The organism is Sphingomonas jaspsi DSM 18422, assembly GCF_000585415.1.
Lineage (GTDB): Bacteria > Pseudomonadota > Alphaproteobacteria > Sphingomonadales > Sphingomonadaceae > Sphingomicrobium > Sphingomicrobium jaspsi.
On sequence record NZ_KK073876.1, the window covers coordinates 1752172 to 1809278 of the forward strand.

The 57107-nt window shown below is 64.4% G+C and carries 54 protein-coding genes, 2 tRNA genes and 1 other RNA gene (2 of these 57 only partly in view); 29 read left to right on the forward strand and 28 right to left on the reverse strand.

Annotation, left to right across the window (positions count from 1 at the left end; translation table 11 throughout):
- The 5 genes from G570_RS09030 to G570_RS09045 form a co-directional block, all read right to left on the reverse strand.
- Window positions 1-1373: the 5' portion of a DNA polymerase III subunit gamma/tau gene (locus tag G570_RS09030; protein WP_037501454.1), read on the reverse strand. Its footprint begins 265 nt before the window's first position; the window shows 1373 of its 1638 coding nt (coding positions 1-1373); it begins with the start codon at window positions 1371-1373; its stop codon lies off the left edge, out of view.
- A 58-nt stretch (window positions 1374-1431) separates the two neighbouring features.
- An RNA gene (gene ffs / locus G570_RS13440) (signal recognition particle sRNA small type) lies at window positions 1432-1526 on the reverse strand.
- Between the two features lie 35 nt (window positions 1527-1561).
- Window positions 1562-1894 (reverse strand): 2Fe-2S iron-sulfur cluster-binding protein, encoded by a 333-nt coding sequence (locus G570_RS09035; RefSeq protein ID WP_037501457.1) that lies wholly within the window; start codon window positions 1892-1894, stop codon window positions 1562-1564.
- Window positions 1891-3003: a cysteine desulfurase family protein gene (locus G570_RS09040; RefSeq protein WP_037501460.1), complete on the reverse strand. Its 1113-nt coding sequence runs from the start codon at window positions 3001-3003 to the stop codon at window positions 1891-1893. Before G570_RS09040 ends, G570_RS09035 begins: the two co-directional genes overlap by 4 nt.
- Entirely contained in the window at window positions 3000-4076 is a 1077-nt protein-coding gene (locus G570_RS09045) for a cysteine desulfurase family protein (RefSeq protein ID WP_037501464.1), read from the reverse strand. Before G570_RS09045 ends, G570_RS09040 begins: the two co-directional genes overlap by 4 nt.
- Here G570_RS09045 and G570_RS09050 point away from each other — a divergent pair.
- On the forward strand, window positions 4050-4844 hold the full coding sequence (locus G570_RS09050; protein ID WP_084607757.1) for an alpha/beta hydrolase: 795 nt from the start codon (window positions 4050-4052) through the stop codon (window positions 4842-4844). The genes G570_RS09045 and G570_RS09050 overlap by 27 nt on opposite strands.
- A 4-nt stretch (window positions 4845-4848) precedes the next feature.
- Here the strand turns inward: G570_RS09050 and G570_RS14085 are convergent, their stop codons facing one another.
- Window positions 4849-4980 carry a hypothetical protein gene (locus tag G570_RS14085; RefSeq protein WP_281169510.1) on the reverse strand — a complete coding sequence of 44 codons (132 nt, stop codon included), beginning with the start codon at window positions 4978-4980 and terminating at the stop codon, window positions 4849-4851.
- A 75-nt stretch (window positions 4981-5055) separates the two neighbouring features.
- On the opposite strand from G570_RS14085, the gene G570_RS09055 reads away from it, so the two are divergent.
- Window positions 5056-5322 (forward strand): hypothetical protein, encoded by a 267-nt coding sequence (locus tag G570_RS09055; RefSeq protein WP_037501470.1) that lies wholly within the window; start codon window positions 5056-5058, stop codon window positions 5320-5322.
- Here the strand turns inward: G570_RS09055 and G570_RS09060 are convergent.
- On the reverse strand, window positions 5319-6278 hold the full coding sequence (locus G570_RS09060) for a threonine ammonia-lyase (RefSeq protein ID WP_156930410.1): 960 nt from the start codon (window positions 6276-6278) through the stop codon (window positions 5319-5321). The two genes, G570_RS09055 and G570_RS09060, sit on opposite strands and share 4 nt — an antisense overlap.
- Before the next feature lie 182 nt (window positions 6279-6460).
- Between G570_RS09060 and G570_RS09065 the strand changes: the two genes are divergently transcribed.
- From G570_RS09065 to G570_RS09080, 4 genes are all read left to right on the forward strand, one after another.
- Window positions 6461-7648 (forward strand): type III PLP-dependent enzyme, encoded by a 1188-nt coding sequence (locus G570_RS09065; RefSeq protein ID WP_037501473.1) that lies wholly within the window; start codon window positions 6461-6463, stop codon window positions 7646-7648.
- Between the two features lie 103 nt (window positions 7649-7751).
- Window positions 7752-8834, forward strand: coding sequence for a 1,9-bis(guanidino)-5-aza-nonane synthase (locus G570_RS09070; protein WP_037501475.1), 1083 nt, complete (start codon window positions 7752-7754; stop codon window positions 8832-8834).
- 79 nt (window positions 8835-8913) lie between these two features.
- The gene (locus G570_RS09075; RefSeq protein WP_037501478.1) at window positions 8914-9345 is read left to right on the forward strand and encodes an MAPEG family protein; all 432 of its coding nucleotides are present in this window, start codon (window positions 8914-8916) and stop codon (window positions 9343-9345) included.
- 10 nt (window positions 9346-9355) lie between these two features.
- The gene (locus G570_RS09080; RefSeq protein WP_037501482.1) at window positions 9356-9778 is read left to right on the forward strand and encodes an MAPEG family protein; all 423 of its coding nucleotides are present in this window, start codon (window positions 9356-9358) and stop codon (window positions 9776-9778) included.
- Here the strand turns inward: G570_RS09080 and G570_RS09085 are convergent.
- Genes G570_RS09085 through G570_RS09105 form a run of 5 tightly spaced genes read right to left on the reverse strand, consistent with a single transcriptional unit; the run spans window position 9775 to window position 16431 of the window.
- Window positions 9775-10962 (reverse strand): class I SAM-dependent RNA methyltransferase, encoded by a 1188-nt coding sequence (locus G570_RS09085; protein WP_037501485.1) that lies wholly within the window; start codon window positions 10960-10962, stop codon window positions 9775-9777. The two genes, G570_RS09080 and G570_RS09085, sit on opposite strands and share 4 nt — an antisense overlap.
- 7 nt (window positions 10963-10969) lie before the next feature.
- Window positions 10970-12310 (reverse strand): bifunctional ADP-dependent NAD(P)H-hydrate dehydratase/NAD(P)H-hydrate epimerase, encoded by a 1341-nt coding sequence (locus tag G570_RS09090; RefSeq protein WP_037501488.1) that lies wholly within the window; start codon window positions 12308-12310, stop codon window positions 10970-10972.
- 11 nt (window positions 12311-12321) lie between these two features.
- Entirely contained in the window at window positions 12322-13128 is an 807-nt protein-coding gene (locus G570_RS09095; protein ID WP_084607641.1) for a 4-(cytidine 5'-diphospho)-2-C-methyl-D-erythritol kinase, read from the reverse strand.
- On the reverse strand, window positions 13128-14777 hold the full coding sequence (locus G570_RS09100) for a tetratricopeptide repeat protein (protein ID WP_037501491.1): 1650 nt from the start codon (window positions 14775-14777) through the stop codon (window positions 13128-13130). The genes G570_RS09095 and G570_RS09100 overlap by 1 nt, the downstream gene beginning before the upstream one ends.
- A gap of 7 nt (window positions 14778-14784) precedes the next feature.
- Window positions 14785-16431, reverse strand: a complete 1647-nt coding sequence (locus G570_RS09105; protein ID WP_037501494.1) for an electron transfer flavoprotein-ubiquinone oxidoreductase — start codon at window positions 16429-16431, stop codon at window positions 14785-14787.
- A 113-nt stretch (window positions 16432-16544) separates the two neighbouring features.
- On the opposite strand from G570_RS09105, the gene G570_RS09110 reads away from it, so the two are divergent.
- The 5 genes from G570_RS09110 to G570_RS09130 all read left to right on the forward strand — a co-directional run bounded on the left by G570_RS09110 (window position 16545) and on the right by G570_RS09130 (window position 21688).
- On the forward strand, window positions 16545-17249 hold the full coding sequence (locus G570_RS09110) for a uracil-DNA glycosylase (protein WP_156930411.1): 705 nt from the start codon (window positions 16545-16547) through the stop codon (window positions 17247-17249).
- The gene (locus G570_RS09115) at window positions 17246-19000 is read left to right on the forward strand and encodes a lytic transglycosylase domain-containing protein (RefSeq protein ID WP_051504227.1); all 1755 of its coding nucleotides are present in this window, start codon (window positions 17246-17248) and stop codon (window positions 18998-19000) included. The genes G570_RS09110 and G570_RS09115 overlap by 4 nt, the downstream gene beginning before the upstream one ends.
- 42 nt (window positions 19001-19042) lie before the next feature.
- A complete protein-coding gene (locus G570_RS09120) occupies window positions 19043-20113 on the forward strand; it encodes a PA0069 family radical SAM protein (RefSeq protein ID WP_037501497.1) in 1071 nt (356 codons plus the stop codon).
- Between the two features lie 53 nt (window positions 20114-20166).
- Window positions 20167-21567 carry a M28 family peptidase gene (locus G570_RS09125; protein ID WP_037504040.1) on the forward strand — a complete coding sequence of 467 codons (1401 nt, stop codon included), beginning with the start codon at window positions 20167-20169 and terminating at the stop codon, window positions 21565-21567.
- 44 nt (window positions 21568-21611) lie between these two features.
- Window positions 21612-21688 (forward strand) — tRNA-Pro (locus tag G570_RS09130).
- 72 nt (window positions 21689-21760) lie between these two features.
- Here the strand turns inward: G570_RS09130 and G570_RS09135 are convergent.
- The 3 genes from G570_RS09135 to G570_RS09145 form a co-directional block, all read right to left on the reverse strand.
- Window positions 21761-21837 (reverse strand) — tRNA-Ile (locus G570_RS09135).
- 50 nt (window positions 21838-21887) lie between these two features.
- Complete coding sequence (locus tag G570_RS09140; protein WP_037501500.1) at window positions 21888-23438, reverse strand: histidine kinase dimerization/phospho-acceptor domain-containing protein; 1551 nt, start codon at window positions 23436-23438, stop codon at window positions 21888-21890.
- A gap of 201 nt (window positions 23439-23639) precedes the next feature.
- Window positions 23640-24878, reverse strand: a complete 1239-nt coding sequence (locus tag G570_RS09145; RefSeq protein ID WP_037501504.1) for a tetratricopeptide repeat protein — start codon at window positions 24876-24878, stop codon at window positions 23640-23642.
- 418 nt (window positions 24879-25296) lie between these two features.
- Between G570_RS09145 and gyrA the strand changes: the two genes are divergently transcribed.
- The 3 genes from gyrA (at window position 25297) to trmFO (ending at window position 29926) form a co-directional block, all read left to right on the forward strand.
- The gene (gene gyrA, locus G570_RS09150; protein ID WP_156930471.1) at window positions 25297-28002 is read left to right on the forward strand and encodes a DNA gyrase subunit A; all 2706 of its coding nucleotides are present in this window, start codon (window positions 25297-25299) and stop codon (window positions 28000-28002) included.
- Window positions 28003-28067: 65 nt separating this feature from the next.
- Window positions 28068-28538, forward strand: a complete 471-nt coding sequence (locus tag G570_RS09155; protein WP_037501510.1) for a host attachment family protein — start codon at window positions 28068-28070, stop codon at window positions 28536-28538.
- Window positions 28539-28579: 41 nt separating this feature from the next.
- Window positions 28580-29926, forward strand: coding sequence for a methylenetetrahydrofolate--tRNA-(uracil(54)-C(5))-methyltransferase (FADH(2)-oxidizing) TrmFO (trmFO, locus tag G570_RS09160; RefSeq protein ID WP_037501513.1), 1347 nt, complete (start codon window positions 28580-28582; stop codon window positions 29924-29926).
- Here trmFO and G570_RS09165 read toward each other — a convergent pair.
- From G570_RS09165 to eno, 6 genes are all read right to left on the reverse strand, one after another.
- Window positions 29923-30369: an EF-hand domain-containing protein gene (locus G570_RS09165; protein ID WP_037501516.1), complete on the reverse strand. Its 447-nt coding sequence runs from the start codon at window positions 30367-30369 to the stop codon at window positions 29923-29925. The genes trmFO and G570_RS09165 overlap by 4 nt on opposite strands.
- A 53-nt stretch (window positions 30370-30422) precedes the next feature.
- Window positions 30423-31127, reverse strand: a complete 705-nt coding sequence (locus G570_RS09170; protein WP_342665233.1) for a squalene/phytoene synthase family protein — start codon at window positions 31125-31127, stop codon at window positions 30423-30425.
- Window positions 31048-32406, reverse strand: coding sequence for a pyruvate dehydrogenase complex E1 component subunit beta (locus G570_RS09175; RefSeq protein WP_037501520.1), 1359 nt, complete (start codon window positions 32404-32406; stop codon window positions 31048-31050). Before G570_RS09175 ends, G570_RS09170 begins: the two co-directional genes overlap by 80 nt.
- Window positions 32406-33473 (reverse strand): pyruvate dehydrogenase (acetyl-transferring) E1 component subunit alpha, encoded by a 1068-nt coding sequence (gene pdhA, locus G570_RS09180; protein WP_084607643.1) that lies wholly within the window; start codon window positions 33471-33473, stop codon window positions 32406-32408. The genes G570_RS09175 and pdhA overlap by 1 nt, the downstream gene beginning before the upstream one ends.
- A 108-nt stretch (window positions 33474-33581) precedes the next feature.
- Window positions 33582-33893 (reverse strand): FtsB family cell division protein, encoded by a 312-nt coding sequence (locus G570_RS09185; RefSeq protein ID WP_037501522.1) that lies wholly within the window; start codon window positions 33891-33893, stop codon window positions 33582-33584.
- 75 nt (window positions 33894-33968) lie between these two features.
- Window positions 33969-35258, reverse strand: coding sequence for a phosphopyruvate hydratase (gene eno / locus G570_RS09190; RefSeq protein ID WP_037501524.1), 1290 nt, complete (start codon window positions 35256-35258; stop codon window positions 33969-33971).
- 142 nt (window positions 35259-35400) lie between these two features.
- Between eno and G570_RS09195 the strand changes: the two genes are divergently transcribed.
- From G570_RS09195 to G570_RS09215, 5 genes are all read left to right on the forward strand, one after another.
- Complete coding sequence (locus G570_RS09195) at window positions 35401-35886, forward strand: hypothetical protein (protein WP_037501526.1); 486 nt, start codon at window positions 35401-35403, stop codon at window positions 35884-35886.
- Window positions 35887-35939: 53 nt separating this feature from the next.
- Complete coding sequence (locus G570_RS09200) at window positions 35940-36233, forward strand: phage holin family protein (protein ID WP_051504233.1); 294 nt, start codon at window positions 35940-35942, stop codon at window positions 36231-36233.
- Window positions 36220-36693, forward strand: coding sequence for a DUF3618 domain-containing protein (locus G570_RS09205; RefSeq protein ID WP_084607759.1), 474 nt, complete (start codon window positions 36220-36222; stop codon window positions 36691-36693). Before G570_RS09200 ends, G570_RS09205 begins: the two co-directional genes overlap by 14 nt.
- A 1-nt stretch (window position 36694) precedes the next feature.
- Window positions 36695-37138, forward strand: a complete 444-nt coding sequence (locus G570_RS09210; protein ID WP_051504234.1) for a DUF883 family protein — start codon at window positions 36695-36697, stop codon at window positions 37136-37138.
- A gap of 65 nt (window positions 37139-37203) precedes the next feature.
- Window positions 37204-37434, forward strand: coding sequence for a DUF4170 domain-containing protein (locus tag G570_RS09215; protein ID WP_037501534.1), 231 nt, complete (start codon window positions 37204-37206; stop codon window positions 37432-37434).
- On the opposite strand, the gene G570_RS09220 is transcribed toward G570_RS09215, so the two are convergent.
- The 4 genes from G570_RS09220 to carA form a co-directional block, all read right to left on the reverse strand.
- Window positions 37419-37985, reverse strand: a complete 567-nt coding sequence (locus tag G570_RS09220) for a rhomboid family intramembrane serine protease (RefSeq protein WP_051504236.1) — start codon at window positions 37983-37985, stop codon at window positions 37419-37421. The two genes, G570_RS09215 and G570_RS09220, sit on opposite strands and share 16 nt — an antisense overlap.
- Window positions 37986-38044: 59 nt before the next feature.
- On the reverse strand, window positions 38045-38518 hold the full coding sequence (gene greA, locus G570_RS09225; protein ID WP_037501540.1) for a transcription elongation factor GreA: 474 nt from the start codon (window positions 38516-38518) through the stop codon (window positions 38045-38047).
- Window positions 38519-38603: 85 nt separating this feature from the next.
- Complete coding sequence (gene carB / locus G570_RS09230) at window positions 38604-41945, reverse strand: carbamoyl-phosphate synthase large subunit (RefSeq protein WP_037501543.1); 3342 nt, start codon at window positions 41943-41945, stop codon at window positions 38604-38606.
- 280 nt (window positions 41946-42225) lie between these two features.
- Window positions 42226-43395 carry a glutamine-hydrolyzing carbamoyl-phosphate synthase small subunit gene (carA, locus tag G570_RS09235; protein ID WP_037501546.1) on the reverse strand — a complete coding sequence of 390 codons (1170 nt, stop codon included), beginning with the start codon at window positions 43393-43395 and terminating at the stop codon, window positions 42226-42228.
- 150 nt (window positions 43396-43545) lie between these two features.
- On the opposite strand from carA, the gene G570_RS09240 reads away from it, so the two are divergent.
- The 8 genes from G570_RS09240 (at window position 43546) to G570_RS09275 (ending at window position 52207) form a co-directional block, all read left to right on the forward strand.
- A complete protein-coding gene (locus G570_RS09240; RefSeq protein WP_037501549.1) occupies window positions 43546-44004 on the forward strand; it encodes a GatB/YqeY domain-containing protein in 459 nt (152 codons plus the stop codon).
- Window positions 44001-45848 (forward strand): DNA primase, encoded by a 1848-nt coding sequence (gene dnaG / locus G570_RS09245; protein ID WP_037501552.1) that lies wholly within the window; start codon window positions 44001-44003, stop codon window positions 45846-45848. Before G570_RS09240 ends, dnaG begins: the two co-directional genes overlap by 4 nt.
- A 13-nt stretch (window positions 45849-45861) precedes the next feature.
- Window positions 45862-47880, forward strand: coding sequence for an RNA polymerase sigma factor RpoD (rpoD, locus tag G570_RS09250; protein WP_037501555.1), 2019 nt, complete (start codon window positions 45862-45864; stop codon window positions 47878-47880).
- A gap of 155 nt (window positions 47881-48035) precedes the next feature.
- Window positions 48036-48752 (forward strand): hypothetical protein, encoded by a 717-nt coding sequence (locus tag G570_RS09255; protein WP_051504239.1) that lies wholly within the window; start codon window positions 48036-48038, stop codon window positions 48750-48752.
- A gap of 165 nt (window positions 48753-48917) precedes the next feature.
- Window positions 48918-49217, forward strand: a complete 300-nt coding sequence (locus G570_RS09260) for a PspC domain-containing protein (protein WP_037501558.1) — start codon at window positions 48918-48920, stop codon at window positions 49215-49217.
- A gap of 270 nt (window positions 49218-49487) precedes the next feature.
- Entirely contained in the window at window positions 49488-50159 is a 672-nt protein-coding gene (locus tag G570_RS09265; protein ID WP_037501560.1) for a DUF6975 family protein, read from the forward strand.
- Between the two features lie 39 nt (window positions 50160-50198).
- Window positions 50199-51041 (forward strand): AAA family ATPase, encoded by an 843-nt coding sequence (locus G570_RS09270; RefSeq protein WP_037501563.1) that lies wholly within the window; start codon window positions 50199-50201, stop codon window positions 51039-51041.
- Entirely contained in the window at window positions 51041-52207 is a 1167-nt protein-coding gene (locus G570_RS09275; protein WP_037501566.1) for a cystathionine beta-lyase, read from the forward strand. The genes G570_RS09270 and G570_RS09275 overlap by 1 nt, the downstream gene beginning before the upstream one ends.
- Before the next feature lie 75 nt (window positions 52208-52282).
- Here G570_RS09275 and G570_RS09280 read toward each other — a convergent pair whose 3' ends face one another.
- On the reverse strand, window positions 52283-53677 hold the full coding sequence (locus tag G570_RS09280; RefSeq protein ID WP_037501569.1) for a methyl-accepting chemotaxis protein: 1395 nt from the start codon (window positions 53675-53677) through the stop codon (window positions 52283-52285).
- Between the two features lie 113 nt (window positions 53678-53790).
- Here G570_RS09280 and G570_RS09285 point away from each other — a divergent pair, with 113 nt between their 5' ends.
- Both G570_RS09285 and G570_RS09290 read left to right on the forward strand, forming a co-directional pair.
- Window positions 53791-54972, forward strand: a complete 1182-nt coding sequence (locus tag G570_RS09285) for a vWA domain-containing protein (RefSeq protein WP_037501572.1) — start codon at window positions 53791-53793, stop codon at window positions 54970-54972.
- Window positions 54973-55094: 122 nt separating this feature from the next.
- On the forward strand, window positions 55095-55520 hold the full coding sequence (locus G570_RS09290) for a DUF3597 domain-containing protein (RefSeq protein WP_037501575.1): 426 nt from the start codon (window positions 55095-55097) through the stop codon (window positions 55518-55520).
- Between the two features lie 27 nt (window positions 55521-55547).
- On the opposite strand, the gene G570_RS09295 is transcribed toward G570_RS09290, so the two are convergent.
- Together G570_RS09295 and G570_RS09300 are read right to left on the reverse strand one after the other, a co-directional pair.
- Window positions 55548-56543: an aspartyl/asparaginyl beta-hydroxylase domain-containing protein gene (locus G570_RS09295; protein WP_051504240.1), complete on the reverse strand. Its 996-nt coding sequence runs from the start codon at window positions 56541-56543 to the stop codon at window positions 55548-55550.
- A protein-coding gene (locus tag G570_RS09300) for an exo-beta-N-acetylmuramidase NamZ family protein (protein ID WP_037501578.1) crosses the window boundary here: on the reverse strand, window positions 56533-57107 show its end. The gene runs 631 nt beyond the window's last position; only the last 575 of its 1206 coding nucleotides appear in the window; its start codon lies off the right edge, out of view; its stop codon occupies window positions 56533-56535. The genes G570_RS09295 and G570_RS09300 overlap by 11 nt, the downstream gene beginning before the upstream one ends.

Sequence of the window (57107 nt, forward strand, 5' to 3'; positions counted from 1 at the left end):
TAACGGACCAAGCCAACATGGTCGCGCAGCTGAAGACCGAGCAATTGCTTGCCGTGCCGCTCGATCGCTTCGACCAGCGCTGCAAAATCGTCGGGCCGGTCGGCCTTGGCGGCGGGCGCAACGGTCGGCGGAGCATCCCTATTGGCCGCAGGAGGACTGGCAGGAGATGCGCCGGAAACCATCGCCGCTAGCGCGGAAGGATCGGGCATTTCCGCCGCATGGATGAGGCGCAGCAAGGCCATCGTCGCTGCTTCATGAGGGTCGGGCGCGACGGCGACGTCCTGCAATCCCTTGAGCAACAGTTGCCACAGGCGGTGAATGTTGCCCCAGCTGAGGTTGGCGGCCAAATCGGTGGCCGCCTCGCGCTCTTCGACCGACTGCAACAGGTCGTCGCCCGCGCCGACCTTGGCCCGGGTGACGGCATGGACCGACGCCATCAGCCCACGCAGCAATGCCACCGGTTCGATGCCGAGCGAATGGGCTTCGTCGAGTTGCGCCAAGGTGCCGGCCGCGTTGCCGTTGAGCAGGGTGGTGAGCAGGCGGCGAATCCGACCCCGGTCAGCCTGGCCGAGCATGTCGCGGACCTGAGCGGCAGTTACCGTGCCGTCGGCGTGCGCAATTGCCTGATCCAGGATCGAAAGCCCGTCGCGCGCCGACCCTTCGGCGGCAACGGCAATCGCCTGGACCGCTTCATCTTCGACGGCGACGCCTTCCTTGGACGCGACCTCGGCGAAGTGAGCGGCAAGTTTGTCAGCCGGAATACGACGAAGGTCGAACCGCTGGCAGCGCGACAGAACGGTGACCGGTACCTTGTTCACTTCCGTGGTCGCAAACAGGAATTTCACATGCTCCGGCGGCTCCTCAAGCGTTTTCAGCAACGCATTGAAAGCATTCTTCGAAAGCATGTGAACTTCGTCGATGATGTAGATCTTGTAACGAGCCGAAACTGCGGCATAGCGGACCGCCTCGATGATCTCGCGCACGTCGTCGACGCCCGTATGGCTGGCGGCGTCCATTTCGATCACGTCGATATGGCGACCTTCGGCAATGGCACGGCACGGCTCACATACGCCGCACGGGTCGATCGTCGGTCCGCCCTGCCCGTCCGGTCCAATGCAATTCAGCGCCTTGGCGACCAGGCGGGCCGTCGACGTCTTGCCGACCCCGCGGACGCCAGTGAGAAGGAATGCATGCGCGATCCGATCGCGGGCGATGGCATTGCCCAACGTCGTCACCATTGCATCCTGGCCGATCAGTTCGGCGAAGGTCTGCGGCCGGTACTTGCGGGCAAGAACGCGGTACGGGGACGCCGCGGCAGGCTTCTGCGGCTGTTCGGGAAGGTCGAGGCCAAGGCCCGGCGATTCGTCGTCCATGGGCACAAGGTTAGGCGGTCGCGAGGCCGCGTTCCAGTTTTGTCTTTGCGATTTTGATGAAGGTGGAAGCCGGCGACCCGGGGCGAAATCGTTGTGGCTGCTTCCTTCCGGATCTGACCAGGTTGGCGACAACCCCGCCCACCGACTTCCGCGGGCCATATGGCGAGCCGCGCCCCAACGCGCAAGCCTTATCGGTCGAGATTATAGGCGCCGCCCGGCATCCGGACCGTCAACTGTTCAAGCTCGTTCGTGAGCGTAATCTGGCAGGCAAGGCGCGACGTGCGGCTGACATGGGCGGCAAGGTCGAGCAGATCGTCTTCCTCTTCGCTGGCCGGCGGCAACCGTCCGAAATCATCCCTGTCGACGATGATGTGGCAGGTCGAGCAGGCCATTGAGCCTTCACACGCGCCTTCTAGCGGCTGGCCATTGGCTTGGGCGACATCGAGCAGGTTGGCCCCGGCTGCAGCCACGACCTCCCGATCGAGCGAGCCGTCCTCTTTCAAAAATCGGACAAGGGTCATGCCGAATATTGCCTTTGCAGGAGCGCCGCCTCGTTAATGTGCCTGCAGGCTGAGGCAAGCTCCGCTTCGCCCGTATACCGGCCGAAACCGAGCCGGATCGAACTGCGCGCTTGGCGGTCGGAAAGACCGATCGCGCGGAGAACATGGCTTGGGCGCCCCGAACCCGACGCGCAGGCCGAACCCAGCGAAAAGGCGATATTTCGCAGGTCGGCCATCAAGCGGGCGCCGTCCAAACCGTCGCGGCGGAGGTTGAGGTTTCCATGATAACGCGCCGCAGCGCTGCCGTTGATTTCCCAATCTGCACCGAAGGTTGACAGCGCAACTTCCCATAACTTCTCGACATGGGCTTGATCCCCCGCCGACCGCATCTCGGCCAATCTCGCGGCTTCGCCGAACCCGGCGCAAAGCGCCGGCGACAGCGTTCCGCTACGCAAACCTTGTTCCTGGCCGCCGCCATACAACAACGGCCGCGGCTCGAAGCCCTTGCGAATCCACAGGCCGCCTATCCCCTTCGGCCCATAAATCTTGTGGGCCGACAGGGCGATGAGGTCTGGACCCTGCGGGATCGCAACACGGCCGAAGGCCTGAACCGCGTCGCACAGCATGGGCGCATGGTGACGGTGCGCGAGTGCGGTCAGCTCGGCGATCGGCTGAATGACGCCAATCTCATTGTTGACCAGCATGGCCGCCACCAAGGCGGTCTGGTCGTCGATCGCCTCGGCGGCCGCATCCAGATCGATCAGCCCGTCCCCGCCGACGGGCAGTCGCACGACCCTGTAGCCCCGCCCTTCCAGCCATTCGCAGGTGTCTAGAACGGCGGCATGTTCGGTCGATATCGTAACGATTTTGCGCCGTTCGCTCCGCTCCAGCGTGCCGGCGATTGCCCAATTGAGCGCCTCGGTCGCGCCGCTTGTGAAGACGAAACGGCCCTCGTCAAGGCCGAGCGCGGTAAGGATCTGGTCCCGCGCATGTTCGATCGCCGCGGCCGCTTCCCGACCCCATTTCGACGGGCTATGAGGGTTGGCGAATTTTTCCTCGGCCCAAGGTCGCATAACTGCGACCACTTCCGGCGCCACCGGCGTGGTGGCCTGGTAGTCGAGGTAAATCATGCCGCCCGGCTGGCGAGCGTCCGTTGGGCGATCTTGCCGAATTCGGCCAGGAACGCATCCACATCGGCTTCGCTTGTGTCAGGACCGAAGCTGAGCCTCAGGAAGCCGGCCGACACATCGTCGGGCAGGTTCATCGCCGCCAAGACGTGGCTGGCCTTGGCCTTCCCAGACGAACAGGCGCTGCCGGCGGAAACCGCAATGCCGGCAAGGTCCAGTTGCACAAGCATCGACGCGCTGGTGCCGCCCGGTAGCGCGATTGCGCCGATGGTCGGGACGCGCGGTGCAGCTTCGGCAATGATAATGCCGCCCGCCTGCTTTACGCCTTGCTCAAGCCTTTCCCTGAGCGCCGACATCCGGTCCATATTGTAAGGCTTGGCAGCAAGTGCGGCGGCGAAGCTCAGCGCCGACGGCATATCCTGCGTCCCGCGCCGATAGCCCTTTTCCTGCCCGCCACCGCAGGCCCGGAGGGTTGCGAGATCCTTGACCAGCAACGCACCGATACCCGGCGGCCCGCCGAGCTTGTGAGCGCAGATGGCGATGAAGTCGGCATCGGGCAGCGGCAGCTTGGATGCGCCTTGCGCGCAGTCCGCGAGTAGCAGCGATCCCGATTCGCGGATCATCGGGTAGAAACGGTCGAGCGGCTGAATGAGCCCGGTCTCATTGTTGACTTGCTGGATCGCGACGAGCGACGGCCCGCGGGACAGTACGTCGACAAGAGCGACCTCGTCGATCAGTCCGTTGCGGTCGACCGGCAGGACGATCGAATCCGACCCCATGGCGTGCGGTAGGATGGCATGTTCGGTCGCACCATATGTACGCCCGGCCGGTGTGGCGCAGCGCCCTACAATTTCGACGGATTCAGACGCGCCGCTGGTGAAGATGACGTCATGCCGCCAGCCCAGCGCCTGACGGATCGTCTCGCGGGCTTCTTCGAGCAACGCCCGCGAACCCCGCCCTTCGGCGTGCGGCGAATTGGGATTTCCCCAATGCTCGAACCCTCGCGTCATCGCCTCTTTCGCAGCCGCGATCACCGGAGTGGTCGATGCATGATCGAGATAGATGCGCGTCGTCATGGTCGTGTGGAATCCCGCCGTTGCTTAAGCTTTCACCAGCCCTATATAGGAGCCGCCGCCGGGGTGCACCCCGCGGCACGTCTTTTTCGCCCTAGCGCCAAGCGAGCATCCATGCCCGAAGTCATTTTTCCCGGACCAGAAGGTCGCCTTGAAGGCCGTTTCAGCCCTGGTCCGCGCCCGCGTGCGCCCGTTGCGCTGATCCTTCACAGCCACCCGCAGGCCGGCGGCACGATGAACAACAAGATCGTGCAGCTTCTCTACAAGGACTTCGTGCGCCGCGGTTTTGCCGTGCTGCGCTTCAATTTCCGCGGCGTCGGCAAGAGCCAAGGTACGTTCGACAATGGCATCGGCGAACTGTCGGATGCCGCCAGCGCGCTCGACTGGGTGCAACAGATCCATCCGGAAGCGGAAGTGACCTGGGTCGCCGGCGTCAGCTTCGGCGCGTGGATCGGCATGCAGCTGCTCATGCGCCGTCCGGAAATTCGCGGGTTCATCAGCATCGCGCCGCCGGCCAACATGTATGATTTCAGCTTCCTCGCCCCCTGCCCCGCCTCAGGCATCATCATCCAGGGCGACAGCGATGAAGTGGTGACCCCGGGCGCGGTGCAAAAGCTGGTCGAAAAGCTGCGCACCCAGCGGCATATCACCATCGCCCACGACACCATTCCGGGCGCAAACCACTTCTTCGCCAACGAGCTCGACCTGTTGATGAAAAGCGTGGACGACTATCTCGACTTCCGCCTGGACCCAAGCTGCCCGATCCGTTGAGGACCTAAAGCGTCCAGATCAGGACGTTTCCGACGAACACGATTGCGCAGGCAATCATCAAAAGGCCGCGCTGCCGGGTTTCAGCAGCGCGCGCTTGGCGAATGCCGAACACCAAGAGCAGGATCGCCGCAATCATCGTCAGGGCTAGCGCCGCCGACCCGAAATTCGCCAATTTTCGTCCCTTTCACGCCTTTTTAACCTTGGCGGGTCCATGCTCCGCGCCATGCAGGAAGTCCAGCAGCAACAGGCCCGACTTGAAGAGGCGTTCGACCGGATCGAGGGGACGATCCTGCCATGCATCGCCATGATGCTCGACACCTTGCTCGATGCGTCGGCGAATCTGTCGGAACTCGACCCAAAGGCCCTTGCCGCCGAACTCCGCACGCTCGCCGCCGAACTCGAAGAACTCACACGCACGGTCGAGCGGAGCAGCCCGCTTCATCTCGAACCCGGCGAATATCGGGTCGCCCGCGCCTAACGCACCAGCTTCGAATGCAAGTCAGGGTCGATGTTGCCGCCCGACAGGATGGCGACCGTCTCCGGCACGATCTCGACCTTCTCCGCCAGCAACGCAGCCAGCGCCACCGCGCCGCCGGGCTCCACGACGAGCCGATGCTCGAACCATGCCCAGCGCACGGCATCGACAACTTCCATTTCGCTTACGGAAACAGCGTCGGCACCGCGGTTGTGAAGAATATCGAAGGTGATGGGCGACACCAAGGGAGTCTGCAAGGCATCGCAGAGCGTTGCAGGCGCAGTCTTGGCCACCGGGACGATGTGCCCACAATCTAACGATGCCCTCATATCGTCCCAGCCTTGCGGCTCCACGATGGTGATCGCCGCCTCGGGACAGGCCAATGCGATGCCTGCGCTTAACCCTCCGCCTCCGCAGCATATGACAATCCGCTGTGCCGCGCCGGCGTTTGCTTCCGCTAGCTGGGTTTGGAGTTCCAGCCCGACCGTTCCCTGACCGGCAACAATATGCGGATCGTCGAAACTCGGGACGACGACCGACCCATGGTCGGCCGCGATGCGTTCGGCTAAAGCGACGCGATCTTCCGTCCTGCGATCGTACAGCACCACGTCAGCGCCCTGAGCTCGAGTGCCCTCGATTTTCTTGATGGGCGCGTCCGACGGCATCACGATGATGGCCTTGATGCTCAGCCGCGCGGCGGCGATGGCGACGCCCTGCGCATGGTTCCCCGATGAAAAGGCCACCACTCCGCGCCGGCGTTCATCCTCGCTCAATTGCAACAAGCGGTTGGTCGCGCCGCGTAGCTTGAAGGCGCCGCCCGTCTGTAGCGATTCGCATTTCAGCCACACCCTGTGGCCGCGAATCTCTGCCTCGATCAGCGGCGTGCGCACGATGTCGTCGGCAATGCGTTTCGCTGCCGCCAGAACATCATCCCGCGTCACTTGTGGATAATCGGCCAAGTCCTTCACCTTTCACGACATTCGCCGAACCGCACCCTGTGTGCGATCAGCCACAGCCTAAGGGTCCAAAAATTCTTTACATGGGGGGACCCCACCCATATATCGCGCTTCCGCTGCCCCATGGGACTTCCAACCGCAAGGCAGCTTAAACCTGTCGCACTATCCGTTGGAGGTCCCTTGAGTTGTACAAGCATCATAGCGCGCTGGGGCTAGTTTCGGCCCTCCGACCGGTCCAGCCGGTCACGCTCCTCCGTCCGCATGCCGCAACGCGTGCTGCCCGCTTCTTTGCCGAGAAGTTTCCGGGCAAGTCGCTCTATGCGGTCAAGTCGAACCCGTCGCCCGACCTGCTGCAGGTGCTGTGGAACGCGGGCGTCACCCATTATGACGTCGCCTCGCTCGGCGAAGTCCGGCTGGTTGCCCAGACCCTGCCGGAAGCGACGTTGTGCTTCATGCATCCGGTCAAGGCCGAGGAAGCCATTGCCGAAGCCTATTTCACCTATGGCGTGAAGACCTTCAGCCTCGACACGATCGAGGAGCTGGAAAAGATCATGCGCGCAACCCGCGGCGCGACCGATCTCAACCTGCTCGTGCGCCTGCGCGTTTCGTCGGATCATTCGAAACTCAGCCTCGCCTCGAAGTTCGGTGCCGACCCGGCCGAAGTGAAGCCGCTCCTCCAGGCCGTCCGCCAGGCCGCCGATGCGCTTGGCATCTGCTTCCACGTCGGCAGCCAGGCGATGAGCCCCAATGCCTATGGCGAAGCGATGGAGCGCGTCCGCGCCGCGATCGTCGAGGCTGCGGTGACCGTCGACATCGTCGACGTCGGTGGCGGCTTCCCCAGCTGGTATCCGGGCATGGAGCCCCCTGCCCTCGAAAGCTATTTCGAGGTCATCCACAACGCGTTCGAAGCGCTGCCGATCAGCTATTCCGCCGAACTGTGGTGCGAGCCGGGCCGTGCGCTGTGCGCCGAATATGCCAGCGTCCTCGTCCGCGTCGAAAAGCGCCGGGGCAACGAGCTCTACATCAACGACGGTGCCTATGGCGCGTTGTTCGATGCGGCGCATATCGGCTGGCGCTATCCGGTCAAGCTGGTGCGCGAGCAGGCGTCCGACGTCCGTGACATGGCGTTCAGCTTCTACGGCCCGACCTGCGACGACCTCGACCACATGACGGGTCCGTTCATGCTTCCGGGCGACGTCCAGCCGGGCGACTATATCGAGGTCGGCATGCTGGGCGCATATGGCTGCGCCATGCGTACCGGGTTCAACGGCTTCGGGGTCGAGGATCGGGTCATCGTCGATGACGAGCCGATGGCCTCGCTCTACACCGGTGCCACGGAACGCCCGGCGGCCTCGAACGTCATCACCCTGTAGCGTTTTTAGACCTTGATCGCGGCGTCCTGCGGGTGCAGGGCGCCGCAATCGCTCATCTGTCGCGCCTGCGAACCCGCGGGCCGCGCGATATTTGGAGTAGACTATGACCACCGACACGCTGAACAAGGTTCAGGACGAAAGCCTCATCAACGACACGCGCAAGCGCGAACTGCTTTCGACCGAGATCGAGCATATCGACATCACCTCGTTCGACGCGCGCCCGATCATCGACGCGATGGGCAAGATGAGCTTCACCAGCCGCGACACCTCGCGCGCGGCGGGCCTTTACAACCAGATGCTGGCCGACAAGGATTGCTCGGTCATCCTCGTCATCGCGGGTTCGACCTCGGCCGGCGGCTGCATGGATCTCTACACCGAGCTGGTGAAAAACAACATGGTCGACGCCATCGTCGCCACCGGCGCGACCATCGTCGACATGGATTTCTTCGAAGCGCTTGGCCACAAGCACTATCAGGCGAACGAAATCCCCGACGACGACACGCTGCGGTCGCTCTACATCGACCGCATCTACGACACCTACATCGACGAAATCGCGCTGCAGGATTGCGACCACACCATCGGCAAGATCGCCGACAGCCTGGAACCGCGCCCCTATTCGTCGCGCGCCTTCATCAAGGAGATGGGCAAGTGGCTGGCCGACGGCAACGCCAAGAAGCCGAACAGCCTGGTCCAGACCGCCTACGAACATGACGTGCCGATCTTCTGTCCGGCCTTCGTCGACAGCTCGGCCGGCTTCGGTCTCGTCAAGCACCAGGTCGACGCGATGAAGCGTGGCGGTCATTACATGGTGCTCGACGCCATCGCCGATTTCCGCGAACTGACCGACATCAAGATCAAGGCGGGCACCACGGGCCTGCTGATGATCGGCGGCGGCGTGCCCAAGAACTTCACCCAGGACACGGTCGTCTGCGCCGAAATCCTCGGCCACGACGACGTCGAAGTGCACAAGTATGCGGTTCAGATCACCGTCGCCGACGTCCGCGACGGCGCCTGCTCGTCGTCGACGCTCCAGGAAGCCGCTTCCTGGGGCAAGGTGTCGACCGCGCTCGAACAGATGGTCTATGCCGAAGCGACCTCGGTGCTGCCGCTGATCGCCAGCGATGCTTACCACCGCGGCGCATGGAAGACCCGCGAGAAGCGGGCCTTCGCCAAGATGTTCGACTAAGCAAAACAAACGAACGGTTGCGTTTCGCTACCGTTACGGCATGGTGCCCCCTCTACAGCAATGTGGAGGGGGCTTTTTCATGGGACATCACCCGCTCGTCGGACCTGTCGTGGCGTTGCTCGCGTGGTCCATCGTCATGCTCATCTGGGTCTACACCACCCGCATTCCCGCGATGGTGGCGGCTGGCGTCGACCTGAAGAACCGGGTTGGCGGCGGTGGTAGCGATCTCGACAAGGTCCTGCCGCCCAAGGTCCAGTGGAAGTCGCACAACTATAATCACCTGATGGAACAGCCGACGCTGTTTTACGCCGCATGTTTCGCGCTGATGGCGCTGGCGGCCGAAACCCCTGCCGCCATCTACGCGGCGTGGGGTTATGTGGGTCTTCGCGTTGTGCACAGCCTGATCCAGTCGATCAGCAATCGCATACGCTACCGCTTCCTGGTCTTCATGCTCGCCTCGCTATGCCTGATTTTGCTTGTCGGGCTGGCCGTCATTGCCGCGCTTCGCTGAGGAGATTTTTATGGCTCACAATCCGCTGCTGGGACCGATCGTCGCGTTGGTCGCTTGGACGATCATCATGTTGTTCATCGGCGCCTCTCGCACCATCAGCGCTGCGAAAACCGCCGACCTAAAGGGCGTACCGAAGGCCGCCCGCGCTCGCGATCTCGAAGGCCATATCCCGCTCGAAGCGACATGGGGTCGCCAGAATTACGAGCATCTGGTCGAACAACCGACCCTGTTCTACGCCATCGTCCTGGCGCTCGTCGCGATGGGCGATCATTTCGCCCTAAACCTCTATCTTGCCTGGGCTTATGTCGTGCTGCGGATCATTCACAGCATCGTCCAGCTGCTCGGAAAAGGTCGGTTCCTGCCCTTCATCCTGTCGACGTTGGCCCTGATCGGGCTGACGCTTCACGCAGGCATCGCGCTGCTTCACGGCTAGCGCGAAAAGGCGGCGGCCAGCTCGACATGCGTCGACCAGCGGAATTGCCCGACCGGTCGCACCCATGACAGGCGATAGCCGCCCGCCACCAGTATCTCGGCGTCGCGCGCAAAGGTGGCGGGGTTGCAACTGACGTAGGCGACGCGCGGCACCGGCGAGGCGGCCAGTTCCTTCACCTGTTCGAGCGCGCCGGAGCGCGGTGGGTCCAGTACGACCGCGTCGAACACGCCAAGTTCGGTCCGGTCGTAAGGACGCCGATACAAGTCGCGATGATCGGCGACGACCGACCCGCCTGACCGATTGGAGGCCGCCTTGAGCGCGAGCACCTCGTCTCGGGCCGCTTCCGCCGCAACGACGCGGGCGTCCAGCGCGAAGGCGAAGGTGCCGAGCCCGGCGAACAGGTCGGCGATCTGACCAGCCCCTTCGGTCACTTCACGCACCGCGTCGACCAATGCCGCTTCGCCGTCCTGAGTAGCCTGCAGGAACGCGCCGACCGCCAGCGGAACCGCGACCCCACCCAAGCCAACCGTAACCGGCCTTGGCTCATAACGCGCTTCGGGTCCGAACCCGTCGTCGATGCTGAGCCGTGCGAGCCGATTGGCCTCGCAAAACTCGGTCAGCGACTCAACCGCTTCCAGTCCTTCGACCGCGACTCCCTTCAGCAGCACGTCGACGCCCTGATCGGCGAGCGTAAGATGAACTTCCCCAGCCCGTTTGGCGGGCAGGATCGTCGCCAGCAACCGTCGCAGTGGCGCTAATAAGGCGAACAATTCGGGCCGCAGCACGTGGCATTCAAAGAGGTCGACGACCCGATTGCTGCCCCCCTCATTGAACCCGAGCATCACCCGATTGCCCGTTTTCAGCGCACGCAAGGTCGCCCGGCGCCGACTGTGCGGCGGCGACAGATGCGGCGCGCGGATCACCGTCGACAACCCGTGCTGGGCAAGCGCCCCTTCCACGCGGCTCCGGCAATAATCGGCGTAGGCGTTGTCGGTGAGATGCTGCAGCTGGCATCCGCCGCATGTCGGGAAGTGGCGACACGACGGCACCTGGTGCCCCGGCCCTTCGACCAGCGAGCCGTCGGCGCGCAACTGGTCGCCCGGCACGCCGAAGGGGACATGAATTCCGCTGGCGGTGACGCCGTCGCCGCGCGCCGCGATGCGGACGATGGGTTCGCTGGACATGGCGGGTTTAGCCGTCCGCCAGCGCGTCGATCAAATCGTCCGCGATCATGTCGGGACCCGCGCGCTCCGCTGCGCGTCCGTGCAGCCAGACGCCAGCGCAGGCCGCCTCGAACGATGCCATGCCCCTCGCCCGCAGCCCGGCGATGATGCCGGCCAGGACGTCGCCCGTTCCTGCGCTGGCCAGCCATGCCGGCGCCGGCGGTGCGAAGCCCAGGCGCCCATCAGGCGATGCTACCAGCGTGTCGGGCCCTTTGAACACGACGACATTCTGGCATGCCTTCGCAGCCGCCAGCGCCCGCTCTGCCTTGTTGCCTTCAATCTTGCCGAACAGTTTGACGAACTCGCCTTCGTGAGGCGTCACGATCGCGTCGTGACCGATCAGCCGCTGCGGCTCGCCAACCAGGCCGATGGCGTCGGCATCGATCACCTTGGGCGCCTTCGACGTCAACGCCAGCGTCAGCACCACCGGAATGTCCCCGAGCCCCGGCCCGACCAGTACGCATCCGATGCGCTCGTCGCTCATGTCGGCGGTATTGAGCTGGACGATGCTGTCGGGGAGATCCTCGATCGGGATAGAGGTGGACAGGCGCACATAGCCAGCGCCCGCCTTTGCGGCGGCCTTGGCTGCGAGGGCGATCGCGCCCGGCATCGTGCCGGCAAGCGCATGGACCAGCCCCCGGTCATATTTGTGGCCGTCCTCTTTCAGCGGAGGAAGCTGCGGTTCGCCTATTTCGAACCATTGTCCTGCGGTTTCGACGCCGATGTCCGCAATCACGACGCGGCCCATGTGATGCATTGCAGGCGCTAGCCGATGCGATGGCTTCAATGCGCCGAAGGCCACGGTCAGATCATATTGCCCGACGGGCGACAGGATCGCCCCGTCGTCAGTCGAAACGCCGCTTGGAAGGTCGCAAGCCACGGCGATGGCGGCCTGTTCCACCAAGTCTGCAAGACGTTCGGCGACTGCAATCTCGAGGCCGCGGCTGAGACCGGTGCCGAACAGGCAGTCGATAATCAAAGGGGCAGGATCGACGTCGGTAAAGGGCTCTACACTGCCTTCCCACTTACCGCGCGCCCACCGCGCCGCCTCGCTGGATGGCTCGGACAGCGCAGCCACCGTCACGGGAAAGCCCTTCCCGGCAAGGTGGCGCGCCGCAACATAGCCGTCGCCGCCGTTGTTGCCGGGGCCGCAAAGCACCAATGTGGGGCGAGGTCCGGTGAATAGCACCACGGCATCGGCAAGGCCGCGACCGGCGCGTTCCATCAGGGTTTCGACACAGGTGCCGGCGGCGATCGCGGACTGTTCGGCTGAGCGGATCGCCTCGGCGGTAAGGATTGGGCGGGTCATGCTCCGCGCCCCTAGCGCAAAAAGGTCGCCAGATTCCACCATTTCTCGGGACAAGCGAAGGCGGCACGGGTTCGATCGGCCTCGCTGTCGAACAGTGCAAAACAGGTCGCCCCGCTACCCGACATGCGGGCGATGGCGGCGCCCGGCTGCTCTTCCAGCCATTGCAGCACTTCGCCAATTTCAGGCACCAGCGAGATTGCGGGTTGCTGCAGGTCATTCCGCCCTTCCCGCCAGTCGGCGAGCGGTCCACGATCCATGCCATCCCATACGGCGAACACTTGTGGGGTCGACAGCGGAATGCGCGGATTGACCAGCAGCACCGCTGTTCCCGAGAGACTGCCCACGTCAATTACTTCCAGCTGCTCGCCAACCCCGGTCCCCCGCGTCGTCATGCTCAGCAGGCACGCCGGGACATCGGCGCCAAGTCGGGGCGCCACTGCGGCCGCATGGCCCGGGTCGATCTTCCAGAACCGAGTCAGGAGGCGAAGCGCAGCCGCGGCGTCGGCGCTGCCCCCGCCGATTCCACTCGCAATCGGCAGGCGCTTGTCGAGTGTGATCGCTGCTCGCGCTTCGACATCGGCGGCCTGCGCCAGCAGCTCAGCCGCGCGCCAGACAAGGTTGTCACTGCCCGCCGACAGGCCCGGCGCGAAGGGCCCCTCAATCGCCATCCCCAGGCGTTCCGACGTCTCGACATGCAGCATGTCGCCGTCGGTGCAGAACGCGAACAGCGTCTCAAGATCATGATAGCCGTCGGCGCGTCGCCGCCGCACGTGGAGCGCGAGATTGAGCTTGGCCAGCGCCGGCTCCGACAGCCGCATCAGGGTGCGGCGTTGGCCGGATTGAGGCCGTTGTCGAGTTTCGACTGAAGCCTGTCCTTGACCTTGTCCGGCGCGGTGACCAATGCCGCCGTCCAGGAAAAGCGCGCTTCGATCCGGCGTCCTGCCTTGAACAGGGCATCGCCGAGATGTTCGTGGATATCGGATTGGGCCGGATCCCCCGCGGCGGCGCGGCGAAGCGTATCGATCGCTTCGGGCAGATTGCCGCGCTTGTAGAGTGCCCACCCAAGCGAATCGGTAATCGACGCATCGTCGGGGCGCATTGCGCTAGCCTTGCGGATCATCGCTTCGGCCGCGTCGAGATCCTCGCCGCGCTCGAGTTTCCCGTAGCCTAGGAAGTTGAGCAGGATCGGATTTTCGGGTTCCAGCGCGAGGGCCTGCTTGAGATCGGCCTTGGCATCCGCCCAGCGGTCGACCTCCTCCAGGCTTGATGCACGTAAAAGGTAGAGCGACCACAGGCTCGACTGCGCACCCTCGGCGGTGGCGGCGTCGATTGCCCGGCCGTAAACCTTGGCGGCTTCGGCGTGGCGGTCGAGCTCGCCCAACACGTCGGCCAGGCGCGTGATGTCGACGACCGGCGCATCGGCAGCATTGGCCAAGGCTTCGACCCGCTGCAGGGCCTCGGCATCGCGGCCGTTGCGGCTGAGGATCCGCGCTTCTAGGTCCAGCGCGTCGCCCGCGAAAAGGTCGTTCGGCGGAATTGAACGCAGCGTATTAAGCGCCCCGTCGGTCACGCCGCCGCCATCGAGGAAAAGGGCCGAAAGGATCGTCGCACTGTTGTTGTCGGGATCGGCATAAGCGGCGATGCGCGCAAGCGCGAGCGACAGTTCCTGATCCGCCTCCCCGCGGGCAAGGTCGGACGCAAGCGACATCAGAAGTTCGCCCATGGCCTTGGCCGGCGTGTCGAGCGCCGTGGGCAGGGCCTTGCCTGCCTCGATGGCCTGCCGTGCCCGGACCAGCGGCCCATCGTCGCCCGCCAGGATGGACAGCGCGGCCTCTCGCTCTCCCAGTCGCTGGAGACCTGCGGCGAGTTCGATGCGCTGGCGCGTGAAACCGGCGGGCTTGCCGACCACCGCCGCCTTGGCCGCGGCCACGGCTTCGTTCCGCTTGCCCAGCGCAATCAGCATATGCGCGCGCTGCAAGGTCGCTACCGGCTTCAGCATCGAATCCGCCGGAAGCGCCGCCATCCGCGCGACGCCGTCGCCATTGCCGGCCATCGTATCGGCCCATGCTTCGACCAATGGCGCCAGCAGGTCGGTTTCGGTGCTGGTCGGCGCTTTTTTCAGCATTGCCAGCGCGTCGGCATATTTCCGTGCCTTGAGCAGGTCGACCGCAAGAAGCGTGCGACCGTCGAAACCCAGCTGTTCCGTCGGTATGCGTTTGGCGAGTGACAACGCCAGCGGTGTATCGCCAGCCTGCAGCGCGATCGCCATGGCACGCCGGGCCAGCATCACATTGCCCGGATCGGACTTGAGGATGGAGGCATATAGGCGCGCCGACTTGGCGCCGTCGCCCTCCATCTCGGCCGTTCGCGCCTGGACGTAGGTCAGCAGGTCCGACGAAGTGCCGACCGGCTGGCGGGCTGCTGCACCGGCAGGAAAAGCGGCCGACGCCGCCAGCGCGATGGCCAACCAGGGCTTACATGTTGGGGTAATTGGGACCTCCACCGCCTTCCGGAACCACCCAGTTGATGTTCTGGGTCGGATCCTTGATGTCGCATGTCTTGCAGTGGACACAGTTCTGCGCATTGATCTGAAGCCGCGGTGAACCGCTGTCCTCGACGATCTCATAGACCCCGGCCGGGCAGTAGCGTTGTTCCGGCGAATCGTAGCAGGCCAGGTTGACCGTGATCGGGACCTCCGGGTCCTTCAGCGTCAGGTGGATCGGCTGATCTTCCTCATGGTTGGTGTTCGACAGGAACACCGACGACAGACGGTCGAAACTGATTTTCCCGTCGGGCTTGGGATAGTCGATCGGGTGGTAATGTTCCTTGCGTCCGATCTGGCTGTGATCGGGGTGATGCTTCAGCGTCCAGGGCGTCTTCAATTTCAGATAGTTCAGCCACATGTCGAAGCCGGCGAAGACCGTCCCGATGGTCGACCCCCATTTCGCGACCGCCGGCTGCGCATTGCGCACGGTCTTCAGCTCGTCGGCGATCCAGCTCGATCGCACCGCAGGCTCGTAGGTCGACAGGACATCGCCCCTGCGATCCGCGGCGATGGCCTCGAACGCCGCTTCGGCCGCCAGCATCCCCGACTTCATGGCCGTGTGGCTGCCCTTGATCCGCGGCACGTTGACGAAGCCGGCGGCGCAGCCGATCAGCGCGCCGCCCGGGAAGGCCAGCTGCGGGACGGACTGCCAGCCGCCCTCGTTGATCGCGCGGGCGCCGTAGCTGATCCGCTTGCCGCCTTCGATTTCGGCGCGGATCGCCGGATGGGTCTTCCACCGCTGGAATTCCTCGAACGGCGACAGATAGGGATTGCGGTAATCGAGTGCCGTAACGAAGCCGAGCGCCACCTGGCCATTTTCCTGATGGTAGAGGAAGCCCCCTCCCCATGCGTCGTCGAGCGGCCACCCCTGCGTGTGGATGACACGACCCGGATGATGTCTATCCGCAGGAACGTCCCACAGTTCCTTGATCCCGATACCGAAAACCTGCGGTCCGCTTTCCTTGCGAAGGTCAAAGATGCGGGTCAGTTCCTTGGTCAGGTGGCCGCGCGCGCCTTCGGCAAAGAAGGTGTAGCGCGCGTGCAATTCCATCCCCGGCTGGTAGTCGGGCTTGTGCGTGCCGTCGCGCGCCACGCCCATGTCGCCCGTTGCGACGCCCTTCACGCTGCCATCCTCGTTGAACAGGATTTCGGCCGCCGCGAAGCCCGGGAAAATCTCGACGCCAAGCGCTTCGGCCTGGCCAGCCAGCCAGCGGGTCAGATTGCCGAGGCTCAGCGTATAGGTGCCCTTGTTGTGCATGAAGGGCGGAGTGAAGAGGTGCGGGATCGAAAAATGCTTCTTTCGCGTCAGCACCCAATGGTGGTTTTCGGTCACCGGGACATTGAGCGGCGCACCCTTGTCCTTTGCGTCGGGGATGAGTTCGTCGAGCGCCTTGGGGTCGAACACCGCACCTGACAGGATGTGGGCCCCGACCTCACTGCCCTTTTCGAGCACGCAGACCGACAGGTCGCGTCCCTTTTCTTCGGCCAGTTGTTTCAGGCGGATCGCGGCACTCAGCCCGGCGACGCCGGCCCCGACGACGACGACGTCATATTCCATCGATTCCCGCTGACTCATCCCTGTCCTCATTCCTGGTTTGCGGCGCTTCCTGTCGCGCCGCGCCATCTTTCCGGCCCGCCAGCCCTGCCAATTCCTTGACCGCGCCGTCAACCTTGGTCGACAGTAGCGCCGTGGGTGGGAATATCGAATCCTTGGATCGCGCGACGGTCGAAAGCCTGTTGGACTGGTGGCGACTGAGCGGCGTCGACGTCGCCGTCGACGACCAGCCGCGTGCCTGGTTACGCAGCGCGAGCCCGCTCCCGTCGCCCAAGACGGTTCCGCCCGCCGCTACGGCAAGTCCGGAAAATCTGGCGCAATTTCGCGATTGGCTGTCGTCCGCCCACGACTTGCCGATGAATAGGCCCGGTGCCGTTCGCATCGCGCCACGGGGCGACGAGTCGGCACCCGTCATGGTGATCGGCGACCTTCCCGACCGCGACGATGCGGCAGCCGGAAAACCGTTCGGGGGTGAGGCAGCCGAGCTGATGGAGCGGATGCTGAAAGCCATCGGGCTCGATTCGTCGACGGCCTATCAGGCTTCACTGTCTTGTTTCCACGCCCCGGGCGCACGGATCGGGCGCGACGAGTTGGACCGCTGCGGCAGCATCGCGCGCGATCATGTTCGCCTAGCCAAGCCCGAGCGCCTGATCCTGTTCGGCGACGCCCCCGCACGCGCGCTGATCGGCGAATCGCTCGCACGGGCAAGGGGCCGGATCCACAAAGTCGAAGGCGTGCGCACGATCGCGACCTTTCACCCCCGCTGGCTGCTGCACCGACCGTCGGACAAGGCCCTCGCGTGGAAAGACCTGCAATTGTTGATGAGTGAGGGCGAATGAGGCGGACGGGCTTGCTGTTGTTGTCGGTGGTGGCGGCAGCGCCCCTTGGCGCCCAACCGGCGGACGACCCGCTGGCCCCCTTGTCCCCCGACGGCGATCGCGACGTCAGCGTCCCGCAGACCGACACCAAAGCTGGCGCCATCCAGCCGCCGAAGCTGCCGACCGTCCCGGTCGTCGTGCCACATGACTGGGCCGGCGTCCTGCGGGAAATCGACATCGGCGATTGGGAAGGCGCGCGGCAGGGCATTGCCGGCCTTCCTGACGACCCGCTCCGGCCCTACGCGCTGGCAGAGCTTTACGTTGCCAAAGGGTCGCCCAAGGTCAGCCAGCAGGCCCTGGTCGATCTGATTGCCGCCGCCCCCGAACTGCCGCAGGCGGCGCAGCTGGCGAAGATGGCAGCCGGCCGCGGCGACGCGATCGTCCCCACCTACGCCTATCCGCGACCGATGCTGAACCTTGGGGTCGCGCCGCGACGGACGAAAACCCGGCCAGCGGTCGGCGATCCCACCGCCGACCTTCTACGCGGACAGCTCGATCCGTTCGTTAAGGCCGACGATGGCCCCGGCGCCGAAGCGATGATGCTGGAAGCGATGACCACCATCGCTGTTCCTGAAGCGCGTGCAGAGCTGCTGCAGCGTGTCGCGTGGATCTACTATGTGGCCGGCCGCGACGACGACGCCCGGCGGCTCGGCGAACAGGGTCGCGCCGAAAATAGTGGTGAATGGGCGGGCCAGTCGGCTTGGATCAGCGGACTGGCCTCGTGGCGGCTTGGCGACTGCGCGTCCGCCTTCAATGCATTCAGCGACGCGGCGCGATTGATGCGTGACTGGGAACTCCAAGCGGGTGCCTATTTCTGGGCAGCTCGTTCGGCGCAGGCCTGCCGCCGCCCGTCCCTCGTTCGCGGCCTGCTGCAATCGGCAGCACGGTCGAACGAAACCTTTTACGGCATCCTGGCGCGCGAAACGCTGGGGATGGACCACCGGATGGCGCGGCCCCTGCCCCCGCGCGACTTGGCACGGCTTGAAATGCTGCCCAACATACGCCGGGCGCAATCGCTGCTGGCGATGGGCCGCCGCGCTGCTGCCGAAGAATTGATCCGGCACCAAGCAAAGATCGGCAATCCGTCGGATCATGCCGGATTGATCCGGGTCGCCGAAAAAATGTCGCTTCCGGGCGCCCAGTTCTGGCTGGCCCACTTCGGCCCTGCCGGCGCACGTGTCGACCCGGCCGATCGCTATCCGATCCCGGCCTGGGTGCCTTACAACGGCTGGCGGGTCGATCCGGCGCTGGCCTACGCCCATATCATCCAGGAGAGCAATTTCCGCACCGAAGCCGTCAGCGCTGCGGGTGCGGTCGGCCTGATGCAGGTCAGGCCTGGGACGGCGGGCGACACCGCGCGGTCGCGCGGCCTGTCGTTCAGCGCCAGCTCGCTCAAGGACCCGTTGGCCAACATCGACTATGGCCAAGCGTTCATCGAACTGATCCGCAATGCAGCCGCCACGAAGGGCCAGTTGCCCAAGGTGATTGCCGCTTACAATGCAGGGCCGCTTCCCGTCGCCCGCTGGACCATCAACGATCGCGGCGATCCCCTGCTGTGGATGGAAAGCATTCCCTACTGGGAAACGCGCTACTACGTCCCGACGGTCATGCGGAATATGTGGGTGATCCAAGGCCTGAAAGGCGAACCCATCCCGACCCTCACCGCGCTCGCCCAGCATAAATGGCCCGCATTCCCGACCGTACGCCGCTAATTCGTTCTTTATTTGTTCTCTTCGTTCGGGCATGCTTGATCCATGCCCGTCGAATCGATCATGGGACGCGGTGCGACCCGCAACCACACGCCAACCCGCTTCAATCTGAAGGACCGGGTGCAGGATGGCGACTGGCTCGACAGTGTCGAATCGCTCGATGGCATCGTGCCCCGCCGCACCAGCGTTACGGTCGAAAGGCCGAAGACGATTTTGACGCGAAACAGCAGCCCGGACATTGGCTTCGATCGCTCCGTGAACTCCTATCGCGGCTGCGAGCATGGCTGCATCTACTGCTTCGCGCGACCGACCCATGCCTACCATGACCTGTCGCCCGGCGTGGATTTCGAAAGCCGCCTATTCGCCAAGCCCGATGCGGCGAAGTTGCTGCATTCGGCGCTGGCGCGACCCGGATATGAAGTCGCCCCGATCGCGCTCGGCACCAACACCGACCCCTATCAGCCGATCGAGGAGGAATGGCGCATCACACGATCCGTCCTCGAACTTCTGCTGGAAACGAAGCACCCCTTCACCATTACCACCAAGTCGGACCGGGTGCTGCGCGACCTCGACATCCTGACCGCGGCGGCTAGAATCGGCATTGCGGCAGTGGCGATCTCGGTAACGACGCTGGATCCCGCCATTCATCGCACGCTCGAACCGCGCGCCCCCGCACCGCGCAAACGGTTGGCGGCAATCAAGGCGCTGACCGATGCCGGCGTCCCGGCCTATGTGTCGATCGCGCCGGTCATTCCCCAGATCACCGATCATGAGATGGAGGCGATCGTTGCCGCTGCGGCCGAGGCCGGCGCACGGGGCGGCTTTTTCCTGCCCGTACGCCTGCCGCACGAGGTGGCGCCGCTGTTCCGCGCATGGCTCGACGATCATTTCCCCGATCGTGCAGGCAAGGTCATGACGACCATCCAGTCGATGCGCGGCGGCAAGGACAATGATCCCGGCTTCTTCAGCCGGATGCGTGGCAAGGGCCCATGGGGCAAGCTGATGGAAGACCGGTTCGGAAAGGCGACCCGGCGACACGGGCTGGTGCGCGCCAAATTCGCGCTCCGCTCAGACCAGTTCGAACCGCCGCAGGGCGCGCAGCTGCGACTGTTGTAGATTTTCGACGAATGGCGGTGACAGCCGCTCGGCGCGCGGCTAGCCAAGTCGTCATGATCAGGATGTCGCTCACTGTCGCGCTGCTCGTCGCGGCCGCCGCCCCGCTTGCCGCCCAGCAACAACAGGCCGCCCCGGTCATCGTCGACGGCCGCATCGCCGCCATGCGCGACGACGCCTTGGCGAACGACCATTATGCCTGGGACATCGTCGAAGGGCTGACGACCGAGGTCGGACAACGGCTGGCCGGTACGGACGCCGAAGCCCGCGCCCGGGCCTGGGCGGTGAAGCGTCTGACCGCAATGGGCTTCGCCGACGTCCGGGTCGAGGAATTCCCCGTTCCGGTCTGGACGCGCGGCGCGGAAAGCGCGGAAATCCTGTCGCCCTTCCCGCAGAAGCTGGCCGTGGCGGCATTGGGCAACAGTGCCTCGACCGGTCCGGCGGGCGTCACGGGCGAAATCGTGGCCTATAATTCGGTCGAAGAATTGCGCGCCGCGCCCGACGCCGCGGTGAAGGGCAAGATCGTCTTCATCGACCATAATATGAAGCCGACCCAGGACGGGTCGAGCTATGGACCCGGCGGCACCCCGCGCCGCTCGGGACCCACGCTGGCGTCAAAGAAGGGCGCGATCGCGATCATCGTCCGATCGGCTGGCACAGACCTGCACCGCAATCCGCACACCGGGGTGCAGACGTTCGGCGACGGCGCCACGCCCATCCCTGCCGGGGCTATTTCGGTTCCCGACGCCCTCCAACTTCAGCGCATCCTGAAGCGGGGCCAACCGGTAACGCTGCGACTGACGCTGGTCAGCCAGACGCGCCAAGGAACGTCGGGCAATGTCATCGCCGAAATCCCCGGACGCGACCCGTCGCTCGCACCGATCCTGGTCGGCGGCCATCTCGACAGCTGGGACCTTGGTACCGGCGCCATCGACGACGCGTCGGGCGTCGCCATCGCGACCGCCGCCGCGAAGCGCATCATGGATGGCGGCAGGCCTCTTCGCACGATCCGCATCGTCTGGTTCGGCTCGGAAGAAATCGGATTGTTCGGCGGGCTCGACTATCGCGCCCGCTACGGCAAGTTGCCGCATTACGCGCTGCTGGAAAGCGATTTCGGTGCCGACCGCATCTGGCGGGTCGAAAGCCAGCTGGGCAAGGACCGTCTGGACGAAGCGCGCCGCATCGGCGCGGCGCTGGCGCCGCTCGGCATCGTCACAGGGTCGTTCGAAGAAGCTGACGGGTCGGATATCGGCCCGATGCTGGCCGACGGCCTGCCAGGGGTCGGGTTGAGCCAGGACGGAACGCGCTACTTCGACTATCACCACACCCCGGACGATACGCTGGACAAGATCGACCCTGCGCAACTGAAGCAGAATGTTGCCGCCTGGACGGCTGCGCTGGCCATCCTCGCCGGGCCGATCGAACCCAATGCGTCGCCAACGAAGCGCAAACGTTGACGCTTCCCACCGCGGCGTGTGCCTGATAGGGCGCGCCACGGCGTCGGGGAGTAGCGCAGTCTGGTAGCGCATCTGCTTTGGGAGCAGAGGGTCGCAGGTTCGAATCCTGTCTCCCCGACCATTATCGACTCACGGAGCGCCGCCGCACGGGTGCGAACGCCATCGCTCCCCTGCGCTCGGTGCCGCAAGGGACTGGTGGGCCCGGCAGGACTCGAACCCGCAACCAAGCCGTTATGAGCGGCCAGCTCTAACCAATTGAGCTACAGGCCCCACCTGCCGCGGCGGCGATAGCGGCGAGATATAGGGGTGCGCAAGGCCGTTCAGTCGGCGGGAAGCAGCAGTTCGATGCGTTCCGGGCCGATCGACAGGTCGCCACCCACCAGCCTCACCAGACCGCGCAGCAGACGGAGCGAAAACCCGAGGCCCAGCAGGCCGCCCTGATCGGCCGCCGCTGGATCGAGCAGCATGGATTCGCTCATCGATGTCGTCGATGCCGGCCGCGTAACCGCAACGACGACCTTGTCATCATCTCGGCTGGCGGTGACCGTTATTTTCTCGCCCGGCGCCGCTGCATCGATCACCGATCCGATATATCGGCGCAGCAATCGGGTCGCCAGATCGATCGACAGTGCTGAGCGGTCCGTCCTTCCCGCCGGGTGCAGCGATAGCAAAGCGCCAATGTTCGCCGCGCGATCCTGAAGTTCGGGTTCGATCGAATTGAAGACATCGACAAGCCGACTGCCATTGCCGGCTTCCTGCCCGGCAGCCTGCATCCTGGCGGCTATGTCCAGATCCTGCACAGCTTCGAGCAGCATCCGGGCCTGCGTCACGATTTCGGCGGCCCGCTGGCGATAGTTGCGGTGCGCAGGGCCGAGATATTGGCCGTCGATGATTTCGGCGAAGCCGATGATCGCATTGAGCGGAGTCTTGATGTCGTGGATGGTCTCGCGCAGCGCATCCAGGTCGACTTTCCGCCCTGGCCGGACGTTTATTCTGCGCTCCGGTCCGCCGCTCTCCTGCTGAGCGTCCGGCTGGCGCGCAACGCCACGATAGCCCAGGAAGTGGCCGTCGACCGGTGAAAAGGCGGGTACGCCGGACAATTGCCAAGGGCCGCCAACCGCGGGCGTTTCGAGCGTCATTGTCTGGTCGGCGAAGGGTTCGCGTTCGGCCAGCGCCCGCCCGATGCCCTGCGCGCCGGACGTCTCGCCCAGCGACTGACCCACAAGAGCGCCGCGAGGGATGCCATCGACCCACACGATCCGGCCTTCGCTGTCGCTTTCCCAGCGGAACAGTCCCGCACCCGCCGGCACCGCTTCATAGGAGGGTGCCGGTTTCGGTATTGCCGGAGCAGCGACGGGTGGGCTCGCCTTGGCAATGTCATCCCCCCCGTCGCGGCGCGATCGAAGCTGCTCGATGCGTGCGACCATCTGGCTGATGCTGGGCGGTTCGCCGTCGTCCTCATCGATTGGATCGGCATTCGTTGGGGATGGCAGGTTCGGCTCAATCGCCGGGACCGTATCGCGCGACGCCAGCGGGACGGTTCGCGCCAGGGTCTGGATGAAGTTGGCCACCTCTGCGCTGCAATCGCGCGCGATGTCGTGCCATTCCATGGCGCTCAGGTTGGCGCTTGCCAGCACCGGAGCGGCCACGACCAGTTTGTCGCGGGCGAACAGCGCGACGACCCGCGGATCGAGCGGATAGGCGGCCGCTTGACGCGCTGTGGCAGCTCGAACCGCTTCGGGGATTGCCACCGCTTCGCGCTCGACAAGGGCGAAGGCGGCGTCCGCCAGAGCCCCGTCATGCGTCTCAGGCAGTCGCGCCAGAAGGTCGATCAGCTGGCGCCACCGCACGATCCGGTCGTGTTCGTCCACGACAGGTTGGGTAATCGCAGTCCGTAGCCGATCGTCAAACCGCAAGTTTCACTCCGCACCTCGCGCCCATGCGCAGGAAACTTGCCTTGCCGCGCCGGGGAACGGACGCACAGGGGCCGGCGGTTAACCATCCCGATTTGGCACAAAAAAGGACGCCGGCGCGATTGGCGCCGGCGTCCCTATTGTTGGTTGGCTGTAGGCTTAGCCGGCGTAAGCCAGCCAGAACTTGGCGGTCGCGGCCTGGACACCGCCGACTGCCGACAGCGCTGCCTTTGCGCCCGCCTTGTCACCGCTGCGGGCCAGCGCCATGCCGAGGTGCAGGTTAGCCAGGTCCTTGTCGACGCCCGCCTTGGTCAGCGCGCTACGATACAGCGCAATCGCGGCCGGGTAATCGCCATAGCCATAGTAGGCGTCGCCGATGATGATCGCCTTCTTGCCGTCCGGCGAGGCCGAAGCCGTCTTCGCCTGGGCAGCGAGCGAGGCGCGGTCACCTTGCGACTTGGCGACGGCCGACGCGTAAAGCGCGGCGATGTCCGCGTCGGTCTTGGCGATCGTGCCGGCCTGGAAACCCGCTTCCATGACGGCCTTGGCTTCACCCGGGAAACCCTTGGTGACGGCGGCGGTGGCGTAGCGGTAGTAGTCGTTCGGCGTATTCATGCCGTTGACGGCATAGAGCAAGCGCGACACGTCGATCGCCGCCACCGGGTCCATGTTCCGTCCACGCTGGTAGATGTGCAGCGCTTCGGTCCAGTTCGCCTGGGTCGGATAGGTCGTCACCAGCTTGACCGAACGCTCGGCAAAGCTCGGGATCTTGTTGTTGTAGGCGGTCGCGAACGCGAAGCGCAGAAGGCTTTCGCTGGCCTTGCCATTGGCGGCTTCCTCGGCCGCGATCGCACGGTCGACCAGCGCCAGGCCCTCCGCGGCGCGTCCCTGCTTGCCCAGCGTTTCGGCCTGCAGAAGCAGAATGTCGCGGTTGGCAGGATCAAGCTGCAGCACGCGGTCGAAGGTCTTCGACGCTTCGGCGAACTGCTTGTTGTTGTACTGCACCTTGCCGATGTTGGTGTAGAGCGGCATCACGGTCGACGCCGGGACGACCTGCGTGGCAAGGATGGCCTCGACGGCCGCTACCATTGCCGGCAGGTCCTGGACGTCGGCAGCCGCCTGCAGCTGAAGGCGGGCGAGCGCATATTTTTCGTCCTTGGACTTCGCCGCTTCCTGCACCGCAGGCAGCTTCGCCGCGATCGCAGCGCGATCCTTGGACACCACGGCCGCCTGGAATTCCTGGAATGCCTTGGCGGCACCCGACGAAATCTTGGGCTTGTAGGTATCTTGCGCAGGCTGCTGGGCGGCGGGCGCGGCCTTGTCCGACTGGGCGGCGAGCGCCGGGCTCATGAACATGGTGCCGGCCAGCAGGCCAATCGCGATTCGGGAAAGCTTCATCTCGATCTCCTCTTGGCGACCGGCCGGATCGGCCGAACGCCATGTGAAAAACTTTTTGCGGGCGCGGCCATATACCGGATGCCCCGTTGCGGAAAGGCGGAATGGCGTCGCGCAGGTGAACGGCCTTTGAACTGTTTGTAAAGCAAGGCGAAATGCCGGACTCGGCGTGACCCGTCACACCCCATGACAGCGCCGGTCCCTCGCGCGCGTGCACACGCGCGAGCGCGCACGGGGTGGTCATGCTGTCCCCCATCGGCTAGCAGGGACAGCGGGGGATGCCCGCTTCGGCGCGGGTGATTCTTACCGCGTAGAAACAAGAACAAACACGACAGGATTTCCCTTGGCGACCCAGCCTCCGGTTGACGAACAGACCCCGCCGCCCGCCGGCGATATTGCCCCCATCTCTATCGTCGAGGAGATGAAGACCAGCTACCTCGACTATGCGATGAGCGTCATTGTGGCGCGCGCGCTGCCCGACGTGCGCGACGGGTTGAAGCCGGTTCACCGCCGCATCCTCTACGCCTGCCAGGAAGCGGGCTATGTCGCGGGCCGCCAGTACCGCAAGTCGAGCCGCATCGTCGGCGACGTCATGGGTAAATATCACCCGCATGGCGACAGCGCGATTTACGACGCGCTGGCCCGAATGACCCAGGACTGGTCGATGCGCGTGCCGCTGATCGACGGCCAGGGCAACTTCGGCTCGATGGACCCCGATCCGCCCGCCGCGATGCGCTATACCGAAGCGCGCCTCGCCAAGGTCGCGAACTTCCTGCTCGGCGACATCGACAAGGATACGGTCGCTTTCACGCCAAACTATGACGCGTCGGAAAGCGAGCCGCAGGTCCTCCCGGCCCGCTTCCCCAACCTGCTGGTCAACGGCGCCGGCGGCATCGCGGTCGGCATGGCGACCAATATCCCCCCGCACAACCTCGGCGAAGTGCTCAACGCCTGCCGCGCCTACATCGCCGACCCGGCGATCGGCGTCGAAGGGCTGATGGAACATGTGAAGGGCCCGGACTTCCCGACCGCGCCGCTGATCCTCGGCACGTCGGGCATCCGCAGCGCCTACACTACGGGTCGCGGTTCGATCATGATGCGCAGTCGTGCGCATGTCGAAGAAGGCCGGGGCGACCGCCGCTCGATCGTGCTGACGGCCATCCCCTACCAGGTCGGCAAGTCGGGCCTGGTCGAAAAAATCGCCGAAGCCGCGAAGGAAAAGCGGATCGAGGGCGTTTCCGACATTCGCGACGAATCGAGCCGCCTCGGCGTCCGCATCGTCATCGACCTGAAGCGCGATGCGACCCCGGAAGTGGTGCTCAACCAGCTGTGGCGTCACACTCCCGCCCAGTCGAGTTTCCCGGCCAATATGCTCGCCATCCGTGGCGGCCGGCCGGAAACGCTCAGCCTGCGCGACATCATCGAAAGCTTCGTCAAGTTCCGCGAAGAGGTCATCACCCGCCGCTCGAAGTACGAGCTGCTCAAGGCCCGCGAACGCGCGCACATCTTGCTCGGCCTGGTCGTCGCGGTCACCAACCTCGACGAGGTGGTGAAGTTGATCCGCGGTTCATCCACTCCGGCCGAAGCGCGCGAAACGCTGCTCCAGCGCGAATGGGACGGCGAACAGATCCGGCCCTACATCGCGCTGATCGAAGCCGTGGAACCGCAGGCATCGGGCACCACCTACCGCCTCAGCGAAGCCCAGGTGAAGGCGATCCTCGAACTGCGCCTGCATCGCCTTACTGCGCTGGGTCGCGACGAAATCGGCGGCGAACTGGAAGAACTGTCGAAAACGATCGGCGAGCTGCTCGAAATCCTCGGCAATCGCGCGCGTCTTTATGAAGTGATGCTGGAGGAATTCGACGAGGTCGAACGCGAATTTGCGACTCCGCGCGTCGCTGAAATTGCGCCCGCCGCCGACGGGATCGATGACGAGGACCTGATCGAGGTCGAGGACATGGTCGTCACCGTGACCATGACCGGCTACATCAAGCGCACCCCCCTAGCCCTGTTCCGCGAACAGAAGCGCGGCGGCAAGGGTCGTAGCGGCATGGCGACCAAGGACGAGGATATCGTCACCTCGCTATTTGTCACCTCGACCCACAATCCGGTGCTGTTCTTCACCAACATCGGCCGCGTCTATCGCATGAAGGTGTGGCGCCTGCCCGAAGGCGGGCCGACCGCCAAGGGCCGCCCGATGGTCAACATCCTGCCGCTGTCGGCGGGCGAAACCGTCACCACCGTGCTTCCGCTGCCGCAGGACGAGGAGGAGTGGAAGAACCTCCACATCATGTTCGCGACAGCTCGCGGCACCGTGCGTCGCAACTCGATGGACGCCTTCACCAACATCCCCACCGCCGGCAAGATCGCAATGAAGTTCGGCAATGCCGACGAAGGCGATGAAGGCGAAGAGGATAATCTCGACCGCCTGATCGGGGTCGAACTGCTGACCGAGGAAGACGACTGCCTGCTCGCAACCCGCAACGGCAAGGCGATCCGCTTCAAGTCGACCGACGTCCGCGAATTCCAGAGCCGCGCCTCGATGGGCGTGCGCGGTATCCGCCTACTCGATGACGACCAGGTCATCTCCATGTCGATCCTGCGCCGTGGCGGAAATTCGGCCGAGGAACGCGAGGCCTATCTGAAGTCGCCCCGCTGGCGCGACAACAGCGGCGCCGAAGGGCTCAGCGAAGAAAAATATGCCGCGATGGCCGACAATGAGCAGTTCCTGCTGACCGTCACCGAAAACGGCTATGGCAAGCGCAGCTCGACCTACGAATATCGCCGCACCGGTCGCGGCGGACAGGGCATCATCAACATCGTCACCTCGGAACGCAACGGCGGCGTCGTCGCCAGCTTCCCGGTCAAGCCCGGCGAATCGCTGATGCTGGTCACCGACCAGGGCAAGATGATCCGCACCACCGTCGGCGACATCCGCATCGCGGGACGTAACACACAAGGCGTCACCATCTTCAACGTCGCCAACAACGAACGTGTGGTTTCGGTCGCCCGCATCGACGAAAGCGAAGAGGAAGAAATCGAACTCGAAGGCGGCAACGAGATCGCACCCGACACCGGCGCGATGATCGGTGCCGACGAAGCGGCAGGCCCCGCCGACGGCGAATAGACCATAGGAACGGCGGCGGTCTCCGCTTCGTTGATCGGGTAACCGACAACAAGAAGGAGACCGCCATGCCCCTCGCCAACAACGCCCTCGTCCTCGTCACCGACGGGCGCAAGACGCTCTTCTTCCGCAACGAGGGCGACCAGAACCAGATCGATCTGCGCACCGAGGCGCATGACGAGCGCGACGACGCCGATTTCAATCGCGATCTGGCAAGCGATGCGCCCGGCACGACGCAACAGTCGGGCGGCTACGGGCATTCGACTTACGAAGAGACCGACTTCAAGCAATTGGAAGAGGACCGCTGGGCGCACAATGCCGCCGAAGAGGTAAACAAGCGCGCGCTCGCCAATGACTTCGACGCGCTCGCCATCATCGCCCCGCCCAAGACGCTGGGCGAATTGCGCAAGAAACTTCACAAGGAGGCGGAACGCCGCGTCGTGGTCGAAATCGCGAAGGAAATGACCGGACACTCGATCCCGGACATCGAAGCGCTTCTCACCAACGAAACCAAGCCCGCCGAACTGGCCGACGTCTAACACTGGTCGAACGGGGCCGCGCTCGCTAAGGCGCGGCCTCCATGAGCGACCAAATGCACGACATTCACATCATCGGCGGCGGCCTCGCCGGTTCGGAAGCTGCGTGGCAGCTTGCCAATGCCGGCCTTAAGGTACGCCTTAGCGAAATGCGAGGTGGCGGAGACAGTACCCCTGCGCACGAAAGCGACCGCTTGGCGGAAATGGTCTGCTCTAACAGCTTTCGCAGCGACGACGCCGAAAGCAATGCCGTCGGACTGATCCACCAAGAGATGCGCGCGCTCGACAGCCTGATCATGACCTGCGCAGACCTCCACCGCGTACCCGCGGGTTCCGCCCTCGCCGTCGACCGTGAGGCCTTCGCTGCGGAAGTAACCGCGCGCCTGTCGGCACACCCCAACATCACCATCATTCGCGAACGGATCGACGAGCTGCCCACAGAAGGCTCGACCATTGTTGCTACCGGCCCCCTCACCGCGCCCGGACTAGCCGATGCGATCGCAAAGGTCACCGGCTCCGACGCGCTGGCCTTTTTCGACGCCATCGCGCCCATCGTGCATCGCGACAGCATCGACATGGACGTCTGCTGGATGGCGGCGCGCTGGGACAAGGGCGGCAAGGACTACATCAATTGCCCGCTGACCAAGGAGCAGTATGAAGCCTTCGTCACTGCCCTGAACGACGGCGAGAAAACCGAGTTCAAGGAGTGGGAGAAGAACACGCCCTATTTCGAGGGCTGCATGCCGATCGAAGTCATGGCGGCACGCGGGGTCGAAACGCTACGCTATGGCCCGATGAAGGGCGTCGGGCTCGACAATCCGCACACTGCCACCCCCGAACATCCCAACGGCCGCTGGCCATACGCCTGCGTCCAGTTGCGCCAGGACAATGCGCTCGGCACATTGTGGAACATGGTCGGCTTCCAAACCAAGCTGAAACATGGCGAGCAGGTCCGCATCTTCCGCACCATTCCGGGCCTCGAAAATGCCGAATTCGCGCGGCTGGGCGGAATCCACCGCAACAGCTTCATCAAGTCGCCCGAACTGCTGGACGGCGAACTGCGCCTCAAGGCGCTGCCCCACATCCGCTTCGCCGGCCAGATCACGGGTTGCGAGGGCTATGTCGAAAGCGCGGCGGTCGGCCTGCTGGCGGCGCGCTTCGCAGCGGCTGAGAAGAACGGCGCATCCTTGCCGCCGCCGCCGCCGGAAACCGCGCTTGGCGCCCTATTGCATCACATTACGGGCGGGGCCGATGCGGAAAGCTATCAGCCGATGAACATCAACTTCGGGCTGATGCCGCCACTGACCGGTCCCAAGATAAGGAAAGCGGATCGCAAGAAGCTCTACACCGACCGCGCCCGCGCCGCGCTCAAGGACTGGCTGGGCGCCTAACTGCAACTGCAGGCGGGCTTGGCTTTTCGCTTGGGGGCGGTCGTGGAATATTCGGCCGGGGTCAGCGACTTGCTTTTGTCGGCGTCTGCATCGTTGAATTTATCGATCGTCCTGACCGCCCATTCTTCGAAGCTCAGCTTGCCGTCATGGTCGAGGTCCAGCTTGGCGAAGGGCTTGCGTCGCGGTTCGACCAGCTCGGCCAGCGTGATCCGACCGTCCTCATTCTTGTCGGCGCGGGCGAAGCGCTTTTCTTCCTTCGACTTGGGATCGGCCGAGGGTGCATCGGGAATGGGTTTGAGCGTCAGGGGCTGCGATGGAGCAGCGGCGAACCTTGCCGCCGGCGCCGTCGGCATGGGAGTCGTTTCGGCCCTCCCCTGCCAAAACAGCAGGCCTCCGATCATCAACAGGAAAACGCTTGCAGCACCGGCGACGTAACGCAGCATGACCCCTCCAGGGTAACGCAATCCGGCCGGGGCAGCTTAGCGGCTCGTTTCGATCAGGCAATGGTCCCGAACAATTTGTGGCTGACCAGCGCAACAGCACGCGCCGGACTGGCCTCAGGTTCCAGCGCCGGAGCATGTTTGACGTCGCGGGCTGCAAGCCGGGCAAGCGCCGTGAGTGGGCGTAACCGTCGCGGCACCCGCCGTCCCTCGAGATCGCGCAAGTCCAAATCGGCAGGAATCGCCATCAGACCGCGCCTTGCCGCCGTCGCGACCGCGAAAATCTCGCCCGCCTTTTCGAGCAAGGGCGCGTCGCCGTCCAGCAACAACGCGGCAGCACGGAACAGCGCTGCGCCGCCCGCTGCGACCCGGTCGGCGTCGATCTCGTCATCGAGCAGCGCCGCATAGCCGTCTTCCATTTCGGCCAGCAGGCGTCCCGTGACCCCCTTCGGCAGAAGCTGCCGGGCTACCGCCTGCAATCGCGGTTCGGCCGGCGCCGGCGCGCTGTCGAGCCGTTCCAGCGCCTCACGCCACCAGGCCAGGCGGATCGCGCCAAGGGCTGGCTGGGTCGACGACATCACGACCTCCGCCAGCGCGGCGTCGATTGCGAACAGTGCATCGAAGGCGGGCCTCACCTCGACCGGCCAATATAGCCGGACGAGATCGAGGTCCCGCTGCGGCTCAGCGATAGGATACCGCCTTGGCCGCCTTGACGACGTCATCGACCTTGATAAGCGCCAGCTTCTCGAGGTTTGCGGCATAGGGCAGCGGCACGTCGACGTTTGTCACGCGCGCGACCGGGGCATCGAGGTCGTCGAAGCCCTGTTCCATGCACACCGCCATGATTTCGGACGCGATCGAACAGACTGGCCAGCCTTCCTCGACCACCACCACGCGGTTGGTCTTGGCGAGCGAGGTCAGAACCGTTTCCGTATCGAGCGGGCGCAGGGTGCGAAGGTCGATCACCTCCGCGTCGATCCCTTCGTCGGCCAGCTTGTCGGCGGCTTCAAGGCTGACGCCGACGCCGATCGAATAGCTGACGATGGTCACGTCCTTGCCCTCGCGCATGATCCGCGCCTTGCCGATCGGCAGGACATAGTCGTCGACCTGCGGGACGTCGAAGCTCTGGCCATAGAGCAGCTCGTTTTCGAGGAAGACGACCGGATCTTCGCTGCGGATCGCCGCCTTGAGCAGCCCCTTGGCGTCGGCGCTGTCATAGGGGCAGATCACGATCAGGCCCGGCACGCTGGCGTACCATGGCCCGTAATTCTGGCTGTGCTGCGCGCCGACCCGGCTCGCCGCGCCGTTGGGGCCGCGGAAGACGATCGGGCAGCGCATCTGGCCGCCGGACATGTAATTGGTCTTTGCCGCCGAATTGATGATGTGGTCGATCGCCTGCATGGCGAAGTTGAAGGTCATGAATTCGATAATCGGACGAAGCCCGCCCATCGCGGCGCCCGACCCGATCCCGGCAAAGCCATATTCGGTGATCGGCGTATCGATGACCCGCTTCGGCCCGAATTCGTCGAGCAGGCCCTGGGTGACCTTGTAAGCGCCCTGGTACTGGGCAACTTCTTCGCCCATCACGAAGACGCGCTCGTCGCGGCGCATTTCTTCGGCCATTGCATCGCGCAGCGCCTCGCGGACGGTGGTCGCGCGCATCTCTGTCCCCGCGGGAACGTCCGTCGCCTTCATCGTCGGCGCCTTGGCGACGGGCTTGAGTGCATCGACCGGGGCAGCCGGCGCTGCCGGGGTCTGCTCAACCGGCTGGCTGGCGGCCACCGGCGCGGCCACTTCGCCCTCGCCGCCCATCAGCGCGATGACCGTACCGACCTTTACGCCGTCGGTGCCTTCGGGAACGAGGATCTTGCTGATCGTGCCTTCGTCGACCGCCTCGAATTCCATCGTCGCCTTGTCCGTCTCGATCTCGGCAAGGATGTCGCCCGAGGAGACTTCATCGCCTTCCTTGACCAGCCATTTGGCGAGCGTGCCCTCCTCCATCGTCGGCGAGAGCGCGGGCATCTTCAGTTCGACCGCCATCAGTAGCTCTCCACCAGCACGTCGGTGTACAGTTCGGCCGCATCGGGCTCGGGCGCATCTTCGGCAAACTTCGCAGCTTCCACCACGATTTCCTTGATTTCCTTATCGATCTTCTTGAGATCATCGGCCGAAAATCCTTCGGCCTCCAGCAGCTTCGCGGCATGGTCGATAGGATCGCGATGTTCGCGATAATCCTGCACCTCTTCTTTGCTGCGATATTTGGCCGGGTCGCTCATCGAGTGGCCGCGGTAGCGATAAGTGAGAAGTTCGAGGATGATTGGCCCCTTCCCCGCCTGGGTCCAGGCCATCGCTTCTTCGGCGGCGCCGCGAACCGCAAGCACGTCCATACCGTCGACCTGGATACCCGGAATGCGGAAGCTTTCGCCGCGCTTGTAGAAGTCCGGCTCCGATGCCGAGCGTTCGACCGCGGTGCCCATGGCATATTTGTTATTCTCGATCGCGTAGATAACCGGCAGGTCCCACAGCTTCGCCATGTTAAAGCTTTCATAGACCTGGCCCTGATTGGCCGCGCCGTCACCGAAATAAGCGAGGCAAGTACCGCCATCGCCGCTGTACTGGTGCTTGAAGGCGAGACCGGTGCCGAGCGCGACCTGCGCGCCGACGATGCCATGGCCGCCGTAAAAGCCATGTTCGACGCTGAACATGTGCATCGACCCACCCTTACCGCGCGAAATGCCGGCGGCGCGTCCCGTCAGTTCGGCCATGATCACCTTGGGATCGATGCCATAGGCCAGCATATGGCCGTGATCGCGATAGCCGGTGATGACGCTGTCCCGCCCGACCTTCATCGCGCTTTGCAAGCCGACCGCGACCGCTTCCTGGCCGATGTAGAGGTGACAGAAGCCGCCGATCAGGCCGAGGCCGTAGAGCTGGCCCGCCCGCTCTTCGAAGCGGCGGATGAGCAGCATCTGCTTGTAGAAGTCGAGCAACTCGTCCTTCGACGCCTTGTAGGGCTGCGGCTCGTTAGGCCGTTCGCGGTTGGGGGTAGCAGGCGCAGCGGTCTTGGGCGCGGCCTTGCTGGCGGTTTTCGCCACGTACGTCTCCATCTCACCAAATCGTCCGCGCCGCCTATAGGCAGTCGGGACGGCGCTCGGCAATGCCGTAGCGTCAAGAATAGCTATTCAGGGCAATAAATCGACCGGCAAGGCGGCCGGTCAGTCCGCGAGCGGGACGATCACTTCATCGGATCGGACAAGCCCAAGATCCTTGCGGATCAATTCGTCAGCCATGTCGGGATCGGCCTTGCGCGGATCGAGCAACTGGGAGCGGTGCTTGAGCTGCGAGCGCTCTTCCTGAAGCTGCGCCAGTTCCGTCTTGCGCTTGTCGAGGTCCTGCGCATAGCCGCGCCAAGCCAACAGCCCGTTGGGACCGGCAATGGCATGGCCGGCGAACGTGCCGACGATGACGAACGCCACGGCAGGCCATGCCGCGCGCTTGATCATCCTGGTGGCATTCCCCCGTTTCATAGCCTCACAGAATCAGAAAGACGCCATGAAGGCAAGGGCTTTCAGCCTCACGATTCACAAAAAGATTCGAGACGGTTAGCGAGCGTTGTAGGCCCGCAACGCCGAAACGCCCGGATACCGCGCCGTGTCGCCCAGTTCCTCTTCGATACGCAGAAGCTGGTTGTACTTTGCGGTGCGATCCGACCGCGCCAGGCTGCCGGTCTTGATCTGCCCGCACGACAGCGCAACGGCGAGGTCTGCGATGGTCGAATCCTCCGTCTCGCCCGACCGGTGCGACATGACCGCGGTGTAGCCCGACGACTGGGCCAGGCGCACCGCATTCACGGTCTCGGTCAGCGTGCCGATCTGGTTGACCTTGACCAGGATCGAATTGGCGATGCCATCCTCGATCCCCTTGGCCAGGCGCTTCTCGTTGGTCACGAACAGGTCGTCACCGACCAGCTGGACGCGGCCTCCGACCTTGCCGGTCAGCGCCTTCCAGCCCGCCATATCGTCCTCGGCCATGCCATCCTCGATCGACGCGATCGGATAGGCATCGGCCAATTCGGCGAGGTAAGCGGCCATCTCGTCAGGCGACAGCGTCCGCCCTTCGCCTTCCATCGCGTAGGCGCCGTCCCTGAAAAATTCGGTCGAGGCGCAGTCGAGCGCGATCAGAACGTCCTTGCCCAGCGCATAGCCGGCCTTGGCCGTCGCTTCGCCGATAAAGTCGAGTGCGGCGCGGGCCGAGGCGATGTTCGGCGCGAACCCGCCTTCATCGCCAACCGCGGTCGACAGGCCCTTGGCATGCAGTGCGCCCTTCAGCGCATGAAAAATCTCGGTGCCGCAGCGCAGCGCTTCGGAAAAGTCGGGCGCGCCGACAGGCATCACCATGAATTCCTGGAAGTCGATCGGATTGTCGGCATGGGCGCCGCCGTTGAGGATGTTCATCATCGGCACCGGAAGGATGGTCGCGCCGACGCCGCCAACATAGCGATACAGCGGCAGCCCGCTCGCTTCCGCCGCCGCCTTGGCGACCGCCAGGCTGACGCCGAGGATCGCATTGGCGCCGAGGTTGCCCTTATTGTCCGAACCGTCGAGGTCGATCATCACCGCATCGATCTCGGCCTGGTCTTCGGCTTCATAGCCGACGACGGCATTGGCGATCTCGCCGTTGACCGCGCGCACCGCTTCGCTGACGCCCTTCCCGCCCCAGCGGTTCTTGTCGCCGTCGCGCTTTTCGACCGCTTCATGCGCCCCGGTCGACGCGCCCGACGGCACCGCGGCGCGGCCCATCGAACCGTCTTCCAGCGTAACGTCGACTTCGACCGTCGGGTTGCCGCGGCTGTCGAGGATTTGGCGGGCGTGGATATCGACGATCGCGGTCATGGAATCGGGTCCTTTTCGATGAAACGGCCAAGGGTTTCTGCGACGCCCCTATACGGCCCGCGCCAAAGCGTGCAACTTTGCCTTTCGATCCCGGAACGATGGGGCGGGCTGGCGGGTTGAAGTTGCAAAGCAGGAGGCAAATATGGCGACGACTGACAACACACTTCCCGAAGGCACCGATAAGATCATCGCCGGTGCCGCGGCGACCGAGAGCGAGGAGGCCCTCATCGTGACAACACCGACGGCCAAGGACAAGGCATTGCAGACGCTGAAGACCGAAACCGGCAAATTGTCGGGCCAGGCGGCGGACAAGGCTCGCGGCCTCGTCGGCCAGGGCCTGGAACGCTCGGGCGAAGCGCTTGGCAATGTTTCCAAGATGATTGGCGACACGGCTGCCAGCCTCGATGAACGGCTCGGCTCGGAATATGGCGACTACGCCCGCAAGGCAGCGGGCGCGATCGAGGAAGCCGCCAACAAACTCTCCGCCAAGGACGCCGACGAATTGATCGAGGATACCCGCGAATTCGTCCGCAAGAGCCCGGGCGTGGCGCTCGCCGGCGCGGCCATCATCGGCTTTGCGCTGGTCCGCCTCGTGAAGGCCGGTCTCGACCAGGACAAGGAAGACTAAGCGACATGGTTCAGCCAGGGGGTGGCGACGACGATGGGCAAACGGTTGGCGGCATGTTTCGCCAGCTTCTCGATGATGGCCGGGCCTATGCCCAGGCCGAATTCGAACTTGCCAAGGCCCGCGTACAGATCAAGGCGATCCGCTACCGGAACGCCGCGATCCTCGCGGCACTGGCGCTTTTCCTTGCCTTCGCCACGACCGTCATCCTCTGCCTGGCCGTCGTGATGTGGTTCAGCCAGTTGATCGGCCCCTATCTCGGCGGCTTGACCGCCATCCTGGTGGTCGCAGGCGCCACCATGCTGGTCGCCATGATGGCCCGAAAGGCGTTCGACCGTGCCGCTGATTAAGGAACATAAGCTGGCGTTGGCCGAGAGCGAGGTCGACCGCACCCGCGACCGACTGGTCGACACCGTCAGCGACTTCGCGGACCTGCTGGCGCCCAAGCGGATCATCAGCGACGTGTGGGAAAACGCCAAGGACAAGGGAGCCGACTTGGCCGAAAATGCGGTGGATGCGGTGAAGAAGCGGCCGCTTGTATTCGGCGGGATCGTCGCGGCGCTGACCGCATTCCTCGCTCGCGAGCCGCTCAAGGATGCGGCGGTCAGCGCATATGACGTCATGACGTCGCCCAAGAAGAGAACGGGACCTAAAAAGTCTGGGTGGAAGAAAGAAGCGATTGGATCGACGGCCGGGACCGATGCGTCAGCGGTTACGGTTCAGCGACCCGCAAAACCGAAACCTCGCGCTGCGACCAAGGCTGCCCCTGCCCGGGCGCCTAGGGCGACAGCCAAGAAAGTGGAGAAGTGACATGAGTGCCCGTCAGACCCCTGAGACCCCGACCCTTCGCGATCGCGCCACCGACGCCTTCGACCATAGCCGCGAACGCGCGGTCGAAGCCTATGATGCTGCCCGCGAAAAGGCGACGGAGGCCAAGGCGAAGGCCAAGGACGGCATCGACACCAATCCGCTCGTCGCGCTCGGCGGCGGCCTTGCGATCGGCGCATTGATTGCGGCGCTCCTCCCGAAGACCAAGGCCGAAGAGCGGCTACTAGGCGATGCCGGACGTAAAATTACAGGGACCGCCCGCGACGCCGCTGCTGCCGCCAAAGAGGCAGGCCGTGAAAAGCTGGCGGAACTTAACATCACGCGCGACGCCGGCGCCAATGCCGTTCAATCGCTGCTCAATGGGCTGCGCGACGCCGCCAAGAGCAGCGGACAGGCTGCACTGGGCACCGTGAAGAAAACCGACTGACGACCCGTCGCCCGGCCTTTTCAAGGGACTAGCGCCGGGCGGCCCTTTTCTGTAGCGGGGCGCGCATGAGCAAACTGCACCTCGTATTCGGCGGCCGGGTCAAGGATCCGCGCGGCCTGGACTTCGTCGATCTGAACGCCATCGATTTCGTCGGCATGTACGACTGCTACGCCGACGCCGAAGAAGCCTGGCGCGGCGCTGCCCAGCGCACCGTCGACGACGCCGAGATGAAATATGTGGTGGTCCACCTGCATCGGCTGCTGGAGCCGGAGGTCGATCCTCAGGCCGGTCGGTAACGCCGACGAAGCAGCGGGATCGCAAGGGCGAGCCCGGCGACAAAACCGCCAATATGCGCCGGGGTGGCGAGCATCATCCCTCCCGTGCCGGCAAGGAATGCCAGCGCAAGGTTGAGCACCACCCAAAAGCCCAGCAGCCAGCCGAGGAACAATATGCGGTTGGCCAAGGGTGATCGGAACAGGTTCGTGGGCCTGCCGAACAACAGCCCCTGAATGCCGAATAGCGTGCTGATGGCTCCGCTCGCGCCGACCATCGGAACGTCCATGGCGGGGCCTGCGACATATTGCGCAGCGGCGGCCGCTGCAGCGCCCACAAAATAGGCGAATATCAAGCCCGACGCGCCGATCAGGGGTTCAATTTGCCGGCCGACGATCCACAGGGCCAGCATGTTCATCCCAAGGTGAAACCAGCCCCCGTGCAAAAGCTCGGCAGTCCATGGCGTAACCCACCATGGCAGCGAAAGCGGGCCGCCCGGTGCCTCGCCGACCAGTGCTGGCGTAAAACCCCACAGGACTGCCGCAAGCTGCAGGTTCCAAGCGAAGGCGGCCATCGAAATCACCGTTGTGACGGCAATAATCGCTACCGTCGCTCGAGGCCGGACCGACCCCACTAGATGAATTCGATCTTCGCCACTTCGTAATAGCGCTCGCCGCCCGGCGTCGTCACCTCGACGTCCTCGCCGACTTCCTTGCCGATGAGGGCCCGGCCCAAGGGCGAGTTGTAGCTGATGCGGCCAACCTTGGCGTCCGCTTCCTGCTGGCCGACCAGCTGGTAGCGGATCTTTTTGTCTTCTTCGTCGAGCAGGGTGACGGTCGCGCCGAACACCACCTTGTCGCCACTAAGGGTCGTCGGGTCGATTACCAAGGCGCGGCTGAGGCGATCCTCGATATCGCCGATCTGTGCCTCGATCTGGCCCTGACGTTCCTTCGCCGCATGATATTCGGCGTTTTCGCTGAGGTCGCCATGGGCGCGCGCTTCCTCGATCGCGTCGACGATCTCGGGTCGTTCCTTCTTCAGGCGCTTCAGTTCCTCTTCGAGCAGCCGATAGCCTTCGGCCAGCATCGGCACCTTGTCGCTCGCCATGATCCTTGTCCCCTTTGCAAAACCCGCCCCGGCGCCTCCTTCTCCCCAGAAGCGGCGCGACACAGAGCGGATTGTATGAAAATCTCTATCTGGAGGCGGAATAATAGGATTGGAGCGAGCGAACTTCAAGCGCATGGCCCCTGAGGGCACCAATCGCGTTCGCCACGGCCACGCTGGACGACGCGGTGGTGAAGTAAGGCGTCTTGGCCTTCAGCGCCGCCTCGCGGATCGCCTGGCTGTCCTTCAGCGACTGCCAGCCCTCGGTCGTGTTGAACACCAGCTGCACCCCGCCGTCGACGATCCGGTCGACGATGTGCGGTCGGCCCTGCGCCACCTTGTTGACCCGCTCGATCGGTACGCCATTCGCTTCGAGGTGGGATGCGGTGCCCCCGGTCGCGATGACCTTGAAGCCCAACTCCACCATCTTCTTCGCGGCGGGTACGATATGGTCCTTGTCGGTGTCCTTGACCGAAATGAAGACCGTGCCGGCATCGGGCAGCGTCACCCCGCCGCCAATTTGCGACTTGGCGAAGGCGATATCGAAATCGCTATCGATTCCCATGACTTCGCCAGTGCTCTTCATCTCCGGTGACAGGACCGGATCGGTACCGGGGAAGCGGGCGAAGGGGAAGACGCTCTCCTTCACCGCGACATAGTCGATGTGACGATCGACACGCGGCAGGTCGACCAGCTTCTCGCCCGCCATCACGCGCGCCGCCAACTTGGCGATGGGGTGTCCGATCGCCTTGGCGACGAACGGTACGGTGCGGCTGGCGCGCGGATTGACCTCGATCAGGTAGACCGCCTCGTCCTTGACCGCATATTGGACGTTCATCAGGCCCTTGACGCCCAACGCCAGCGCAAGCGCTTCGGTCTGCCGCTCGATTTCGGCGATGACGGCTGCGGACAGGCTGTAGGGCGGGATCGAACAGGCGCTGTCGCCCGAATGGACCCCCGCTTCCTCGATGTGCTGCAGGATGCCGGTGACGACGACCGTCTGCTGGTCGCACAGCGCGTCGACGTCGACCTCCACCGCATCGCGCAGGTAACGGTCGATCAACACCGGCGAATTGCCCGACACCTGAACCGCGGTCGCGATATAGTGATCGAGCTGCGCCGGTCCGTCGACGACCTCCATCGCGCGGCCGCCAAGTACGTAGGACGGGCGCAGCAGCACCGGATAGCCGATGCGCTCGGCGACCGCGATTGCCTCGTCGCGGCTGCGGGCGAGGCCGTTGGCCGGCTGCTTAAGGCCTAGCTTGTCGACCAGCTTGGCAAAGCGCTCGCGGTCTTCGGCCAGGTCGATGCTGTCGGGCGAGGTGCCGAGGATCGGGAAACCCGCGCCCTCGATGTCGTGGCTGAGCTTCAGCGGCGTCTGCCCGCCGAGCTGGACGATCACCCCGGCAAGTTCGCCCTTCTCCGCCTCGCGGCTGACGATTTCGAGCACATCTTCGCTCGTCAGCGGCTCGAAATAGAGGCGGTCGGAGGTATCCGGGTCGGTCGACACCGTCTCCGGATTGCAGTTGACCATGACGGTCTCATACCCCTGCCCGTCGCGGCCGAGGGCGAAGGCGGCATGGCAACAGCAATAGTCGAACTCGATCCCCTGCCCGATGCGGTTCGGCCCGCCACCCAGGATGATGACCTTGCGCTTGTCCGAAATCGCCGCCTCGTCCTCCGGCTCGCCAAACAACGGCGCTTCGTAGGTCGAGTAAAGGTAAGGCGTCGCCGCATCGAATTCCGCCGCGCAGCTGTCGATCCGCTTGAACACGGGCTTGACGCCCAGCTTGTGGCGCAGCGCGCGCACTTCCGCCGCCGTCACGCCGCCGGTCATGGCTTTGAGCGCGTCATGAACGATGCCGCTGCCATAGGCCGCCGCTTCCGACGCCTCGCGCTCGACCCCCGCCGAGCGCAAGGCCAGCTGCGCCAGCCGCGCGTCGGAGAAACCCATCGCCTTCAGCCGCCTCAGCCCCGCCGCTTCCTGCGGCAGACCTTCGGCCCGGACCTGCTCCTCAGCCGCGACGATTTCCGCCAGCCGCTCGAGGAACCAGGGGTCGAAGCCCGCAATTTCGTGGATCCGCTGGACCGTGAAGCCATGCCGCAGCGCCTCCGCCGCGACCAGCAGCCGGTCCGGCGTCGCACGGCCCAACGCGTTTTCGATCTCCGCCGGCGAGGCGCCTTCCAGCTCGCGCACCCGGTCGAGCCCGCACAGCCCAGTCTCCAGCCCACGCAGCGCCTTCTGCAGGCTTTCCGCGAACGACCGCCCGATCGCCATCACCTCGCCGACCGACTTCATCGCCGTAGACAAGAGCGGCTCGCTGCCCTTGAACTTTTCAAAGGCGAAGCGCGGGATCTTGGTGACGACATAATCGATCGTCGGCTCGAAGCTCGCCGGGGTCGCACCGCCGGTGATGTCGTTGGCGATCTCGTCGAGCGTATAGCCCACCGCCAGCCGCGCCGCGACCTTGGCGATGGGAAAGCCGGTGGCCTTCGACGCCAGCGCCGATGAACGCGAGACGCGCGGGTTCATCTCGATCACGATCATCCGCCCGTTCTTCGGATTCACCGCGAACTGGACGTTGGAACCCCCTGTTTCGACACCAATTTCGCGCAGCACCGCGATGCTGGCCGAGCGCATCCGCTGATATTCCTTGTCCGTCAGCGTCAGCGCGGGCGCGACGGTGATGCTGTCGCCGGTATGCACGCCCATCGGGTCGATATTTTCGATCGAACAGATGATGATGGCATTGTCCGCGCGGTCGCGGACCACCTCCATCTCATACTCCTTCCACCCGACCAGGCTTTCGTCGATCAGCACTTCGGTGGTGGGGCTGGCTTCGAGGCCGCTGCGGACGATCCGCTCATATTCCTCGCGATTGTAGGCGATGCCGCCGCCGGTGCCGCCCAGCGTGAAGCTCGGCCGGATGACCGCGGGCAGGCCCACCGTCTCCAGCATCTCTTTCGCTTCTTCCCAGCTGTGGACGATGGCCGATCGCGGGCTTTCCAGCCCGATACGGTCCATCGCATCGCGGAACATTTCGCGGTTTTCGGCCTTCTCGATGGCCTCGGCGTTGGCGCCGATCAGCTTGACCCCCAGCCGGTCGAGCGTCCCGTTCTTGGCGAGCGCCAGCGCGGTGTTGAGCGCCGTCTGCCCACCCATTGTCGGCAGCAGCGCGTCGGGCTTCTCGGTTTCGATGATCTTGGCGACCACCTCGGGCGTGATCGGCTCGATATAGGTCGCATCCGCCAGCTCGGGATCGGTCATGATCGTCGCCGGGTTCGAATTGACGACGATGACGCGATAGCCCTCGGCCTTCAGGGCCTTGACGGCTTGGCTCCCCGAATAATCGAACTCAGCCGCCTGGCCGATGACGATCGGGCCGGCGCCGATGATGAGGATGGAGCTGATGTCTGTACGGCGGGGCATTAGTTTTCGTTCCCTATGACGGCTTCGTTCCCGACAAATCCAAGCCTGAAAGGAATTTTGGATTTATTGATTGTGGCGATAGCGCAATCGACAGCTTGGGAGCTTGTGTCGGATTTGAAGTTCAGCGAGACTCGTCGATCCGATTGCAGTTGAAAGATTGACCGTTCCAATCCGCAGTCATCCGCAATTTGGTCTAATACGGATTGATCACTAACCGGTGACGTCGCTGTCGGCCTCACGCATGCAGCTACGCATAAACTTGCGATTACGACCCCAATCCTCACCGCATCATCCCCACGAATTTCTCGAACAGGTAGAAGCTGTCCATCGGCCCCGGGCTCGCTTCTGGGTGATACTGGACGCTGAAGGCGGGGCGATCGGTCAGTTCGATGCCGCAATTGCTGTCGTCGAACAGGCTGACATGGGTTTCGCGGACATTGTTGGGCAATCCGCCGCGTTCGACTGCGAACCCGTGGTTCATGCTGGTGATTTCGACCTGCCCGCTGTCGAGCCGCTTCACCGGATGGTTGGCGCCGCGGTGGCCCTGGAACATCTTGGCGGTCTTGCCGCCCACCGCCAGCGCGAGGAGCTGGTGGCCCAAGCAAATGCCGAACAGCGGCTTGCCCGTTTCCAGCATCTGGCGGATCACCGGAATGGCAAATTCGCCGGTCGCGGCGGGATCGCCCGGGCCGTTCGACAGGAAGAAGCCGTCGGGCTCCTGCGCCATCACTTCGTCGAAGGTCGCGGTGGCGGGCAGCACCGTCACCCGCGCCCCGGCTTCAACCAGGTTGCGGAAGATGTTGCGCTTGGCGCCATAATCGATCGCCACGACATGCGGCGCCGACGGATTGGCATGGTCGAGCCGATATCCGCTGCCGATGTCCCAGCCGCCGTCGGTCCAGTTGAATAGCTGCTTCGACGACACTTCCTTGGCGAGGTCCATGCCTTCCAGCCCCGGCCATTCGGCGGCCAGCCGCTGCAGCGCGTCGAGGTCGAAATCGCCCTTGGCATTGTGCGCCACCGCAATAGTCGGCGGCCCTTCGCGCCGCACCAGCCGCGTCAACCCGCGCGTATCGATGCCCGAAATGCCGATGCGCCCGGTTCGCGCCATCCAGCTCGGCCAATCCTCGACGGAGCGAAAGTTGGACGGCGACGTCACCGCCTCGCGTACGATCGCGCCAAGCGCATGCGCCTCGCCAGCTTCGACGTCTTCCTCATTCGTTCCGACATTGCCGATGTGCGGAAAGGTGAAGGCGATGATCTGCTTGGCGTAGGAAGGATCGGTCATCACTTCCTGGTATCCGGTCATGGCGGTGTTGAAGCACAGCTCTCCGACCGCCTCGCCTTCCGCGCCGAAGCCTTTGCCCCAGATGGTCCTGCCGTCGGCGAAAACGATGACTCCCGTCGCTCCTTCTGGTTGCGGTGCGCGCGCGAGTTGTCCTTCGGCCATCGGCTGGGAAGCCTTTCCGTGTCTGGGGTTTTGCAGCAATGTCGCTAAGCCATCGCCGCTAAGCGCAAATTCCGCCTAGGTCAACGGCTGGGAAAAGCGGTTTTTCCCCGCTAACACTGGACCTTTCCAGGAAACCACGACGGACCGACGATGATTCGCGACGATATCAAGGCTGCATTGGTCACCGCCATGAAGGGCGGCGACAAGGACAGCGTGGGCACGATCCGCCTGATCCAGTCCGCCATCAAGAACCGCGACATCGAACTGCGCACCGCCGCGCAACAGCCCGATGATGACGCGCTTGTCACCGAAGTGCTGCAGAAAATGATCAAGCAGCGCCGCGAATCGGTCGACATGTACACTCAGGGCGGCCGCGCCGAGCTCGCAGCCAAGGAAGAAGCCGAAATCGCCGTCATCGAACGCTTCCTGCCCCAGCAGATGAGCGAGGATGAAGCCAGGGCCGCCATCGCTGCGATCATCGCCGACACCGGCGCCTCGTCGATGAAGGACATGGGCAAGGTGATGGCCGAAGTGAAATCGCGCCATGCTACCAGCATCGAACCGGCCAAGGCCAGCCAGCTGGTCAAGGCGGCGCTCGCAAACGCGTGAACCTCTCGCCAGCATGGCTGGACGAACTTAGGGCGCGGACCACGCTGTCGGCGGTGATCGCGCCGACGCTGAAGCTCACCAAGGCCGGGCGCGAGTTCAAGGCCTGCTGCCCGTTCCATAATGAAAAGACGCCGTCCTTCTACATCAACGACGAGAAGGGCTTTTATCACTGCTTCGGTTGCGGGGCGCATGGCGATGCCATTCGCTTCCTGACCGACCAGCGCGGGCTGCCGTTCATGGACGCCGTCAAGGATCTGGCCACCAAGGCCGGAATGGACGTTCCCGCCCCCGACCCGCGCAGCCGTGAAAAGCAGGAGCGCGCGGCCGGCCTCCACGACGTCATGGCCGCCGCCCAGCGCTGGTTCGTCGAACAACTGGAAGGCGTCGATGGCGGCGCGGCACGCGCTTATTTGAAAGAGCGCGGCATTACGGAGGCGACGCGCCAGAAGTTCGGCTTCGGCTTCGCGCCGGACTCGCGCGGGAAGCTCAAGGCTGCGCTCGCCAGTTTCGGCAACGACAAGCTGGTCGAGGCCGGCCTCCTCATCCAGCCCGACGACAATAAGGAACCCTACGATCGCTTCCGTGGCCGCCTGACCTACCCGATCCGCGACGTCCGTGGCCGGGTGATCGCCTTCAGCGCGCGCATTCTTGGCGCCGGCGAGCCCAAATATCTCAACTCCCCCGACACGCCGCTGTTCGACAAGGGGCGCACCTTGTTCAACATCGACCTGGCCGGTCCTGCCAGCCGCAATGCCAGGCGGGTGCTGATCGTCGAAGGGCAAATGGACGTCATCGCGCTCGACCAGGCGGGCATTGGTGAGGTTGTCGCGCCGCTTGGCACTGCGCTCACCGAAGACCAGATCCAGCGGCTGTGGCGGCTGGAGCCCGCGCCGATCTGCTGCTTCGACGGCGACAGTGCGGGGCAGAAGGCCGCGATCCGGGCTGCGACGCGCGCCCTGCCCCATCTCGGCCCCGAACGCACCCTGCGCTTCGTCGACCTGCCGCAGGGCAAGGACCCCGACGATGTCGTCAAGTCGGGCGGCAAGGCGGCGATGGAGGAATTGCTCGCCAAGCCCGACCCTTTGGTCGACCGCCTGTGGCGCTACGAACGCGATGCGCAGCCGCTCGACACCCCCGAAGCGCGCGCCGGGCTCAAGCAGCGCCTGTTCGACCATGTCCAGGCCATCCAGGACCCCAGCGTCCGCCAGCTATACCGCGACGAATGGCTACGCCGCTTCGATGAACTCGTCCGCCCGCAAGCCGCGGGCCGCGGCGCCTTCACACCGCGCCAGCCGTGGAAGAAGAACCGCGAGGGCCGCTTCGTCCCCCCGCCCCCACCCGCCAGCGCCGCCGCCCGCGCCATCGCCAGCGGCGGGATCGACAAGGCGACCGCCCGGGCCTTGGTCTATGGCCATGCGCTCTTCCCCGACGCGATCGGCGACCATGTCGAACTGTTCGCGACCCTCCCGCTTGCCGACAAGGCCGCGTCGAACGTGCGCGACCGCATGATCGATCTCACCATGTCGGGCCAAGCGCTTGATCGCGAAGGACTCGTTCCCATATTGGCGACTGACGGCACCGCCTCCGACTGGAAGCAGGTGTCGAAAGGCGGCGATCTTGGCTTTACCTTCACGCGTTCCTCCGGCGATCCCGACCTCGCCCGGCGCGACCTCGCCATGGCGATGGAGACGGTAGCGGCCAAAGTCGAGCTCGACGCGGCGTTCGAAGCGGCCATGGCGCGCTTCCGCGCCGGCGACGATTCCGCCTTCGAAGAGCAACAAAAACTTCATGCGGCGCGTGAAGTTATCAACGACAGGCTGGCATCTCTCGCCGGCAATGAGTAAGCGGCAGTCCAACATGGCGAAAAACGACACTCCCGAAACCGAAACCGACACCGGCGACGCGCCGCTGATCGACCTCAACGACGTCGCGATCAAAAAGCTGATCGCGCGCGCCAAGAAGAAGGGCGTGATCACCGTCGACGAGCTGAACGCCGCCCTCCCGTCCGACCAGATGAGCCCCGACCAGATCGAGGACATCATGGCAGCCATTAACGATATGGGTGTCCAAGTGGTCGACAAGGACGACAGCGACGACGAGGACGCGGAAGAGCCGGAAGAGGATGTCGATCCGCTGGACGACGGCGGGCCGCGCCCGGCGGTCGCCACAAAGAAGGAAGCGGTCGACCGCACCGACGATCCGGTGCGCATGTACCTGCGCGAAATGGGCGCGGTGGAGCTGTTGTCGCGCGAGGGCGAAATCGCCATCGCCAAGCGCATCGAGGCCGGCCGCGACACGATGATCTGGGGCCTGTGCGAAAGCCCGATCACCTTCAACGCGATCATCGAATGGTCGAACGCGCTCAACGAAGGCACGATGCAGCTGCGCGAGATCCTGGATCTTGAAGCGATGCTGTCGAAGGGGCCGACCGCCGAACAGATCAACGAGGACGAGGACGGCGAAGGCGACGGCGAAATCAGCGCCGCGACTGCGGGCCCGACCATCAAGGAAGAAGAAGACATCGAAGAGGAAACGTCGTCCGACGATGAGGACGACGACATGGTCGAACGCCGCGCCAAGCCCCAGGCCGAGGAAGAAGAGGACGACAACACCCTCTCCCTCGCGCAGATGGAAGAGACGCTCAAGCCGATGGCGCTTGAAAAGTTCGCCGAAATCACCGGCCTCTACAAGAAGTTCGCCAAGCTGCAGCAGGAACGCCTCGTCGCCATGTCGGGCGGCGGCGACCTCAGCGCGGCGGACGAGAAGAAGTACGCCAAGCTGTCGGAACAGCTGACCGCGCTGATCGAGAGCGTCCAGTTCCACAACAACAAGATCGAATATCTCGTCGACCAGCTCTACAGCTACAACCGCCGGCTGACGACGCTGGGCGGGCAGATGCTGCGCCTGGCCGAACGCCACCGCGTGCCGCGCAAGAGCTTCCTCGACGAATATATGGGCAACGAGCTGGACGATAGCTGGCTCGACCGCGTGCGCGGCCTCGACAAGAAGTGGGCGGCCTTCGCCGATGCCGAAGCCGACAGCGTCGAGCGCATCCGCGGCGAGATCGCCGAGATCAGCCAGTCGACCGGCATGGCGCTGGGCGAGTTCCGCCGCATCGTAAACCAGGTCCAGAAGGGCGAACGCGAAGCGCGCATCGCCAAGAAGGAAATGGTCGAAGCGAACCTGCGCCTCGTCATTTCGATCGCCAAGAAATACACCAACCGCGGCCTGCAGTTTCTGGACCTGATCCAGGAAGGCAACATCGGCCTGATGAAGGCGGTCGACAAGTTCGAATATCGCCGCGGTTACAAGTTCAGCACCTATGCGACGTGGTGGATCCGCCAGGCGATCACCCGGTCGATCGCCGACCAGGCGCGCACCATCCGCATCCCGGTGCACATGATCGAAACGATCAACAAGCTGGTCCGCACCGGCCGCCAGTTCCTACACGAATTCGGCCGCGAAGCGACGCCGGAGGACTTGGCCGAACGCCTCGGCATGCCGCTGGAAAAGGTTCGCAAGGTGATGAAGATCGCCAAGGAACCGATCAGCCTCGAAACCCCGATCGGGGACGAGGAAGACAGCCACCTGGGCGATTTCATCGAGGACAAGAATGCCGTCATCCCGGTCGACGCCGCGATCCAGGCGAACCTCAAGGAAACGGTCACCCGCGTCCTCGCCAGCCTGACCCCGCGCGAAGAACGCGTGCTGCGCATGCGCTTCGGCATCGGCATGAACACCGACCACACCCTTGAGGAAGTCGGCCAGCAGTTCAGCGTCACCCGCGAACGCATCCGCCAGATCGAGGCGAAGGCGCTGCGCAAGCTGAAGCATCCGAGCCGCAGCCGGAAGATGCGGTCTTTCTTGGATCAATAATCGAGCTGCCGAGCATAAGAGAGCGATTGCCATGCAATCGGGAGCTTATGTCGGACAGACGGCGCAGGCCGGCCGACCTTGTGTAACGAGGTCGACGTCACGGGATTTGATCCCGTGACACCTCCATTCATCTAAAGAGTGGCAGAACCCCCACCGTGACCGCCGCCACCAGCACCTACCGCGACCGCCCGCCCTTGCGTCGGCGCGTGTCGGCGCTGGCGCTGGCGCTGGCCATCGAGCTGTTGCTGCTGCTCGCCTTTCTTCGCCTCAACCTCCACCCCAAGCCGCCCGAGTTCGCCGGCGGCAACCCGATCGCCACCTTCGACGTACAATCGGTGAGCGAGGAGCAGTCGTCGAGCGCCGCCAAGCCGCAACCGACCGAGACCAACCCCAGCCCGCGCCCGCCCATTCCCCGCCGCATCCCCAATGCGCCGAAGATGCCGATCGACACGAAGGACCTGCCCTTCATCCCGATGAGCAAGTCGGACATGGCCGCTGGCGATATCGGCAAGCTGGGCAGCAACGCGCCGGGCTTTGGCGCCGACGACAGCCCCCGCGTCGGCACCGCGCCCAATGGCGAGCCGCTCTATGCCGCCGAATGGTACCGCGAGCCGACCAATGCCGAACTGGGCGGATATTTGCCCAAGAATATGCCCGAAGGCGGCGGAGCGGGCCTAATCGCCTGTCGCACCGTCGCGGGTTTCCGCGTCGAGGATTGCGTCGAACTGGGCAGCGATCCCCCCGGCAGCCGCCTGGCCAGCGCCGTCCGCCAGGCCGCTTGGCAATTCCGGGTGAGACCGCCGCGGGTTGGCGGAAAGGTTCTGGTGGGAACGTGGGTGCGGATCAGGATCGATTACCTCTCCTCTAAATAGCGTGTCTGTTGGTGGGATTTCCCACCATTGGTCGGCGAGTTTCACCGCTTTGTCGGTTGCATCTTGAAATGCTGCGGTGCGGTATCCACTTGTTTTCCCTCGGTGGACGCCAATTGGCACGTGCGTTGCAACACCGTTGGCAACACCATTTGAGGAGTTTCGCTGATGACCGCCAAGACCACCCCGCTCCCCCTGCGCAACGACACCATCCTGGGTGTCTGCGAAGCGATCGGTCAGGATTTCGGCTTCAATCCGCTGTGGCTGCGCCTGGCGTTCATCGCCCCGCTGTTCATTGCGCCGATGGCGACCGTGGCGGCCTATCTCGGCCTTGGCGCGATCGTCGCAGCCAGCCGCTACTTCCTCGGCGACAAGAAGGTCGATGCCTCGACCATGACCGTGGTCGCCACCGCCCGCGACGTCAGCGACGAGCGCCGCGACCAAGACGAGATTGCGCTGGCCGCGTAACGGCCGGTTGCCTGTAACCCGCGTTTTTCGACAGGGTGCCGGATACCCCTCCCCGGCACCCTGCTTCTTTTTCAAGGCCGCGCGATCTTTTTTGTGGATAACCCGCCGCGCCGTGCCATTTCCGCTCAAAATGTCCCGTTTCGAGCCAAAAATTAACCTGCCTCACCAAAAGATGAAGCGCGCCTAAACCCTGTCTTTACGCCCTTGGGCTACAAGCCGTCGCTACCCACCAGTGATGATTGATGTTTGGACGCAGGAGTTTTGAGGGGCATGGCGATGATACAGCCGATCGACGGACATTCGGTCAGCGCGGCCGATGCGCAACTGGCGCGGGTGGACAGCGAAGGGTCGCAGGGACACCCCTATCGGCTGCACCTGCTGTCGGCGATGGGCCCCGATAGCGCGCGCGACCTTGCCGACGCGGTCCACCTCTTCTGCTCGATCTACGGTCGCCATCCCGGCCTCATCGAACTGGCGCTGGTCAACTGCCCTGCCGGCCCGGTCCGCAACTGGCTGATGCAGGCCAGCGACGCCTATGAACGCGAACGGCTCTACCTCGTACGCCTGACCGCGGCCGTCGGCCCCCTGCCCTCGACGCCTGGCGCGGCAGAGACCGAAGCGACGCTGGTCGCGCAGCGCCACGCCATCGAAACCCTCGCCAAGTCCGAACGGCGCGGCTGCGCGCTGGGCGCGGCGACCGCGCTGATGGCCGACTGGCCCGCCGTCCGCGCCATCCTCGACCGCGCCGCCGACCGCATGGGGATGGCAAAGCCCGCCATGGTCCTGCCTGACGTGCCCTCGATCGTCGCGGTCATCGCCGACGGGGCCGACTCGATGGCCGCCGAACGCGCGCTGGGCTTCGGCGGGCAGCAGCTCCTCCTCCAGAACCGCGGCCTGTTCGACCTGCTCGAAGCCCGCGCCCACGCCCGCGACGACGCCTGACACTTGCGCGCCGCCTTCGCGCCCAATAGGGCCAAAGGCATGCGTTTCGAAGGCACCACCAACTATGTCGCGACCGATGACCTCAAGGTCGCGGTCAATGCCGCGGTCAAGCTGCGCCGTCCGCTGCTGGTCAAGGGCGAACCCGGGACCGGCAAGACCGTCCTCGCCCATGAAATCGCCGGGGCGCTCGATGCGCCGCTGATCGAATGGCACGTCAAGTCGACCACCCGCGCGGTCCAGGGCCTCTACGAATATGATGCGGTGGCGCGCCTTCGCGACGGCCAGCTCGGCGACGAGCGGGTTCATGACATTTCCAACTACATCCGCAAGGGCAAGCTGTGGGAAGCCTTCACCTCGCCCCGGCTCCCCGTCCTGCTGATCGACGAGATCGACAAGGCCGACATCGAATTCCCGAACGACCTGTTGCAGGAACTCGATCGGATGGAGTTCCATGTCTACGAGACCGGCGAAACGGTGAAGGCGGTCGAACGGCCGATCGTGGTCATCACCTCGAACAATGAAAAGGAGTTGCCCGACGCGTTCCTGCGTCGCTGCTTCTTCCACTACATCCGCTTCCCCGACGAAGACACGATGCGCGCGATCATCGAGGTCCATTTCCCGGGCATCCAGAAGATGCTGGTCAGCCGCGCGCTGGAAATGTTCTACCAGATCCGCGACGTGCAGGGCCTGAAGAAGAAGCCCTCGACCAGCGAACTGCTCGACTGGTTGAAGCTGCTGCTTAACGAGGACATGCCGCTGGAAGTGCTGCAAAACCGCGACCCGACCAAGGCCATCCCGCCACTGCACGGCGCGCTGCTCAAGAACGAACAGGATGTGATGCTGTTCGAACGGCTGGCCTTCATGGCGCGGCGCCAGGGCTGATGACGGGCGAGCGCGACGGACGGGGACGGCCCACCAGGCTGATCCACCCGCTTCGCCGCGCCAGTCATGAGTTCCAGTCGCTGGCGACGCCGACCTATCGCGCCTCGACCGTCCTGTTCGACAAGCTGGCCGACGTCGGCGAAGATCGCCGTAACGAGGACCAGTATCGCTATGGCCTGCACGGCACGCCCACCACGCGCGAGCTGGCCGCACGGATCGCCGAGATGGAGGGCGCGGCCAAGGTCCAGATCGTGCCGAGCGGCCTTGCCGCCATCACGCTGGTTTATTGGACCTTCTGCAAACAGGGCGACCATGTCCTGGTGCCGACCACGGCCTATGGTCCCAATGGCTGGATCGGGCGCTTCCTGAAGCGGTTCGGAGTCGAAGCCGAAACCTACGATCCACTGATCGGTGGCGGGATCGCCGACCTTATCCGCGACAACACCTCGCTGATCTGGTGCGAAAGCCCGGGCTCGATCACGATGGAAATCCAGGACGTGCCGGCGATCGCAGCGGCAGCGCATGCTCGCGGCGCGCTGGTCGCACTCGACAATACCTATTCCGCCGGCGTGCTGTTCGACGCGTTCGGCCATGGCGCGGACATCGCGGTGCAGGCCCTGACCAAATATCCCGCAGGCCACGCCGACCTGCTGCTCGGATCGGCATCCGCGCGCGACCCCGTGCTCGCCGACAGGCTGGCCTCCACACGGTTCCATATGGGCATCGGGGTTTCGCCTGCGGATTGTTCGCTGGCGCTACGCGGCCTGATGACGTTCGATCTTCGGCTGCGGCATGTCGAACAGGCTGCGCTGGACATTGCGAATTGGCTGAAGGCGCGGCCGGAAGTCGCCAAGGTGCTGCACCCCGCCCTGCCCGACTGCGCCGGCCACGACATCTGGAAGCGCGACTTTACCGGATCGTCGGGCGTGTTTTCATTCGTCGTCCAGGACTGGGACTGGCCGACCATCGAACGGTTCATCGACAGCCTGGAACTGTTCAAGATCGGCTACAGCTGGGCTGGACCGGTGAGCATTGCACTCGCCTATCCTGACCTCCGCCGACCGTCACCCGAGGAAGGGCCGCGCCTGATCCGCCTCAACATCGGGTTCGAAGACGTCGACGACCTGAAGGCAGACCTGGCTCAGGCGTTCGAAAAGGTGGCCTGATCGGCTTCGCCAGTCCCCCGGACTGGCTGCAGGCGTTGATCGGCTTCGCCAGTCCCCCGGACTGGCTGCAGGTGATCAATCGTCGCGGTAGGCGAGCTCGAGGTTGCCCCAGCGGCGGCCCTTGAAGAATAGCGGGATATAGATGTTCTTGACCGCGATCATCTCTTCGCCGCGCTGCATCATATAGGTCATCAGCGTCGGCGTGTCGCTCTTGAGCGCATAGCGGGTCTGGTCGTCGATCAAGATGCGGCGATTGCGGCAATGCGCGTCGTTCCACACCGGATCCGGGCCTTGCGGCCGCGAACGGGCGCTGAGGTGAGTCGGCAGGTGGCCGTTGACGTCGCCGATGGTGGTGCCGATCACGCGATTGTCGGCGGCGATGATGCCGTCGATCAACGGCTGAACATATTTGTCGGCCGTGTCGCAGAAGTTGGTGTCGAACTGCTTGGGGTTGCTGCCCGGGCGTTCGCGATAGTTACGGTCGAACACGTCGTCGATGCTGATCTCGCCGCGGTCGATCGCCTCTTCGATCTTCGCCTTGATCTGGTCCATCACCGCTTGCGCCTTGAGGATCATCGGCGTGTCGTCGATATCGGCCCCCGAATTGGCGAGCGTGTTGAGCATGGTGTTGCTCATCATCTCGAGGCTGGAAAGCCGCTGTTCGACCTTGATCAGCTGGCCGCCATTGTCGCGGGCGTCGCCGGCGAATTCGGTCAGCGATGCCTTCACTCGGTCGACGCTGGTCTGGATGAGGCCGGTCGAATGGGCGATGCCTTCGGTCTGGCGGTCGACCATGCCGACGAGTTCGGTCACTTCGCGAACCGTGTCGCTGATCTGGCTGAAGCCGACCTGCGCGGCGCGGCTGCGTTCGACGCCCGTCTTGATCTCGCTGGTGACAGCGCCCGCCTCACGGGTCAGCTCACCGATCGTTTCGGCAATCTGGCTGGTGGCGGCGCGGGTGTCATGGGCCAGCTTTTTCACTTCGGCGGCCACGACCGCGAAGCTGCGACCGGCATCGCCGGCGCGAGCGGCCTCGATGGTGGCGTTGAGCGCCAGCATATTGGTCTTGCGGGCGATGGTTTCGATGGTCGACGACACGGTCTGGACCTGGTTCATTGCGGTCGCGAAGCCCGCCATGCGCTCGCCGAGGTTGACGATCAGGTCGGTCAGCCCCTTGAAGCCTTCGATCGTCCCTTCGATGGCTTCTCGGCCGGTTTCGAGCTTGAGACGAGCCTGTTCGGACAGCAGCCGGGCTTCGTCGGTCGAATCGCTGACCCGGGCTTGGTCGGTGAGCAGGCGTGTCGTCACCTCTTCGAGCCCGTCGAGCATCTTCAAATGGTCCTGGATGCGACCGGCGACCGTCTGGACGTAGCCCGCGACGTCGCTGCATTCGATCGACAGCTTGCCGCAGTCCCGCGCCACGGCGCGAATCGCATTTTCGGTAACCTGTTCAATGCCGAGCGTGGCCATGAAACCCTCGAAATGTGCCTCTGTTGGTCTGTTGGCTAAGCGACATTCACTAAAACGGAGTTAACCACGCGCCGAATTGGCAGCACCGCCTGCCCCCGCTATGGCCTATTCCCATGTTCATCGGGTTCGTCGAAGCATTGCGCCGCGGGGGCATTCCCGCATCGCTGAAGGAGCATCTGCTGCTGCTCGAAGCGATGGATGCGGATGTGATCGGCACCGATGCCGAGCAATTCTACTATCTCGCCCGTAGCGTGTTCGTGCACGACGAGAGCCAGCTCGACCGCTTCGACCGCGTGTTCAGCGAAGTGTTCAGGGGCCTGATCTCACCCGCTGGCGAAGAGATTGCCGCCGAAATCCCCGAAGAATGGCTGAAACTGGTCGCCGAAGCCTATCTCACGCCCGAGCAGATGGCCGAGATCCAGAGCCTAGGCAGCTGGGAGGAAATCATGGAGACGCTGAAGAAGCGTCTCGAGGAACAGCAGGGCCGGCACGAGGGCGGCAACAAGTGGATCGGGACCGGCGGCACCTCCCCCTACGGCCATGGCGGCTACAATCCGGAGGGCATTCGCATCGGCGGACCGGGACGCCACGGCCGTGCGATCAAGGTGTGGGAGAAGCGCGAGTTCAAGGACCTCGACGGCGACAAGGAGCTTGGCACCCGCAACATCAAGGTGGCGCTGCGTCGACTGCGGCGCTTCGCCCGCGAAGGCGCGGCGGAAGAGCTCGACCTCGACGGCACGATCGACGGCACGGCGCGGCGCGGCTGGCTCGACGTCCGGATGCGCCCGGAGCGGCACAATGCGGTGAAGCTGTTGCTGTTCCTCGACATCGGCGGGTCGATGGACGGGCATGTGAAGGCGGCCGAAGAGCTGTTTTCCGCCTGTCGCAGCGAGTTCAAGCACCTCGAGCATTATTACTTCCACAATTGCATCTACGAAGGCGTGTGGAAGGACAATCGGTTGCGCCACCATGAACGCACGGCGACGTTCGACGTGCTCCACAAGTTCGATTCCAGCCACAAGCTGGTGATCGTCGGCGATGCGGCGATGAGTCCCTACGAGATCACCCACGCGGGGGGGTCGATCGAACATTGGAACCAGGAGGCGGGCGCCGTGTGGCTGAAGCGGCTGACCGACCAGTATCGCTCTGCCGCCTGGATCAACCCGACCGCCGAGGCTTATTGGGGCCACAGCGCGTCGACATCGATCCTCAAAAAGCTGATGAATGACCGCATGTATCCGCTGACGCTGGCCGGGCTTGAAGATGCGATGAAGGAACTCAGCCGCAAAAAGTGATAAGTGCAGCCCGTCCGGGGGACAGGCGAGCACATCACTCGTTTCGGCGCACGTCACGGAAACATCATGCGCTTCAGCCATTTCTCTCTCGGGCACTTTGCCCGAGCAAAAGGAGGAGCGGCATGAGTATTTTCGGCAAGATCAAGGACGCGATCTTCGGTCACAGGAAGGAAGCGGCCCCGACTGAGGGCGCCGCCCCCGCTCCCGCCAGCTGGGACGGACAGGACCCGCTGACCGACGAGGTCGCGATCGGCACCGGATCGACCGGCACCGCGACTGCGGCGCAACCGGTCGACGTCGAAAAGACGCTGGAATGGATTTCGAACGCGAAAGGCAACCCCGACCTCAACTGGCGGACGTCGATCGTCGACCTGATGAAGCTGCTCGACATCGATTCCAGTCTCGACCACCGCAAGGAACTGGCGACCGAGCTCGGCTACACCGGGGACAAGGACGGCAGCGCCGAGATGAATATCTGGCTGCACAAGGAAGTGATGCGCCAGCTTGCCGCCAACGGCGGGACGGTACCGGCCAGCCTGCTCGACTAATCGGCTGCAATCAGGTGCGCGCGGCGGTCAATAATCGTCGATGGCTTCGAACATGGCCGTGATCGCCGCCCGCTCCTCGCCGCTCAGTTCGGGTTTCCAAACGTCGAAGATCAGGACGATACGGTCATGATGGCTGTCGTTCCTGGCTTCATGCAGGACGCTGTCGTCGAAAATGGTCAGTTTTCCGACCGTCCAGGGACGACTTTCGCCGCCGACGGTGAAGCGGCAATTGTCGGGAACGATCAGTGGCAGGTGGCAGATCAGCCGCGCATTCATCATCCCGTGATGCGGAGGAATGTGCGCGCCAGCGGCAAGCCGTGAGAACAGGATGTTGGGCGAACGGGTGCCGATCCGGCATAGGTCCGCGTCCTGCATCGCGTTCATGGTTGCCGGAAACCTCGACGCCGCTGCGGTCGGCTGTCCTTTTTCGAACAGCTGCAGGACGCTCCAGCGAGGGTTGTCGTGGAGGCCGTGGAACTCGGTACGCGGACGGTTCTTTTCCGACACGAGATAGGGTGAGAATTCGGCTCCAAGCGACATTTCCCGCTGGATTTCGGCGGAAATGGCCGGCGTGGCCGCTTCGATCGCGGCCGCCCATGCGAAATCGGAGGGGTCATAGTAACGTTTCTCGAGCAGGCCGGGATAGTAGAAGCTTGTCGGACGCTGCAGGTCGAGGTCGACGGCCACCCGGCCGTTGAGGATGTCTAGTGCCTGCTGGAAGCGATGTGGGCGCGATCCTTCGGGAAAGCCGGCACGGGCCAGCGCCTCTTCTTGATGCTGTCGGAACAGGTCGTTGGCCAGGGCAAGCTCGGCCTGTGCGCGTTCGATCGCGGGTCGGAGGCTCGCCGGCAAGGGCTGGGCAGCAGCAGCGGCCTTCAGGGCGGATTTGAAATAAGCGGCCGCGCCACGCTGATCGCCCGCAGCCAGCATAAGGGCGCCCTTCGCGACGAGAGCTTCTACGTCCTGCCCGTCGCGCGACAGGCGAGCCTCGACGTCGGCTGCGGAAAGCTGGTCAGCCGCCATAGAGCCAGTGGCTCCGGGTGCTTTCTGCCCACGCCGCCTCATCCGGTCCCGCCAGCGCGTCGAGGTCGCCCGCCTGCGCCCCCGCATCGTCGACCCATTCCCGCAATCCCGGTCCGCCGTTGATGACGTCGATGGCGAGTTTGTCGAAGACATATTCGTAAGGGAAATCGCGCCACAGAGCATAGTCGGGGTAGAGCGAGCGGATCGCCTTGAAGGCCAGCGCCTGCCAGCGCCACGGCTTGAACGCATGGTGATCGTAGGCATCGCCCTCGGCGTGGACCTGGACGCCGGCGCAGAGCATGTGGACGTGCTTGTGGAAGGTCGGTTCGAAATGGACCTCGCGCATGCGGCTGCCCTTGAGCCACTGCGGCGCGATGCGCTCCATTTGCGCCATCACCGCGCGGGCGTCTATGTCGGGGGCGCCGAACAGCTCGAGCGGGCGGGTAGTGCCCCTGCCCTCGCTCAAGGTCGTGCCTTCCAGCATGACCGTCCCGGCATAGGCGCGGGCCATGTTGAGGTTGGGCGCGTTGGGCGACGGGTTGATCCAGAGGCGCTCGGTCGGCC

Bases quoted from the DNA above. Each gene is read 5' to 3' on its own strand.
- G570_RS09270 (WP_037501563.1), top strand. From the start codon at position 50,199: ATGCGTTTCGAAGGCACCACCAACTATGTCGCGACCGATGACCTCAAG.
- G570_RS09280 (WP_037501569.1), bottom strand. From the start codon at position 53,677: ATGGCCACGCTCGGCATTGAACAGGTTACCGAAAATGCGATTCGCGCC.
- G570_RS09275 (WP_037501566.1), top strand. From the start codon at position 51,041: ATGACGGGCGAGCGCGACGGACGGGGACGGCCCACCAGGCTGATCCAC.
- G570_RS09260 (WP_037501558.1), top strand. From the start codon at position 48,918: ATGACCGCCAAGACCACCCCGCTCCCCCTGCGCAACGACACCATCCTG.
- G570_RS09070 (WP_037501475.1), top strand. From the start codon at position 7,752: ATGACCACCGACACGCTGAACAAGGTTCAGGACGAAAGCCTCATCAAC.
- G570_RS09095 (WP_084607641.1), bottom strand. From the start codon at position 13,128: ATGCGGCTGTCGGAGCCGGCGCTGGCCAAGCTCAATCTCGCGCTCCAC.
- G570_RS09240 (WP_037501549.1), top strand. From the start codon at position 43,546: ATGATTCGCGACGATATCAAGGCTGCATTGGTCACCGCCATGAAGGGC.
- G570_RS09040 (WP_037501460.1), bottom strand. From the start codon at position 3,003: ATGATTTACCTCGACTACCAGGCCACCACGCCGGTGGCGCCGGAAGTG.
- G570_RS09085 (WP_037501485.1), bottom strand. From the start codon at position 10,962: ATGTCCAGCGAACCCATCGTCCGCATCGCGGCGCGCGGCGACGGCGTC.
- G570_RS09295 (WP_051504240.1), bottom strand. From the start codon at position 56,543: ATGGCGGCTGACCAGCTTTCCGCAGCCGACGTCGAGGCTCGCCTGTCG.
- G570_RS09195 (WP_037501526.1), top strand. From the start codon at position 35,401: ATGGCGACGACTGACAACACACTTCCCGAAGGCACCGATAAGATCATC.
- trmFO (WP_037501513.1), top strand. From the start codon at position 28,580: ATGAGCGACCAAATGCACGACATTCACATCATCGGCGGCGGCCTCGCC.
- gyrA (WP_156930471.1), top strand. From the start codon at position 25,297: ATGAAGACCAGCTACCTCGACTATGCGATGAGCGTCATTGTGGCGCGC.
- G570_RS09220 (WP_051504236.1), bottom strand. From the start codon at position 37,985: ATGGCCGCCTTCGCTTGGAACCTGCAGCTTGCGGCAGTCCTGTGGGGT.
- G570_RS09170 (WP_342665233.1), bottom strand. From the start codon at position 31,127: ATGCCGCAAACCTCGAGAAGCTGGCGCTTATCAAGGTCGATGACGTCG.
- G570_RS09090 (WP_037501488.1), bottom strand. From the start codon at position 12,310: ATGACCCGCCCAATCCTTACCGCCGAGGCGATCCGCTCAGCCGAACAG.
- eno (WP_037501524.1), bottom strand. From the start codon at position 35,258: ATGACCGCGATCGTCGATATCCACGCCCGCCAAATCCTCGACAGCCGC.
- G570_RS09045 (WP_037501464.1), bottom strand. From the start codon at position 4,076: ATGACGACGCGCATCTATCTCGATCATGCATCGACCACTCCGGTGATC.
- G570_RS09080 (WP_037501482.1), top strand. From the start codon at position 9,356: ATGGCTCACAATCCGCTGCTGGGACCGATCGTCGCGTTGGTCGCTTGG.
- G570_RS09075 (WP_037501478.1), top strand. From the start codon at position 8,914: ATGGGACATCACCCGCTCGTCGGACCTGTCGTGGCGTTGCTCGCGTGG.
- G570_RS09055 (WP_037501470.1), top strand. From the start codon at position 5,056: ATGCTCCGCGCCATGCAGGAAGTCCAGCAGCAACAGGCCCGACTTGAA.
- rpoD (WP_037501555.1), top strand. From the start codon at position 45,862: ATGGCGAAAAACGACACTCCCGAAACCGAAACCGACACCGGCGACGCG.
- G570_RS09035 (WP_037501457.1), bottom strand. From the start codon at position 1,894: ATGACCCTTGTCCGATTTTTGAAAGAGGACGGCTCGCTCGATCGGGAG.
- G570_RS09125 (WP_037504040.1), top strand. From the start codon at position 20,167: ATGATCAGGATGTCGCTCACTGTCGCGCTGCTCGTCGCGGCCGCCGCC.
- greA (WP_037501540.1), bottom strand. From the start codon at position 38,518: ATGGCGAGCGACAAGGTGCCGATGCTGGCCGAAGGCTATCGGCTGCTC.
- G570_RS09165 (WP_037501516.1), bottom strand. From the start codon at position 30,369: ATGCTGCGTTACGTCGCCGGTGCTGCAAGCGTTTTCCTGTTGATGATC.
- carA (WP_037501546.1), bottom strand. From the start codon at position 43,395: ATGGCCGAAGGACAACTCGCGCGCGCACCGCAACCAGAAGGAGCGACG.
- G570_RS09265 (WP_037501560.1), top strand. From the start codon at position 49,488: ATGGCGATGATACAGCCGATCGACGGACATTCGGTCAGCGCGGCCGAT.
- G570_RS09155 (WP_037501510.1), top strand. From the start codon at position 28,068: ATGCCCCTCGCCAACAACGCCCTCGTCCTCGTCACCGACGGGCGCAAG.
- G570_RS09105 (WP_037501494.1), bottom strand. From the start codon at position 16,431: ATGAGTCAGCGGGAATCGATGGAATATGACGTCGTCGTCGTCGGGGCC.
- G570_RS09210 (WP_051504234.1), top strand. From the start codon at position 36,695: ATGAGTGCCCGTCAGACCCCTGAGACCCCGACCCTTCGCGATCGCGCC.
- G570_RS09050 (WP_084607757.1), top strand. From the start codon at position 4,050: ATGATCGAGATAGATGCGCGTCGTCATGGTCGTGTGGAATCCCGCCGT.
- carB (WP_037501543.1), bottom strand. From the start codon at position 41,945: ATGCCCCGCCGTACAGACATCAGCTCCATCCTCATCATCGGCGCCGGC.
- G570_RS09175 (WP_037501520.1), bottom strand. From the start codon at position 32,406: ATGGCGGTCGAACTGAAGATGCCCGCGCTCTCGCCGACGATGGAGGAG.
- pdhA (WP_084607643.1), bottom strand. From the start codon at position 33,473: ATGGAGACGTACGTGGCGAAAACCGCCAGCAAGGCCGCGCCCAAGACC.
- G570_RS09285 (WP_037501572.1), top strand. From the start codon at position 53,791: ATGTTCATCGGGTTCGTCGAAGCATTGCGCCGCGGGGGCATTCCCGCA.
- G570_RS09145 (WP_037501504.1), bottom strand. From the start codon at position 24,878: ATGAAGCTTTCCCGAATCGCGATTGGCCTGCTGGCCGGCACCATGTTC.
- G570_RS09115 (WP_051504227.1), top strand. From the start codon at position 17,246: ATGAGGCGGACGGGCTTGCTGTTGTTGTCGGTGGTGGCGGCAGCGCCC.
- G570_RS14085 (WP_281169510.1), bottom strand. From the start codon at position 4,980: ATGATTGCGGCGATCCTGCTCTTGGTGTTCGGCATTCGCCAAGCGCGC.
- G570_RS09120 (WP_037501497.1), top strand. From the start codon at position 19,043: ATGCCCGTCGAATCGATCATGGGACGCGGTGCGACCCGCAACCACACG.
- G570_RS09185 (WP_037501522.1), bottom strand. From the start codon at position 33,893: ATGAAACGGGGGAATGCCACCAGGATGATCAAGCGCGCGGCATGGCCT.
- G570_RS09200 (WP_051504233.1), top strand. From the start codon at position 35,940: ATGTTTCGCCAGCTTCTCGATGATGGCCGGGCCTATGCCCAGGCCGAA.
- G570_RS09290 (WP_037501575.1), top strand. From the start codon at position 55,095: ATGAGTATTTTCGGCAAGATCAAGGACGCGATCTTCGGTCACAGGAAG.
- G570_RS09215 (WP_037501534.1), top strand. From the start codon at position 37,204: ATGAGCAAACTGCACCTCGTATTCGGCGGCCGGGTCAAGGATCCGCGC.